Source organism: Nocardia sp. NPDC057455 (assembly GCF_042802775.1).
In the GTDB taxonomy this organism is placed as follows: domain Bacteria; phylum Actinomycetota; class Actinomycetes; order Mycobacteriales; family Mycobacteriaceae; genus Nocardia.
This window is the reverse complement of sequence record NZ_JBHVDM010000006.1, coordinates 1-57,671: the sequence shown is the minus strand read 5'-3', so window position 1 is coordinate 57,671 and position 57,671 is coordinate 1. Positions and strand designations below refer to the sequence as shown.

Here is a 57,671-nt window from a genome sequence, read left to right as displayed (position 1 = left end):
CACCCCGCAGCAACTGCGCGAACGCAGTTGGTGGAGCGGCCCGGAGATCTACATCGTGGTCGACGACTACGACATGGTGGCCACCGGCACCGGCATGAATCCGTTCGCGCCGCTGCTGGAATACCTGCCGCAGGCCCGCGATATCGGCATGCATCTGGTCGTCACGCGCCGCAGCGGCGGAGTCTCGCGGGCGCTCTACGACCCGATTCTCGGCACCATGAAGAACATGTCGGTGGAGACGTTGATCATGAGCGGGTCGCGGGACGAGGGCAAGCTGATGGGCGACGTACGGCCGAGCAAATTGCCTCCCGGCCGCGGAACCCTGGTCTCGCGCAGCAAAGGTATCGAGATGGTGCACATCGCGCATCTGCCGCCGGTCTGATCGGTCCCACCGTGGAAACCCGTCGCGCGCCGTATACCTCCGGCGCGCACCGGGCGGCCCGCCACGGACGCACCGCGGTCGGTCCGAACCGTCTTCTTCTCCTGTAGTGGGTAGCTCGCGAAGACTCGGACCGCATGCGCGCCGCCCGTGCGCGCTTCGAGTCAGTTGTTCGGCAATGGGGTGTGCGAGAACGCCGAAGGGGCCGCATGCGCGACTGCCGGGACCGGCACCGGTAGTTCGTCGTCCCAGCTGTCGACCCGTCGCTCGAACAGCGCGCGGGACGGTCCCAGCGCGAGCGGCCCCGCGATACGCGCCAAGCGGAACCCCGCCGAGCGGTAGTAGTCGTGCAGGTCGGTATTGGTGGTCCAGGCGTCCAGCCGAACCCACTCACGTTGCTGGTGGCGAGCGAGCATTCCGGCATGGGCGAGCATCCGGTGACCGACGCGATGACCCGCGAATCGCAGGTCCACGATCATGAAATGGACGATCACCGCGCCGTCGAGTTCCCACCGCGACCACAGCCCGGCGTCGGCGCGGTTGTTGACCGTGATGGTTCCCGCGGGCTCGCCCGCGATCTCGGCGATCCAGGTCTCGCCGGCGTCCAGCGAGCATCCGACGGCGCGCGCGAAGATCTCGATGGGCAGGCCGCGTCCGGCGACCGTCCACTGGTCGGAACCGCGCGCGGTGAGCCACGCCGTGCGCTGCACGCGCAGGCGGCAGATCATGCCGAGATCTCCTATTGTTGCCTGGCGCAGCGCGATCGTCATGGGCTAAGCCGAAACGGACCCGGGCGGATTGGCCAGCGTGGTCCGGATGACCGCGGTGCCTTCGGCGTCGCCGAGTTCGTAGGCGAGGCGATTGCCGGTCGCCAGTGAGCGATGCCGCGTGGCGCGCGTGACCCGCTCGTGGGTGGCGCCGATACGCAGGTGGTCGAGCAGGATGGTGCCGGTGGCGACGCCGAGCACCAAGGCTTCCTCCGCACTGGCCGGCCGTGCGACGAGGGTGTCGCGGTGCGCGGTCTCGGCATGCCCCCGGTCGGCGAGGCGGCGGGTGGTGCCCTCCGGAATATCGTGCGGGGAGTCGATTCCGGTGGCCTCGGCCAGCTCCCGCGGATAGAAGCTGACCTCCCAGGACCACGGTTCGTGGTCGAGATACTGGACCACCGTCCTGGCCAGCACCCAGGAATCGGGCGGTACACCCAGCCAAGTCGCGACTTCGGGGCTGGCCGGCTCCATCTTCGCGCTGAACTCCTTCGACGGTTCCCGGCTCGCGGCCCGCGCGATCTCCTCGAAGATGTCGTGCGGGGTCTGCGGCCGGTCGGGACGGATAGAGTCGGTGACCACGGATTCCAGAACTTCTTGGTTTCGAACGATCGTGCCGCGGGAAGTAGCTGTGTAGACCAGATTTTCGGTCACCAGCACCTGGATCGCATTGCGAGCGGTGGTTATCGAGACCTGCATCTGATCGGCAAGCTCGGAATGACTGGGCAGTCGCTCGCCCGGTTTCCACTTCGCTGCGCGGATCTCCTCGCGGAGGAGGTCTGCGATCCGGTGATACGTCGGACCGTCCGCCATCTTGCTCCTCGGTTGGTCATGCAGGTAACGAAGTGTACTCTTCGTGACTCCCTACGGCCGGGTAACGCTTGACAGGTGCCTTCAGAGGTTTATTGTAATGAAGTCCTGATCCGGTGTTGTGCGGCGATGACGGCGAGGCAACGTGGCAGGTTCGGATACAACGGTCGTAATGGCCCTCCCCGGCACATCGAGGTGTGTCGATCCTTCGGTGCGCTCTTCGGCATCGGGATTGCTTCCCACGTCCGACCTATTGGTTCGGGCGTGTCGCGGGCACCGGGTAGTCGGTGGCCCGCTCTTGTGGTTCGCTCGTGATCTGGCAGTGCTACATGAGCGCCGCCTGGTCGGCCGCGGTGGATCGGTGGATACCGCCGTCGCGGTGATCCGCGAAATCGAGCGTCGCAGAGTCGAATTGGTGATGGCGATCGACGACTGGGTGATGCGCAGCGTGCCGCAGCATCGGCTCGGCGCCACGCTGCACACCGAAACGGTGGGCGCGGTGATCGATCGCCTCGCCGAATCGTCGGTGCGCGCGCACCACGCGTTGATGACTCTGAACGCCCACGACGAGCTGTTGCACAACGCGTGGCATCATCTCGCCGAACTCGCGGACGCCTACGACGATCTGGTGCGCGACGTCATGGCGGGCAGGCGGCGTCTGCCCGAGTGGTGAGCGGCTGATCCGTTCGCCCTTCTTGCCCGCCGGGCCACGGCCCGGCGGGTGTCAGGGGTGGTGATGACGGTGATCGGTGGCGAAGTCGTCCGCGACGGTCGCGGCCAGCTCGACGTAGGCCCGCTTGGTCTGCTTGTGCAGCCGGTGCAGATCGATCTCCGCGCCCTCGGACATGTGCGGGTCGAACGGGATGACGTGCACCGCACGGCACCGGGACAGGAAGTACTCCCGTAGCTGCTGGATACCGACATTCGGCGATCCGGCCCGCGGGGAGTTGATCACCACCACCGCGTTGCGCACCAAGTGGTCGTGGCCGTGCAGCGACAACCAGTCCAAAGTCGCTGCGGCGCTGCGCGCTCCGTCGATGGCGGGGGAGGAGATCAGCACCAGCGAGTGCGCCAGGTCCAGTACACCGGCCATGGCCGAATGCATGAGTCCGGTACCGCAGTCGGTGAGGATGATGTTGTAGAACCGCTGCAGGATCCGGGCGACCGCGCGGTACTCGTCTTCGCTGAAGGCCTCCGATGCGGCCGGATCGCGTTCGCTGGCCAGCACTTCCAGGCGGCTCGTGGCCTGCGAGGTGTGCCTGCGCACATCCGAATAGCGCTGGATGGACGAATCGAGGAGCAGGTCGCGCACGGTGGACCTGGTCTGCAGTGGCACCCGCTGCGACAGTGTGCCGAAGTCGGGATTGGCGTCCACCGCGATCACGCGGTCGCCCCGGATGGAGGCGAAGATGGAGCCGATACCCATGGTGGTGGTGGTCTTTCCGACACCACCCTTGAGCGAGAGCACCGCGATCCGGTAGTCGCCGCGGACAGGCTGCCTGATCCGCGCGACCAGTTCCTGGAGTCTGCGTTCCTCGGCGGACATGCCGGGGTTGATCGAGCCGCCGGACACGTGGTGCACCGCCTTGCGCCACCCCGATCCCGGCGCCTTCTTGGCCCGGCGTAGCGGCACATTGTCCAGCGAAGGTTGCTGGAACGGCGCGCCCGGGGGCGGCGCGGGCGGCTGCGGATAACCCGGCGGCGTGCCCCACTGTCCGGGCTGCGGTGCGGGTTGCCCAGCGACGTGATACTGCGGTGGCGCGGAATGCGGTCCTACCGCACCCGATTCAGGCGCAGGAGACGGTGCGGCGGCATTGCCCCACTGGTCGACAGGGGCCGGAGGTGGGAAACCCGGCGTCTGACCACTCGCGAACCGCGTCGGCCCACCGGCGGGTACACCGCTCGCCGGGTGCGGGCCGCCCGCGTTGTGAGCCGTCTCCGGATGGTGCTGCGGAACCGGCTGCTGGTCGATTCTCGGTGCTTGTTCGACCGATGCCTGCGCAGCCGTTGGGTCGTTGGACTCGGCGGACATCCGGTGCCGCCCGCCACCGGCGACGGGTCGCGCCGACGCCGGACCGGCTTCCGTCGCATTGGTCCAGCTCGGTGTCGAGACGCCCGGATCGCTTTGCGTACCAGTCGTGTTCACCCACCCGGCCGGATCCGGCCGCGCGGCGGTTTCCGGCGCAGGGGCGGAGACAGGCGCGGAGGCGCTTCGAGGTGCGGGCGAAACCGGGACGGCCCCGCCCTGTCCGGCGTGCGGGACGGTCGCGGACGGAGCGATGAAGGGTTCCGTAGCGCCGTGATCCGCGGGCCCTTGGTGCGCTGCTGCCGGTGGGGAACCGGCGGGCAGGTGGTGTTCCCGCGTCACGCTGTCGGCCTGTGCGGCGATCTCGTTCGGCGCGGGCGGGAAACCGGTCTGGTCCGATGCGGTGTGACCGAGCCAGGGTGGCGGGCCGTCCGTACCGCGCGTCGGCCGGTGCTCGTCGTGCGCCGGAGCCATCGCGGGCGTGCCGGCCCCGCCGTCGTGTGGACGCTCGTGCGGCGCGGGCGGATCGGGCAGCGGTGGAAGACGGCGGGGTGCGTCCGTCGCGGATGTCCCGGCCTGCTCGGGCCGCGGCGCGGCGAGCCAGGGCGGCGGTCCGTCCGGCGTCACGGCGGTGGGCCCGGCTTGGGCGGCCTGCGGTGCCGGCACCTGACGATCATCTGAGAGCGTCTGGTGGGCATCGATCTGCGGCGCGGTGTCGCTCGCGCCCGGAGTGGGGCCACCCGACGATGTCGTCGGGAGCTGAACCGGCGGCGCGCTCGAACTCGGCAGAGCGGCGGTGTTCTGGTCGTGCGCCTGCTCGACCGGGCTGTAGCCGGTGGGTGGCATCGCCGGGTCGACGGTGGGCGGTGGCGTGGGTCGCACGCTCGTCGGCGTCGGCGAGTACCCGCTCTGCGATGCCGCGGGGTCCGGGTCGGACGGGTATCCGCCCCGGGACGGGGGAGCGGATGGGTCGCCGACGGTCGGAGCGGTCGGCTGGTTACCGGTCGGCCACGTCTGATCGGGGCCGGACGGCGGTATCTCCCTGGGCTCGCCGACCGGCCGCGCGGGCTCGGCCGGGGCCACCGGTGCGGCGGCCTGGCCGGTCGGTGCCGAGGTGGGCCAATGACTCGGCCGCACCGCCGACAGCGCGGCGTCGAGCCGAGGGTTGCCGGTGGACGGCCATCCGCCGTTCTGCGGTCCGAGCGGGGGTCGGCCGCCGGTGACCTGGCCGGGCGCGCTCTCGCCGCGCGAGGGCCGGACGGGGTCGTCGTTCGGCGCCCGACCGGGCTGCTCGTCGGCCGATGGGCGCGGCGGTGGTGGCGGGAGATCCGGTCTTTCGGGCGGCCGGTGCGTCGGCTGGTCGTTCGATACGGGCGGGTTCGCGGCCCTACTGCCCAGCGGCTGGAAACCGGGGGAGGGCTGCGAGGGGTTGCGGGTGGGCAGGCTGTGCTGTGGAGTGTTGTCGCGCTGTGGGATGTGGTCGGGCTGGGGCGGCGCCTGCCAGGAGTTTTCCTGCACCGGCGGGGTGGTGGCGTAGCCGGGCTGCTGCCAAACCTCTGGTGGGAGCTGAGCCGGCGCGGGCTCGTCCGGGACCGGCGCGGGCGGGCGGCCCACCTCGCTCTGCCGCTGTTCCTCGGCGGCGGGCCCGTCGTTCTTGTCGCGTCGCCAGCCCTTGCGGCGCTTCTCCGGGCGTGCGGCATCCGGGCGGTCCGCCTCGGGCGCGCGGTTCTTGAAACGGCCGCGCCTGCGGTTGGTGGTTTCCTCGATGAGATCGTCTTGCGGAAGATTCTGTACCGGCGCTTCGTAGCCGCTCTGGCCGACTTCGCTCTCCGACAGCCACGGCGGCAGCATGGGCAGGCCGTCATTGCTACGGCTCACGACTGCGCCTCGCTGCCGCTCGGCGCGCCGACGATGCGCTCGCTGCGTTCACTCACGACTTCCCTCGCTGCCGCTCGGCTCGGTCGTGGCCAGGGGCGCTCTACCGGTGACTCGCTCGCTATGCTGTCTCACGGCCTCGCCTCCCTGCCGCTCGCTTCGACCTGACCGAGGGTGCCTCCGCCGGTGGCTCGCTCGCTGCGCCGGCTCACGCATCCCCCTCGATCTGTTCGACCCAAATACCTGGACAGCGGCCAGTTTACGCGACAACCGGGTGCCGTCGTGTCGCAGCGTCCGAGGCCCGCCACGAGTGGGAAGAAGGCTGCGAAACCCCTGGCGACACGGGTATACAGGGAGGCATTTTTGCCCGATCCGGAACGGATCGGTAAGCTGGAGCGGCGGTGCACCTACGCGCCGCCTGTTTGTGTGCGAACGGTCCGCTCCGGCGGTCGGTCCATCCGAGCAGACTCAGGCAAACAAACCAGGTTGAGCGTAACCGGGATCGCGGAGGACATGGCGAAGAAAGACGGGGCCATCGAGGTCGAGGGTCGAGTTGTCGAACCGCTGCCCAATGCGATGTTCCGGATCGAGCTCGAGAACGGGCACAAGGTTCTCGCGCACATCAGCGGGAAGATGCGGCAGCACTACATTCGCATCCTCCCCGAGGACCGCGTTGTCGTCGAGCTCTCGCCCTACGACCTGTCGCGCGGCCGGATCGTATACCGCTACAAGTGATCGTGCCCGGCGCGATCGGGGCGATGCGAACCCGGCAGTCCCGGCGTGAGCCGGGGCCGAGTCGAAAGACTCACTACAGAACTTCCCCAGTCGTCGACTGGGGAAAAACTGTGTTCACACCCCTGTGAACCACAACAGATTGGACGGACGTGAAGGTTCAGCCGAGCGTCAAGAAGATCTGCGAGAAGTGCAAGGTGATCCGCCGTCACGGCCGGGTCATGGTGATCTGCGACAACCTGCGCCACAAGCAGCGCCAGGGCTGAGCGGAGGCGAGGGAGACCTCGTCTCACCCGCCCGAGGCTTGCCGGAGGCGCCGCTCGACGCGACACCAGCCAAGCACCGAACCGCAGTTCGGATTGGCAAGAAGAACTCCCAGCTCCAGCCGCACGCTGCGGATATCAGGGTTCGCCCTGGGCGTGTGCGCCTACCACCGGTTCGGAGGCCGGTGCCCCACCAAGACGAGGGGACGGACAGGGAGCAGACCTCCGCAACAATTAAGGAAACTGCCAGATGGCACGTCTCATGGGCGTCGACCTCCCGCGCGAGAAGCGCATGGAGATCGCACTGACCTACATTTTCGGCATCGGCCGTACCCGGTCGAAGGAGATCCTCGAGGCCACCGGCGTCAGCCCGGACCTGCGCTCGAAGGATCTCAGCGACGAGCAGGTCACGCAGCTGCGTGACTACATCGAGGGTTCGGCTCTCAAGGTCGAGGGTGACCTGCGCCGCGAGGTGCAGGCCGATATTCGCCGCAAGATCGAGATCGGCTGCTACCAGGGCCTGCGCCACCGTCGTGGCCTGCCCGTGCGTGGCCAGCGCACCAAGACCAACGCGCGCACCCGCAAGGGCCCGAAGCGCACCGTCGCCGGCAAGAAGAAGTAGGGATAACCGATGCCTCCGAAGTCCAGGGCCTCCGGCCCCAAGAAGACCCAGAAGTCGCGTCGCCGGGAAAAGAAGAACGTCCCGCACGGCCACGCGCACATCAAGAGCACGTTCAACAACACGATCGTGTCGATCACCGACCCGAGTGGCAACGTCATCTCCTGGGCGTCGTCGGGCCACGTCGGCTTCAAGGGTTCGCGCAAGTCGACCCCGTTCGCCGCGCAGCTCGCCGCCGAGAACGCCGCCCGCAAGGCGCAGGAGAACGGCGTCAAGAAGGTCGACGTGTTCGTGAAGGGCCCCGGCTCGGGCCGCGAGACCGCGATCCGCTCGCTGCAGGCCGCCGGCCTCGAAGTGGGCACGATCTCCGATGTCACCCCGCAGCCCCACAACGGCTGCCGTCCGCCCAAGCGGCGTCGCGTCTAGCGGGAAAGGAATAGCGAACAATGGCTCGTTACACAGGCCCTATCACCCGCAAGTCGCGTCGTCTGCGCGTCGACCTCGTCGGAGGCGACCAGGCGTTCGAACGTCGCCCCTACCCGCCCGGCCAGCACGGCCGCGCGCGGATCAAGGAGAGCGAGTACCTGCTCCAGCTGCAGGAGAAGCAGAAGGCCCGCTTCTCCTACGGTGTCATGGAGAAGCAGTTCCGCCGGTACTACGAGGAGGCCAACCGCCTCAAGGGCAAGACCGGTGACAACCTGCTGCGCCTGCTCGAGACCCGCCTGGACAACGTCGTGTACCGCGCAGGTCTGGCCCGTACCCGCCGGCAGGCTCGCCAGCTGGTCTCGCACGGCCACTTCCTGGTGAACAACAAGAAGGTCGACGTCCCCAGCTTCCAGGTCACCCAGTACGACATCATCGATGTCAAGGAGAAGTCGCTGGGCACCCTGCCGTTCCAGGTGGCGCGCGAGACCGTCGGCGACCGCCCGGTTCCGGGCTGGCTGCAGGTGATCCCGGGCCGGCTGCGGATCCTGGTCCACCAGGTGCCGGAGCGCGCCCAGATCGATGTGCCGCTGCAGGAACAGCTGATCGTCGAGTACTACTCGAAGTAATCGGCACGTGCTGCTGGTGCGTGGCCGTCCCGATCCGGTCGGCCACGCACAACCCCTGAGACGAGGCGTCAAATAGCGGGCGCCCAAAAAGGAGGATGATCCTAATGCTGATTTCACAGCGTCCGACGCTGACCGAAGAGGTCGTCGCCGAGAACCGCTCGAAGTTCACCATCGAACCGCTCGAGCCGGGCTTCGGTTACACCCTCGGCAACTCGCTGCGGCGTACCCTGCTGTCCTCGATTCCGGGGGCGGCGGTCACGAGCATCCGCATCGACGGCGTCCTGCACGAGTTCACCACCGTCCCGGGTGTGAAGGAGGATGTCACCGACATCATCCTGAACCTCAAGGGCCTGGTCGTGTCCTCGGAGGAGGACGAGCCGGTCACGATGTACGTGCGCAAGCAGGGTCCGGGCACCGTCACCGCCGGTGACATCGTCCCGCCCAGCGGCGTCGTGGTGCACAACCCGGACATGCACATCGCGACCTTGAACGACAAGGGCAAGCTGGAGATCGAGCTCGTCGTCGAGCGCGGTCGCGGCTACGTCCCCGCCGTGCAGAACAAGGCCTCCGGTGCGGAAATCGGCCGGATTCCGGTGGATTCGATCTACTCGCCGGTGCTGAAGGTGACCTACAAGGTCGAGGCCACCCGCGTCGAGCAGCGCACCGACTTCGACCGGCTCATCCTGGACGTGGAGACCAAGAACTCCATCAGCGCGCGGGACGCGCTCGCCTCGGCGGGCAAGACCCTGGTCGAGCTCTTCGGCCTGGCCCGCGAGCTGAACGTCGAAGCCGAGGGCATCGAGATCGGCCCCTCGCCGGCCGAGGCGGATCACATCGCCTCCTTCGGCCTGCCGATCGAGGACCTGGACCTCACCGTCCGGTCCTACAACTGCCTCAAGCGCGAGGGTGTGCACACCGTGGGCGAGCTGGTCGCCCGCACCGAGTCGGATCTGCTGGACATTCGCAACTTCGGCCAGAAGTCCATCGACGAGGTCAAGGTCAAGCTGCACGCGCTCGGCCTCTCGCTGAAGGACAGCCCGGCGTCGTTCGATCCGTCCAGCGTGGTCGGTTACGACGCGAGCACCGGCACGTGGAGCGACAGCGGCACGTTCAGTGACACCGATGGCGGCGAGCAGGACTACGCCGAGACCGAACAGCTCTAGGCCGCCGGGAAGGCCCCCGGCCCGGCCTCATATCCGCGGCGTGAGCGACGCGCCCGGAGGCGGTAGCAGAGCGTAACCACGCATGGCGCCGGGAGCGCCGCAAAGACACACAGGAGAACACCACAATGCCCAAGCCCAAGAAGGGTGCCCGCTTCGGCGGGTCGGCGTCGCACCAGAAGGCGATCTTCGCCAATCTGGCGACGGCGCTCTTCGAGCACGGCCGGATCACCACCACCGAGGCCAAGGCCAAGGCCGTGCGCCCCTACGCGGAGAAGCTGATCACCAAGGCGAAGGGCGGCACTCTGGCCGACCGTCGCGAGGTGCTGAAGGTCATTCGCAACAAAAGCGTCGTGCACGAGCTCTTCGCCGAGATCGGCCCGGCGTTCGAGGGGCGCGAGGGTGGCTACACCCGCATCACCAAGACGCTGCCGCGTAAGGGTGACAACGCGCCGATGGCGATCATCGAGCTGGTCCGGGAGAAGACCGTGACCAACGAGGCCGATCGCGCTCGTCGCGTCGCCGCGTCGAAGAAGGCGGAAGAGGCTCCGGCCGCCGAGGTCGTCGAGGAGGAGGCCGAGGAGGCCACCGACGAGACCACCGAGGCTCCGGCTGCCGACGAGGCCGCCGAGGACAAGAAGGACGCCTGACGCTGAGCGTCGGAGTTCGCGCACGAGCCCGCCACCCGCACTGGGTCGGCGGGCTCGTTCGTTTCGACCGGAGGATCATGTGACCGTGGAGGAAACGGTGGGATCGAGCGCGGACGTGCCATGCAACGGCATGTCGCGGGTCCGGCTGGACATCGCCTACGACGGCACGGACTTCATCGGCTGGGCACGCCAGCCAGGTCTGCGCACCGTGCAGGGCGTGCTCGAGGACGCGCTGAGCAAGGTGTTCCGCGAGCCGATCCAGCTGACCGTGGCGGGACGAACGGACGCGGGCGTGCACGCCGAAGCACAGGTCGCGCATTTCGACACGTCCGGGGAACTGGACGCGGAGAGGCTGGTGCACCGGATGGCGCGATTCCTGCCGAAGGACGTGCGGATCACGGGAGCGCGCTTGGCCGCGCCCGACTTCGACGCCCGGTTCTCCGCCATCCGCCGCCACTATGCCTATCGGTTGACCACCGCGCCGTATGGGGCGCAGCCGCTGCAAGCCCGCAGCGTGGTCGCTTGCCGGTCGGGCGTCGATGTCGGGGCCATGCGGGAGGCTTCGCGAACACTGTTGGGGCTGCATGATTTCGCCGCGTTCTGCCGACGCAGAGAAGGCGCGACGACGGTCCGGGAGTTGCAGCGCTTCGACTGGGTGCGCGACGGCGATCTGCTGGTCGCCTACGTCAGCGCCGACGCGTTCTGCTGGTCGATGGTCCGCAGCCTGGTGGGCGCGGTGCTCGCCGTCGGCGAGGGGCGGCGCACCGTGGCATGGGTCGCCGAGCTGCTGCGGGCGACGGAGCGCTCCAGTTCGGTCACCGTCGCTCCGGCACACGGTTTGAGCCTGATCGGCGTCGACTACCCGGCCGACGAAGAACTCGCCGCCCGCAACGCGCAGACGCGGGAGATGCGGTCGGTCCCGGTCCCGCAGGCGGGTTGCTGCGGCGATTAGGCATGTCAGAGCTGCCCGCACCCGCGCTCGGGTGCGGGCAGCGAGGCGGTCACTTCGATGATCGCGGATACTGCTGCGGGGCCTGCCCTTGCTGCTCGGCCTGCGTAGGCTGTCCGGGTCCACCCGATTGCGTTTCGATCGTCCTCGGTTCCTGGGACGCCCCGGAGATCTGGATGCGGCGCGGCTTCGCACGCTCCGCGATGGGGATCGTCACCGAGAGCACGCCGTTGTTGTAGGTCGCGCTGATGTTGTCGACGTCGACGTTCTCGCCGAGCGACATCTGGCGCATGAAGGTGCCCGCGAAGCGTTCCGAGGCGATCCACTGGACGCCTTCTTCGCTCGGCACGGTGCGTTGCGCCCGCAGAGAGAGCGTGCCGTTGTCGACACTGACATCGATCGAGCCGGGATCGACGCCGGGCAAGTCCGCGTTCAGGACGTAGTGATCTCCCGCCTTGAACAGATCCATCGGCATGAATCGCGGTGCGCGACCGGTTCCGGCGCTTTCCCCGAGCAATTGACGGGCGACGGTGTCGATGTCATGGAATGGATCGAATCTCAGCACAGCGATCACCTCCATCTCGTTAGTGGTGACGCCTGCCACGGCGGCGGGCGCCGATAGCTGTGCAATAGCCACAGTAGCGCTCTTGAAGCGGAAGAGCATCGGGCCGCGATCGCGATATCCGGTGGCACGGAATAGCCGCCCACGGGTACGTGTTGGGTCGGGACATGGCATTCGACAGTCTCGGACGGTTCGGAGTGTGGCGGGCGTTCAACGGGTTCAGCCCGGAGGAAGCACGGGAATTGGAGCAGCTGGGCTACGGCGCGCTGTGGTTGGGGGCCTCGCCGCCCGCGGACTTGGCGGTGGTCGAACCGCTGCTGGAGGCGACCGAAACGATCACCGTGGCCACCAGCATCGTGAACATCTGGGCGTCGCCCGCGAAGGAGACGGCCGACTCGTTCCACCGAATCGAGGCCCGCTTCCCCGGCCGGTTCCTGCTCGGCATCGGCGCGGGACACCCGGAGCACACCGGCGAGTACCGCAAGCCGTTCGAAGCGCTGGTCGAATACCTCGACGAGCTCGACGCCGCCGGAGTGCCCGCCGAACGACGTGCGGTGGCCGCACTCGGCCCCCGCGTGCTGAAGCTGGCCGCCGAGCGATCCCTGGGCCCGCTGCCGTACTTCGTCCCCGCGGCGCACACCGCGAAGGCTCGCGAGATCGTCGGCCCCGACGCGCTGCTGGCGACCGAGCACAAGGTGGTGCTGACCGACGACGCCCGGGCCGCGCATGCCGTTGCCGACCAGACCGTCGGGTTCTACCTGGGCCTGACCAACTACGCGTCGAACCTGCGCCGGTTCGGCTTCACCGACGCCGACCTCGCCGTCCCGCCCGGCGATCGCGTGTTCGACGCCGTCATCGCGCACGGCACGCCGGAACGGATCGCCGCCCGGCTGTCGGAGCACCTCGACGCCGGTGCCGACCATGTCGCGGTGCAGCTCCTCGGCGACAACTACCTCCCGGCGCTGCGCACCCTCGCTCCGCTGCTGACCGCGAAATCCTGAGTAGTCGCCTCCGGCCCCGCCCTGTTCGTCCGGGGCCGGAAGTGTTTCCGAGGATCGTCCTAAGGGACTGTTAGGAAGCATCGAGAGCCATTCCGCGCGCTTGTGACAGCCGCCACACTGATCTGCGACGACGTGATGAGGCGTCGGAGGAGGAGATCTTGTGACTACGACACAGCCCGTGAGCGAGCGCCGGGTGGTCGCGAACGTTCTACGCGGATCGATCGGCAACCTGGTCGAGTGGTACGACTGGTATGTCTATGCCGCGTTCAGCGTGTATTTCGCGAAGACGTTCTTTCCCCAGGACGATCCGACGGCGCAGCTGCTGTCCACCGCCGCTGTGTTCGCGGTCGGCTTCTTGATGCGCCCGATCGGCGGCTGGGCGCTGGGCCGATACGCCGACCGGTTCGGCCGGCGTTCGGCGCTTACCCTGTCGGTGACCGTGATGGCGGCGGGTTCACTGCTGATCGCGGTGACACCCGGCTACCAGACCATCGGTCTGGCCGCTCCGGCCCTGCTGCTGGTCGCCCGGCTCTTGCAGGGTCTGTCGGTCGGCGGTGAATACGCCACCAGCGCGACATATCTGTCCGAGGTGGCCTCGGCGGGCAGGCGCGGGTTCTACTCGAGTTTCCAATACGTGACGCTGGTGGCCGGCCAGCTCGTCGCGCTCGGGGTGCAGATCGTGCTGCAACAATTTCTCGACGCCGACCGGATGAACGACTGGGGTTGGCGGATTCCGTTCGTGATCGGCGCTGCCGGCGCGCTGATCGTGATGTGGCTGCGACGCGGCATGGACGAGTCCGAGCAGTTCCGCGCCGAATCCGCGCAGGCGTCGAAGGAGAACGCGACGGGCGCGGCGGTGTCCGCCGAAGCGGGGCAGTCGCGAGGTTCGCTGCGGATCCTGTTGCAATACCCCCGCGAGTGTCTGCTGGTCGTCGGGTTGACGCTGGGCGGAACGGTCGCGTTCTACACGTATACGACCTACATGCAGAAGTTCATGATCAACACCTCCGGCATCTCGAAATCGACGGTGGCGTGGATCAACTTCATCGCGCTGCTGGTCTTCGTGGTGCTGCAGCCACTGGCGGGCGCGCTGTCGGACCGGGTGGGCCGGCGCAAGCTGCTGATCTTCTTCGGCGTGGCGGGCACGCTGCTGACCGTGCCGATCATGACGGTGCTCGCGCACACCACCGATCCGGTCGCCGCGTGGGGCCTGATGATGGCCGCCCTGCTGATCATCACGGGATATACCTCGATCAACGCGATCGTGAAGGCCGAGCTCTTCCCGACGAAGATCCGCGCGCTCGGTGTCGGGCTGCCCTACGCCCTGACCGTCGCCATCTTCGGCGGCACCGCGGAGACTATCGCGCTGGCGCTGAAGAAGGCCGGGCACGAGTCGCTGTACTTCTGGTACGTCGCGGGCTGCATCGCCATCTCGCTGATCACCTACTACTTCATGCGGGAGACCTCGGCTTCGTCGCAGATCGACGCGGGCGCCGATACCGGGTCCGGCGCGGCGGCCCGGCCGGGACGGCCGATGGTCACCGTGCGTGACTGACCGTCCGGCAGACGCGCCGGTCCGCCCGCTGTGGGAGGATCGGCGCGTGCGGCTTGCGGTGGTCGAGGACGACGACGGCGTGGGAGACGCGCTGGTCGAGGCCCTGAACGCTCGCGGTTACCGCGCCGAACGCATGCGCCGCGGCGCGGACCTGCTGGTCGCGCATCGCGACTTCGACGCCGTAGTCCTCGATCTCGGACTGCCCGACGGAGACGGTCTGCAGGTGCTGCGCCGACTGCGCGAGGTGAGTGCGATCCCGGTGCTGATCCTGACCGCGCGCAGCGACGAACGGTCGATCGTGCGTGGCCTGCGCGGCGGTGCGGACGACTATCTGGTCAAGCCGCCGCGGATCGCGGAACTCGTCGCGCGGTTGGAGACGGTCGCCAGGCGGGCGGCCGCCGCGGCCAGGCAGGCTCAATCGGTGGTCGTCACCGGTGACGTGCGGGTGGACCTGGGGGCCCGCGTGGTCGAGGTCGCCGGTACGCCGGTGCCGCTGACACAGAAGGAGTTCGAGTTGGTCGAGGCGCTGGTGGAACGGCCGGGGGCCGCGGTGAGCCGCCAGCAGTTGATGGATCGCATCTGGGGTGATGCCTTCGTCGCGGTATCGCGTTCGCTGGATGTGCACATGACCGGCCTGCGAGCGAAGCTGAACCGGCCCGGCCTGATCACCACCATCCGCGGCTACGGGTATCGGTGGGGACAGTGAGCGCGGTCCGGCGGGCCGGAGGTATGCCATGCGGCGTCGCTTGCTCGTCGCGCTGACGCTGTTCGCGGCCATCGCGGTGCTGGCCTTCGCGGTGCCGCTGTCGCTGACCATCGCCACCAGTCGCACCCAGCAGCTGGTGCTGGCGCGCTCCGGGGACGCCGACCGCTTCGCCACCCTGGCCGACGACGCGGTCACCACGGGTGACAGCCGCGCGCTGGCCGACGAGGTACTCCGCTATCACGACTTGTACGGCGAGAACGTGCTGGTGGTCGACGCCAGGGGAGCGACGACGGTGAACGCGGGGACGGACGTGAACGGTCATGGGATCACTGCGGCGGTAGCGGCCGCGCGCCGCAATCAGCGCCCGTACGCGGCGGACAAGCTGACGCCATGGGGCGCGCCGACCATGCTGGTCGCGCGGCCGGTCGGCACCGGTGTGCAGGTGAACGGAGCCGTAGTGATCGAGGCGTCGACGGCCCGTGCTCGTGGTGACATCGCGCGGGCCTGGGCGGTGATCGTCCTGGGCGGGGTCGTCGCGATGACGTTGTTCGTGCTGTTGGCGGTGACGATCGGCCGCTGGGTGCTGCGGCCGCTTGCGGCGCTGTCGCAAGGTGTGGCGGGGTTGACCGCGACGCTGCCCAAACCGCGCGCCGAGACATTCGCTCCCGTCTCGATCGCGGGGCGCTACGGCGGGCCGCCGGAAATGCGCGCGCTGGCGGAGTCCTTCGACGCGATGGCGCTGGCCGTCGCCGATTCGACGGACGCGCAGCGCCAGCTGGTCGCCGACACCGCACACGCGATGCGCAACCCGCTGGCCGCACTGACCATTCGCCTGGATTCGTTGGAGCCCGCGATTCCGGCGAGCGCGGCAAGCATCTTCCGCAGCGCGGGCGCCGAAGTCGACCGGCTCACCGCGCTGCTCGACGGCCTGCTCAGTCTGGCCGTCGCCGAGACGCCCGCGGCGTTCGACGTCGCGCGCACCGCCGAGGGCGACAACCAGGGCGACGCCGTGCAGGTGGTGGCCGACCGATTCGACGCCTGGTGCTCGGCGTTCGAGGCGGCCGGACAGGAACTGCGGGTAGCGCCCCTGGCCGAGCGCGCCGACGTCGCAGTCCCCGCCGACGTGCTCGCGCAGATACTCGACGTACCGCTGAGCAACGCCACACGCTACGCGGGGGCGGGCGCGCACGTCGATCTCGTCGTCGCGACCGAGCCGGGCTGGGTCACGGTGACAGTCCGCGACGACGGCACCGGTGTTCCCGTCGATGAGATAGACAAGCTGACCACGCGCTTCTTCCGTGGTTCCGCCGCGGCGACCGGTGGCTCCGGACTGGGCCTGCCGATCGCCTCGGCGTTGGCGCAGGCGCGCGGTGGCGCTCTCACCGTGGCGGCGACGCGTCCGCACGGTCTAGCGGTGACTGTGCGTTTGCCCGCGGCGGAGGCCCGATGACCGGCCGCGAGTCGATGCTCCAGCGCGGTCTCGATCGACGCGGCTTCTTCGCACTGGCCGCCGCAGCGGGTGTCGCCGGCTGCGCCCCGAGCGGCCGGGGAGCTACGGTGCGGCTGGCATCCGGCGAGGTCGGCGGCTTCTATCACGCCTTCGCGGGGCTGCTCGGCCTGGCCGCCGCGGACATCGGAGACGTGCGGATCGAGCGGGTCACCACCTCGGGCTCGCAAGCCAATCTGGCGTTGCTGGCGCGCGGCGAGGTCGATGCCGCGCTGGCGCTCGCGGATTCGGTGCCTGGCAACGCCGATCGGGTGTGCGCGCTGGGGCGGGTCTACGAGAACTACCTGCAGTTGGTCGTGCGCTCGGACAGCTCGATCGGCTCGGTCGCGGATCTGCGCGGAACACGGGTGAGTCTGGGCGCGGAAGGTTCGGGCGCGGCCCTGACCGGCGAACGGATCCTGCGCGTCGCGGGCCTGGACCCGCATGCCGACGTGGCGATCTCGCATCGCCCACTGGCGGAGGCGGTGGCCGCCCTGACCGCGGGCGAGGCCGATGCGTTGTTGTGGGCGGGCGGCGTGCCGACCGCGCTGCTGGCGGTGCCGAGCCGGATGCGGTTGGTGGACATGGGTGAGCTGGCCGCACCGATGCGGGAGTGGTTCGGGCCGGTGTACGACCGGGTCGCGATCCCCGCGGACGCCTATCCGGGCGGTGTCTCCGTGCACACCATCGGGGTGGCCAATCTCTTGCTCGCGGCACGCACCATCCCCGACGAAGTGGCCGCTTCGATCGTCGAACTGCTGGTGTGGCACGCGGACGCGCTGGTGCCCACCGAGGCGGCGGGCACCCAGTTCCTCGACGGCCGGTCGCTGATCAGCACCGGTTCGATTCCGCTACATCCAGGCGCGGCCGCGGTCTATCGCCGCTGGCACGGATAGCTGGGTCAGGACCGGACCAAGCGGGCGATGGCGTCGGTGGCTTCCTTGATCTTGGCTTCGGCCTCCGGGCCGCCCGCGACTGCCGCGTCCACCACGCAGTGGCTGATATGGTCCTCCAGCAGGCCCATCGCCACCGCTTGCAGCGCTTTGGTCATGGCGGAGACCTGGGTGAGGATGTCGATGCAGTACTTCTCCTCCTCGACCATCCGCTGCAGACCGCGCGCTTGGCCCTCGATGCGCCGCAGCCGCTTGAGGTAGTCGTCCTTGGCGGTGATGTAGCCGTGTGCGGCATGGTCGGCCGCTGTGTGGTCGTGGGGCGAAGCTGCCACCGATGTCTCCTCGCTGCTTGCCGGTCGCCGGGACCGGGATAATACCCCCCTAGGGTACATTTTCCGGGCCGCTTTGTCAGGTCGGGCCGCTCGGCGATCACCCGGCGTGGCGAATGCGGCCGGTGGGAGCGGCGGCGCGCCGCTACGCCGAGCAGGCGTAACGCGGATCCCGGCGCGCGACGGCTGTGGCGGGACGAGACAATCGGGGTATGAGTTCGCACCCCCGGCCCGCGCTCGCCGTCATCGGCGGCAGCGGCTTCTACGATTTCTTCGACAACGAGGCGACCACCATCGAGGTCGAGACTCCCTATGGCGCCCCGAGCGCGGGTATCGCCGTCGGAGAGGTGGAGGGCAGGCCGGTGGCGTTCCTGCCGCGACACGGCAAGAACCACGAGTTCGCGCCGCACACCCTGCCCTACCGGGCCAACCTGTGGGCCCTGCGCTCACTGGGCGTGCGCCGGATCTTCGCGCCCTGCGCGGTCGGCAGCCTGCGGGCGGACTGGGGCCCCGGTACGGTCGCGGTGCCGGATCAGCTGGTCGACCGGACGTCCGGCCGTCCGCAGACCTTTTTCGACGGCGGCGGCATCCACGTGTCCTTCGCTGATCCGTACTGCGAGGAACTGCGCGCCGCCGCCATCAAGGCCGAGTCCGACGCGCTGCACATGATGCACGCGGCCACGATGGTCGTGGTCGAGGGACCGCGCTTCTCCACCCGTGCCGAGAGCCGGTGGTTCGCCGCGCAGGGCTGGGACCTGGTGAACATGACCGGCCATCCGGAGGCGGTGCTCGCCCGCGAACTCGAAATGTGCTACGCCGCAGTCGCTCTCGTGACCGATTTGGACGCCGGTCTGGAGGAGGGCGAGGGGGTGCACGCTGTCGATGTCTTCGCCGAGTTCAAGCGCAACCTCGCGCCGTTCAAGGAACTGATCCGGCGCGCGGTAGCCGGAGTCGACGGTACCGACACGTGTGACCGCTGCCGCGTCCACGCGGGAGTGTCGCTGCCGTTCGAACTGCCCTGAGTCGACGCAGGGTGCTGGTCACGCGGACGTTCTGCGGGCACTGAGCCGGGTGCCGCGGACACCGATCCGGTGGACAACCGATACCGCATCGGTGATGTCCGTCATCGGCCCGCCGGTGGCCGTCGGCTCGGCATCGGCGCGAACGTTTCGGCGTGGTCGGCTGCCCATTGCTCGAAGGTGCGCGGTGATCGCCCGGTCACCTGCTCCACGGTCGGGTAGAGCGTCGTCTCGCGTCACTGTCCGCCGGCCGCAGCGCCTGCGCGCCGGTGCGCGGCGGCGAACAGGTCCCGAGTTAGGCTCGCGCGGTGGATACTCCGTTGCGGCTCGAGGTCATCGTGGCCAGTGTGCGTCCGGAGCGGTTCGCGCCGGTGGTCGCGGACTGGTTCCTGCGTACCGTGCGCGCGCATACCGAATTCGACACGGGCGTCATCGATCTCGCGCACACGCCGTTGCCGGTCGAGCTCACCGAGAGCGACGAGACCACGGCCTATCGCGCGCGACTGCGGGGTGCCGACGCGTTCGTCGTCGTCACCTCGGAGTACAACCACGGCTATCCGGCGTCACTGAAGACGGCCTTCGACACCGCGAAACACGAGTGGCGCGCGAAACCCATCGCTTTCGTCTCCTACGGGGGACTCTCCGGTGGCCTGCGTGCGGTGGAGCAGTTGCGCCAGGTCGTCGCCGAGATCCATATGGTGTCGGTCCGTGAGACGGTCAGCTTCCACCAGGCCAAGAAACGGTTCGACGAGACGGGCGACACCCGCGACGGCGCCGCCATCGATGCGGCAGAACGAATGTTGCGTCAATTGGCTTGGTGGGCACGCACTTTGCGAGCCGCCCGGGCTGCCGATCCGTATCCCGGTTAGCCCTCACTGGGCCGCCGCGACGCGTTCGCCGCGCGACTCGCCATGTATGTGTCCTCGCTGGGATATCGGCACCAGCCTCAGGTGGGCCTGGCCGTGCTGGTGCGCAGCGCCACGTGGTTGCCGATCGCGCGCCGGGTTGGTTGATGCGCAGATCGACGCGATCGGAGGACCCACGAATCGGGACACCGGTCACGTAGGGTGCGAACACGCCCCGACTGTCAGGTAGACCCCGTTTACGTTGTCGTCGGAAAAGCATGCCGCCACGAGGCCATTCCGTCGACCGACGTAATCGCGATCGATGGAATGGCCCCGATCGAACGCTTTCACGTTCGGCTTGCCGCGTGAGTGAGTTCGTCGCGAGATGAGTCGGCGATTACCAGTTCGCGGCCCACACGTACTTGAACTTCTCCTTGTCCGGCTGTTGTGTGTAGCAGTGACTGATCGTCGGATGCTGAGCCTTGAGCTCCTTGCGTGCCGACTCACAGTCCCTCTGGGTGTTGCAGCGGACGCCGAAACCACCGGTTTTACAGCTGGATGGCAGCGCACTCGCGACGCCAGGATTCAGCACCGCCGAAGTGACGCCTATGGCCAACAGCGACGTGAACAAATAAACCGAAGCCCTCATGAATTTCCCCTCCTGGAACTCCCGACCAGGACGGCCCGAATTCGCGCCGCCATGCGAGACGTTAGCTTTCCGATTTCTGAGCCGTCAAGCCGATACCCTCGCGGGCCGATGCAACGTCGAATTCCCTCGAGCGCACGGTCGCTCGCGCGGCTCGTGCTACTGCGGCTGCATTGCCCGACGGCCGCGCGGCTGGCCGATGTAGGTGGCCTCGCTGGGGATCGACACCAGCGTCAGGTCGACCTGCGCTGTGCCGGTGCGCAGCGCCACATGGTTGCCGATCGCGCCGGGCTGGTGGATGGCCAGGTCGGGACGGCTGGCGGGCCAGCCCATCGGATCACCCGTGACGTAGATGGTGGTGACGCCCGCGTGCGGAGCGGGCGCGAGCACCCCGTCCACCACCGTGGCGGTGAATCCCGCGTCGGACTGGTGGGTTTCGACCGCGATGGTCAGTCGCTCCGGATTGCCGATCGTGGTGACCAGGTTCTCCCATGCCCGCGCCCGATCGGTGCGGATCAGAATCCGTTCGCCGACCGCCAGGGCGCGGAACACCAACTGCTGGGCCAGATACAGCTCGCCCGCGACATACACCGTCGAGATTCCCGCGCCCACGATGCGGACCGCCACGCCGTTTCCCTCGTCGTCCGAGCCGATCAGCTGGCCACAGCCGGAAGAGGGCAAGTGCAGATCGTCGACGACGTCGATCAGGTGCTCGATCATCGGGACGGTGTCGTCCACACCGGGAACTGCGATGGGCAGATGGGCCAGCAGCCCGTCGCGGTGGCGTCCGTTCATCGAGATCATGCCGGGCAACTCGGACCGTTCCGGCAGCTCCCGCGCGGTCAACCGCCAGGCGGCGCCGATGCTCACCGATTCGGCCGAGCTGCCGGGACGCAGCCGTACAGCCACCGTCGTTCCACGCGAGGGAGCTACCCAGAGCTGGGCGAGCAGGTCGGATTCGAGCCGCTTTGGATCCACCGCGCTGCCGATGTTCACGTTGTTGCCGACTTCGGCATAGCGCCAGCTGTGTTCGAGCGCGCGCGGGTCGTAGCCGCCGGTGATCTGCAGGACCGCTTTGCGAATCTCGGGCGCCGTCAGGATTCGGGCGTTGCAGTCGGCGTCCTCGAGCGTGCGCATGATCCGCTGGGTGGCGATGGTGACCGCGCGTGAGGCGCCTTCGGCTCCGCCGCCGCGCCGGGCCGCGGCCTCCGGGCAGGCCACCGCGTCGAAGCTGATCGCCAGCCACACCGTGCGGTGGGCGGTGGCGGGCAGCGGGCCGAGCAGTGATTCGTAGATCTTGCCCGCGGGCGTGCCGGAACGGCTGCGGTGCCCGTGGCTGACGATGTCGATGCCGCTGAGCAGGATGTCGTGCTGGTTCAAGCATTTGGCCAGCTCGGCCAGCGGGAGCAGGTGCGAGGCAAGCACCGTGGTGCGGGCGATTCTGGTCAGCCCGCCGGGCGGAGGCAGCACCTCGACCACCGTCACCACGCGGCTACCGTCCCAGTACAGGCCGAGCGAGCGTCCATCCGTGCCACGGAAGTCGACGGTGTCGCCGAGCTCGTAGTCACGGTGCGTGAGATAGCGCCACCATGTGGCGATCCAGTCCAGCAGAGTGCGTTTGGCGACGGGAATCAACGGGATCAGAACGACGACCACCGCTACCGCGAACGCGGGAAGCCCCGGCAGACCGGCGAACAGCGCGACAACTCCGGCGAACAACCCGATGATCTGCGCGATCAGCAGGTTCTGCATCGAGACCCGCCCGAGAAGCGGTCGTGGTCCCGCGCCTGCCGGTTCCGCCATCCTCGTCCCCCAAGTACCCGATATCGGCCGGTTTGCTGTGGCCGAGCTGAACAAGAGTCCTCGGGAACTGTACTGTGTTCCGCGAACGTGAGCACTGTTCGGGGGAGGAATAATGCCTTCAAAACCCACCACACGCTGGCAGGTGAGCGGCTACCGCTTTCTGGTCCGGCGGATGGAGCACGCCTTGGTGCGCCGGGACGTGCGAATGCTGCACGATCCCATGCGTTCCCAGTCCCGCGCGTACGCGGCGGGCCTGATCTTGGCGTGCGTCGTCTTGGCCGGATGCGGCGTGCTCGCGTTGCTGCGTCCGCAGGGCAAGATCGGCGACGACAACAAGATTCTGATCGGCAAGGAGTCCGGCGCCGTCTACGTGGTGATCGATGACGTGGTGCATCCGGCCCTCAACCTCGCATCGGCCCGCCTGGCCGTGGGCGAGGCGGCCAAGCCCGCCACCGTGAAGGAGTCCGAGCTCGGGAAGAAGGCCCGCGGCCAATTGATCGGCATACCAGGCGCTCCCGCGTCGCTGCACTTCGACAAGGAGGGCAAGGGGCGGGCCTGGACGGTGTGCGACACCCTGCAACTCGACGGCACCAACAAGACCACCACCTCGGTGCTCATCGGCGATGTCGAACTCGGGGCCAAGGCATCGGAGATGGAATCGGGCAACGCCTTGCTCGTCAGGGGTAAGGACGCCACCTACCTGATCTACGACAACAAGCGCGCTCGGATCGACATGAACACCAACGCCGTGACCGAGGCGCTCGGCATCCGGAACGTGACGCCGCGGCCGATCAGCGAGGGTTTGCTCAACGCGATTCCCGAGGTACAGCGGATCGAGGTGCCACACATCGATGATCGAGGCGGGCAGCCCCGATACACCATCGGCGACCACAGAATCGGTGAAGTGGTGCAGGATGGCGCGACCAAGCAGTATTACGTGGTGCTGCACGATGGCAGGCAGGAAATTTCCCAGCTGACCGCCAACATCATTCTCAACTCCGACCCCGGAGCGGGCCGCAATCCGACGTTCAACCCGTACGAGAAGAGCAATTCGCCGATCTCGACGGCGCTGCCGGTGAAGGAGTATCCGGCCACCGCGCCCGCGCTCGTACAGATGAAGGATCGGCCGACCAGCTGTCTGTCGTGGAAGCCGATCCCTGCCGCGGAGAACGGCGGTGGCAATCATGCCGAGCTTTCGGTGATCACCGGCGTCGGTCTGCCGATGCCGGAGAACGCTCGCCTGGTGCCGCTGGCCCAGGCCGACGGTGACGGTCCCAACGTGGATTCGGTGTACTTCAAGCCCGGTTCCGGCGCGTTCGTACAGGGCACCGGCATCGAGCCGGACAGTCAGCGCAAGGACAGCGTGTTCTACGTCGCCGACACCGGTGTCCGCTACGGCATCAGGGATGCCGAGGCGGTCAAAGCGTTGGGCATGAGCACGGATTCGGGAGTGAAGCAACCCGAACTGGCTCCATGGCCCATCCTCGGCCTGCTCGCCTCCGGACCGAGCCTGAGCCGCCAAGACGCGATGGTGGCCCATGACGGCGTGACGCCGGACGCGAGCCCGGCTAAAGAGCTTGTCAAAAGCCAGAATTGAGAATCGGATCCCGAATCGACCGGGATTGCCGATTACGGTACCCTCCGAGTCGGCGAGAGGGAGTCTCGCCACAGCTAAGGGAGGGATTCACCAATGAAGCGCACCGCGTACACCCTGGTAATCGGTATCGCCGCCGCGATCGTGGCCGGCACTGTCGCCACCTCGACCGCCGCCGCCACCGCCGAACCGATGCGTACCAAGCACGGTATGACGTACAAGGAATGCATGACAACGGGCAAGGACAGCTTCCGGCGGATGTACGGCAAGGAAGCGGTCTGCGTCGGAGACGGCTACGGCTACTACAAACTGGAGCCCGCACGGGGACAGTAGCCCGCACGGTCACCGCGTTCCAAGATCAACGGCACATGGTCGCGACCTGTCGTCGCGAAACAACGCAACCATGTGCCGTTGATCATGTCCGGTGGCTTGCCTCTCGCTGGTCCGGAGTCTCGTACAGTTTGCGATCCAGGAGAAGCGTTATGGCAGACGTCCGCTATCGGATAAATCATTTCTCGCAATCGAACCCGGCCGGTCAAGGGCAGGGCGACGTTGTGAAGTTGCTTCGTACGGTCGCGGATTCGATCGAGCAGCTCGGAGAGGTGTCCATCCAGGATCTCTTGTTGCACAACGAGATCACCTCCGATGGCGTATGGCCTGCGATCACCGTTTATTACAGCGGCGAGTAGTTCCGGACGCCGGCATGGCCATGTCCTTGAAATGGCGGCGTCGGATGAGAGGAATTCGGACGCCGCAATCGCTGTAGCCCGTGTCGACTGGAGGGTTGATCCCAACTGCGATCTGTCGTCGGATGATCTGCAGTTGGGGTCAACCTGTCCGGCTGTGATGAATCGCAGGTGGCTCGATAGTTCTCACTGGTCCTCGCGGACGTTGAATCTGCGGCGGATCGGGAACGATGCGAGCATGCCGAGGATCAGGAGGGTTGTGACGCTGCCGCTGCCGATCAGCGCCACGTCGCGGGCGCGGTTGTCGGGCGGCGGGGGTGGTGACGGGACCTGCAACTGCACACTCTGGGCCACCGCGGGTCGCTTCGGCGGAAGTGTCTTCGGCACTTCGGCGGTCAGCGCGGCCACCGGATCGATCGCACCGTAACCGACATAAGGGTTCCAGCCTTCGCCCGGGGCGTGTGCTGTGGCTTGGATACGTTTGATCACATCGAGCGCTCTGAGCTCGGGGAATCGAGCACGGACCAAGGCGACGACCCCGGAAACATACGGCGCGGCGAAGCTCGTCCCCTTGAGCGGTACGAGGCTCTGATTGTCGTATTTTCCCGTGATGGTGCCGGTTCCGCGCGGATCCAGCGAGACGATGTCCTCACCCGGTGCGGCCACACCGACCCACGGGCCCGGCACGGTGAAACTCGACGGTGCGCCGTTGTGGTCGATCGAACCGACGGACAGGACATAGTCGTCGTAACGGGCGGGCGTGACGTTTGTGGTCACGTTGTCCCACGGATCACCGGTCGGATTCAGCGGATCGATCCCAGGATTACTCGCCTTGCATTTGTCATCGGTATTGCCCGCGGCGGCCACCACGACGGCGTCCATTTCCAGGGTGGCGTAACGCACGGCGGCGCCGACCGCTCCGTCGCCGAAGCTCACGCCATTGGGCATGCAGGAGACGAGCGAGATGTTGATGACCGAAGCGCGCCGGTCTGCGGCGCGCCTGATCGCGGCGGCGAGTGCATCGACCCTGCCGTACCCACGGGGCGGATCTTCCGGTTTCCTGTCCTGCCGGTTCGCGTAGTCGTACAGCGCGCTGGTCTGGCGGATCGACAGAATTCGCGCTTCGGGTGCCACACCCGAGAAACCCTGTCCCGGCTGCGGCTTCGCGGCAATGAGCCCGGCAACGACGGTGCCGTGCGCATCGCAGTCCTCGCTGACCCCGTCGCCGCCGTCGGCCACGAAGTCGCCGCCCGCCTCCAGATCGGGCAGGCGGGGGTGAGCAGCGACGCCCGTATCGATCACCGCGACGAGCTGGCCCTCGCCCCGGGAGAACTCCCATGCGTGGGTCAGGTCGAGCCAGCGCTGTGGGGTGGGAGCGGACGGACCGTCGCCGCCCTGCTGGGTCGAATAGCAAGGCGTGTTGCCCGGACGCTCGGTCTTGTCCGGTGGCCGTGCGGGGTCCCCTGCGGGCAGTTGCCCTGGGTCCACCGGTGGTGGCCGATCGGCGTAGGCGATGCCCTGACTCGCACCCACTCCGAACGACACGCTCAAAGACAGCACCGCGGCGGCCGCCCCGGTGCGCAGCGCCCGGTTCACAGCCCGCGGACGAGGGCGTAGAGATCCGTCACCCAGAAGACCAGCGGCAGCACTGCGGCGACGAACGTGTACTCGAGCAGTTCGACGCCGCGGCGCATCGGCGGGGTGGCCGACTGGTTCGGGATGATGATGCCGAGGATCAGCGCCGCGACCAAGACCACCATCGCCGCGCCGAAGACGGCCAGCGGCTGGTGCATCGCGAAACCGGCGCCCACCAGCATGATCAGCATGATGCCCGCGCCACCGGCGATGAGCACGACGGCCTGCTCCGCGCCCGCGTAGGTGCGGCTGCGGAACATCAGCACCGCCGCGCAGACCAGTGCGAGGGCGATGCCCTGCCAGTACGGATCGTCGGACGCCGGGTCGGTGGCGGCGAGCGCGCCCGCGGCGGTGACCAGCGTGGTCGCCGCGACCAGGCCGGCGAGGTACATGCGGGCGTGTTCCGACTTCACCCGCAGCGCCTCCATGGTCGGCAGCGCGCGGTGATCGTCCGGGTCGTCCTCGGTGGGATCGATGGGGGTGCCCGGCGAAGGGACCGGCGGCAGCGGCAGTTTCGCCAACAGCATGGACACCCGGGGCGCCAGGGAGAGCCCACCGAGGCCGAGCGCCGCCGCGCCCGCGCCGATCGCGCGCTCCGGCTGGTCGGTGAGCAGGCCCACCAGCGCCGCGGGCACCGCGTACGTCGCGAGCGTGGCCACGCCGATGAACAACGCGAGACCGACGCCGATCACCCGCCAGGCCAGGATCGCCGTCGCCCCCGCGAGGACCGAGCCGAGCAGGACGTGCGCCCAGCCGTAATCGTCCGGCACGAAAAGCATGCCCGCGCTGAACGCCGGGGGCAGTGCGCAGCCGCCGAGCACCAGCGCGGTGCCGGTATCGCCGTACATCCTGCTCAGCACCATCGCGCTCACGACGAGGAGAATCGCGATCACCAAGGCGATCGAGCCGCCGACCCCGATCGGCAGCGAGCCGGGGGACAACAGCAGGCCCAGGCAGCCGACGATCATGGTGATCGCCGCGAGCACCGAGCCGGTGATCCGCGCGATCCGAGGAGTCCAGCTGCGGTAGTGGTCGGTGTCGGCGATCGCGACGTTGTACATGATGTCGTCGAACAGCGGTGTCGGCGCGGTGTGCGAGGCGCTTTCCAGCATCAGCAATTCGCCGTCGCGGACGCCGTGCTCGCCGAGGCTGAGCGAATTGGAGAACGGCGGATGGCCGATTCGGGCGAGCACCCATTCCGCGGGTTCGTAACGCTCGCCCTCGTTGTCGAAATCGTTGCTGCGGCTGTGCTGGGCGACCATGTCGACCACACTCGGAATCACCAGCGCGACCGGCACGTCGACCGGTATGGCCATGTCGACCTGAGTGTGCTTGGCCAGAATCGTCACCCGGGCGAGGTCGGGAGCGCGGACGATCCCGCGCGAGGATTCTTCGTCGATGTGGTCAAGTCGCGCGTGCGTCAAGCTTCCCCCAACTCGGTCTTCTACCTCGTGATTCCGCGGCCCCGCAGGCCGGGGGCGAGCTTGCGAACCCACGGTCCGGGCAGCAGAATGCTGGTCGAACTGTACGACATGTCGGCTGTGACCTCTACACTGAGGCCGGATCACAGCTGGCCGAAGGGGGAATCTCGTCGATGAGCACTGTCCGCTTCCAGCGCCGTGCGCGCCGCGAGATGCCTCGAACACCCGGTGGCGAGGTCACGCTGCAGCCCCCGCCCGAAATCCCCCGGGTCACACCGGGAAACCTCGTCATGAAGCTCATGCCGGTCGTGATGGTGATCGGCATGGTCGGCATGATGGCCTTGCTGTTCACCCAGGGCGGCGGTATCGCCTCCAATCCGATGAGCATGATGTTCCCGCTCATGATGATGTTCTCGATGGTCGGCATGTTCGCCGGTCAGGGTGGGGGCAAGGGACAGAAGGCCGCCGAGGCGAACGAGGATCGCAAGGATTACCTGCGTTACCTCGACCAGGTTCGTAAGGACGTCGACGAGACCGCCTCGCAGCAGCGGGCTTCCGTCGAATGGAGCCATCCGGAACCGGGACTGGTCTGGATGCTCGCCGGCACCAGCCGCATGTGGGAACGACGTGCGGGGGACAAGGACTTCTGCCACGCTCGCATCGGTCTCGGCGGGCAGCGCCTGGCCACCAGGCTGGTCGCTCCCGAGACCGGCCCGGTCGAGGAGCTCGAGCCGATCGCCGCCGTCTCGCTGCGCCGCTTCGTGCGCGCCCATTCGACCGTGCCCGACCTGCCGACCGCCATCGCGGTCAAGGGCTTCGCCACCATCGCGCTGGACGGCGACCGTGCCCAGGCGCGCGACATGACCCGCGCGATGCTGGTGCAGCTGTGCATGTTCCAGGCGCCGGACCAGGTGCTCGTCGCGGTCGTCTGCGGACCGGACACCGCGCCGGAGTGGGCGTGGACCAAGTGGCTCCCGCACACCCAGCATCCCGACGCGCAGGACGGCATCGGCACCCAGCGCATGTTCTACGGCTCGATCCGGGAGGCCATGGCCGGGTTGCATCCGTTGCTCGGCAATCGGGTCCGGTACTCGCGCAACCAGCCCGCCAACGCGAACATGGTGCACATCGTCTTCGTGGTCGACGGCGGTCTGCTCGAAGCCGAGGACGATCAGCTGCGCGAGTCCGGCTATGAGGGCGTCACCATCATCGACCTGTGCGGCTACGCCCCGCGCTTGGCGGTGTCGCGCGGCATCAAGATGATCGTCGAGAACGGCGAGTGCGTCGGCCGTGGCGCCACCGGCAATCAGGAGCGCTTCGCACTGATCGACCGGATCAGTCCCGAGCAGGCGCAGCAGGTGGCGCGCAGGCTCGCGCCCTACCGTGCGGCCACGCAGCGCAGCAGCGACGTGGAAACAGATGACTCCGAGGTGATCTCGACCTGGAGCCAGCTGATGGGTCTCGGCGACATCGGCGCGTTCAACCCGGAGCACGCCTGGCGGCCGCGCTACGGACGGGAACGCCTGCGCGTGCCGTTCGGGGTGGGCGCCGACGGCCTTCCGGTGGAACTGGACATCAAGGAGGCCGCCGAGAACGGCATGGGCCCGCACGGATTGTGCATCGGCGCCACCGGTTCCGGTAAATCGGAATTCCTGCGCACCCTCGTGCTCAGTCTGCTGGCCACCCACTCACCCGACCAGTTGAACCTGGTGCTGGTCGACTTCAAAGGCGGCGCGACGTTCCTCGGCTTGGAGGGGGTCCCGCACGTCGCCGCCGTCATCACCAACCTGGAGGAAGAGGCCGACCTCGTCGACCGCATGAAGGACGCCCTGGCCGGTGAGATGAATCGCCGCCAGGAAGTGCTGCGTGGCGCGGGCAACTTCGCCAATGTCTCCGAGTACGAGAAGGCCAGGGCCGCCGGCGCCGACCTGGATCCACTGCCCGCCCTGTTCGTGGTGCTCGACGAGTTCTCCGAACTGCTCACCCAGCACCCGGATTTCGCCGAGCTGTTCGTCATGATCGGCCGCCTCGGCCGCTCGCTGCACGTGCATCTGCTGCTCGCTTCGCAGCGCCTGGAAGAAGGAAAGCTCAAGGGCCTGGAGGCCCACCTGTCCTACCGCATCGGCCTGAAGACGTTCTCCGCCAACGAGTCCCGTCAGGTGCTCGGTGTGCCGGATGCCTACAACCTGCCGAACAACCCCGGTGGCGGCTACCTGAAGGCGGACTCCGGCGAGATCCAGCGCTTCCAGGCTTCCTATGTCTCCGGCCAGTACGTCGGCGGTGGCTCGCAGCGCGACATGATCGTGGCCACGCAATCCGGCGAGATCGATGTCAAGGCAAGGCCGTTCACCGCGACCCATGTCGACTTCCGCGCGGCGGATCGCATGCCGCTGCCGCCCGAACCGAGCCTCGAGCCGGAGCAGGACGAGGACAGCGAGCAGCTGTCCAACCTGAACATGCTGGTCTCCCGGATCCGCGGTCACGGCCGCCCGGCGCACGAGATCTGGTTGCCGCCGCTGGACGAGGCGCCGACGCTCGACCAGCTCCTCCCGCGCTCGATCCTCACCGGCGAGTACTCCGCGGTGTCCACGCTGCGTGCCCCGATCGGCATCGTCGACCGGCCCTACGACCAGCGCCGTGACCCGATGGTCATCGACCTGTCCGGCGCCCGCGGCAATGTCGCCGTCGTCGGCGGTCCGCAGTCCGGTAAATCGACGGCGTTGCGCACCCTCATCATGGCGATGTCGTTGACGCACACCGCCGAGCAGGTGCAGTTCTACTGCCTCGACTTCGGTGGCGGCACCATGTCCAGCCTGCAAGGGTTGCCGCATGTCGGCTCGGTCGCCAGCCGGTTGGACGAGGACCAGGTGCGGCGCACCGTCGCGGAGATGACCACCATCGTCCGGCAGCGCGAGGCGCGCTTCCGGCAGCTCGGCATCGAATCTATGACGGATTTCCGCAGACTGCGCGCGATGGACCCGGCCAGTAGTCCGGGCGCCGCGGGCGCGCACGAGGATCCGTTCGGCGACGTGTTCCTGGTGATCGACGGCTTCAGTTCGATCCGCCAGGACTTCGAGATGCTCGAGCAGACCATCATGAACCTCGCCGTGCAGGGTCTGTCCTACGGCGTGCACGTGATCATCGCGCTGAACCGCTGGGCGGAGGCGCGGCCCGCGCTGAAGGACCAGATCGGCACCAGGATCGAGCTGCGCCTCGGTGATCCGATGGACTCCGATCTGGGTCGCAAGTTCGCCTCGCTGGTTCCGCAGGGGCGGCCGGGCCGCGGTATGACCCCCGAGTGCCTGCACATGCTGACCGGCCTGCCCCGCATCGACGGCAGCCCCGACCCGACCAACCTCACCCAGGCCGTCGCGGACGCGGTCGCCACCATCGCCAGGCTGACGCCGGGCCGTCATGCTCCGCAGGTGCGCATGCTGCCCGAACAGCTTTCGCGTGAACAACTGCTGTATCTGGCGGGCGATTGGCCGTCGCAGGTCGACCCGAACGCGAAGTGCCTGCGAATCCCGTTCGGCATCAACGAAGCCGAGCTGGCGCCGGTATACATCGACTTCGCGGAGAGCCCCCACTTCATCATCATCGGTGACACCGAATCGGGGAAGACGACGCTGCTGCGCTCGCTGATCGAGGGCATCGCCGCGTCCAATACCCCTGACAAGGCACGCTTCATTCTCGGCGACTACCGGCGCGGCATGCTCGGACTCGTGCCGGAGGGGTACCTCGCGGGTTACGGCTCCACGGCGCCCCAGTTCACCCAGAACATGAACGACCTGGCCGCCTACGTCAGCAAGCGCACACCGGGCTCGGATGTCACGCCGCAGCAGTTGCGGGATCGCTCGTGGTGGAGCGGACCGGAACTGTACGTCATCATCGATGACTACGACTTGGTCGCCACCTCCGCGGGCAACCCGGTTCAAGCGCTGCTCGAGCACTTGCCCCATGCCAGGGACCTCGGCTTCCACGTGATCATCGCCCGGCGTTCGGGTGGTGCGAGCAGGGCGATGTTCGAGGCGACGCTGGCCAGGATGCGGGACCTGGGCTCGGCGGGTCTCATCCTGAGCTGCAGCAAGGACGAAGGTGTTCTGATGGGCACGAAGCGGCCGAGCCCGATGCCACCGGGCCGAGGTACCTACGTCACCCGGAACATGGAGGGCTTGGTGCAGACGGCGTGGATGCCGTCGCCCTGATGTCCGAGGTCGAGCTCGTCGTCACGGAAGAGCGTATGTGGGCGCGTGGCGCCGACACGCACTGGGACATGCCGCCCTCGGTCGTTCTGGGCAGCAATGACTTCGATCTGGTGGTGGGGCAACCGCTGACGCCGCCCACCCAGGTCGGATCGGTGATCCAGTTCGTGCCCGCCGACGCCATAGCCCTGCCGCCACGCGCGCCTTCGATGGTGGATGCGATGGGCGCCGTCTTCGCAGGTGTGCTCGAGAATCTTCGTGTCTCGGCCCCGTGTGCCCGGATGACATTGATCTGCCCCACCGAGTGGGGCGCCGGCCGTCGCGGCGTGCTCGATAAGGCGGCCCGGCGGTACGCCTCGGATGTCGTGTTCGAGGACATCGCGGTGCGTTCGGTCGCGTCGGACGAGGGCACCAGCCACAGTCGGCGAACACTGGTACTGGAGTTCGGAACGTTGGCCACCACGGCGTCAGCGGTCATCCGAAGCCATCGCGGCGTGCATGTCGAATCCTGTGAATACGAGCCGACCCTCGCGTTGGCCGAAATCACCGCGGAATCACCGGCATACGCCGGTTTGTGCAGCCTGATCGCTCGGTTGCTCGACAGTGGTCCGATCGAACTCGTGCAGGTGGTCGCTGTCGCCGACCCCGCGAAGCTCGACCTGCTCCGTGCCGCGATCGATCAGACGGCGGGCGCCGAGGTCGAGTTACGGACGATCGCCGGTGCCGATCTCGTCCGGGCTCCTCTGGGTGAGCCTGGCGATCGGCGAGAAGTGTCGACCGCGCCCACCGAGTGGATGCAATCGCTCCGGGAACGCGCCGCTGCCCAGCAGCCCCGAAATGACAGAACGCGTTTCGCGGTCATCGCGGTCGCGGCCTTGGTGGTCGTCGCTCTGATAGTCGTCGGCGCGGTCCTCGTGTCCGGTCGCGGAGGTGAAGGGACGGCAGCGGCCCCCGGTACGAGAGTGACACCGCCGACCGCCGCACCCCCGCCGATCGGGCCACCGGATGAGGCCCCACCGGAAGCATTCGGCCGTATTCGCTTTCGCGTTCCCCCTGGCTGGCGCGTCACGCAATCGCCCGATACCGGACGTGCTCGGCTCGATCTGGTCCCCGAAACCGGTGCTCGACAGCGAATCACGGTGATGCAGGCACCGCTGACGGCGTCGTCCAGTTATGCGCAGGTCGCGGCGAAGCTGGAGACACAGATGGCCCAGCGTCCGCCGGGGGTGTTGACCGACTTGCGGCGTGATGTCATGTTCGGTGGCCGTTCCGGCCTGGCCTACCTGGAACATCCAGGGGACGGATCAACCGTTCACTGGCATGTTCTGCTGGAGTTCGGGATTCAGATCAGCATCGGCTGCCAGTACATGGAAGACGAGTGGGGTCAATTGGAGGCCCCGTGCTCGCACTTCGGGGACACGGTCCGCGTCGTCCCGTGATTCTGCGCGGTAGCGCGGCATGTCATCGAACATTTCTCAGCGCAGCAAGCTTCGAGGCGCAGCAAGCTTCGAGCCCCCGGCACCGAAGTACCGGGGGCTCGAATCAGCCGAGACGGGATCTCAGAAGAGGCCCGCCAGCGAGGTGTCGGTGCCCTGCAGGTCGGAGTTGCCGCTGCTGACCATCCTGCCCGCGCTTTCCAGCGTGGTGTTCAGCTGCGTGACCTGTGTGTTCCACTGGGCCTGCAGCGAGGCGAACGCGTCGTTCGCGTCACCCTTCCAGTTGTTCGTCACGAAGTCGGTGACCTGCTTGTGGAAATCCTCGAGCATGGTCATGACGCTGCGTGCCTCGGACACGATGGCCTGGGCGCCCGCCTCGACCTCGCCGAAGTTGGAGGCAATCCGACCGGGATCGTTCGCTACCATGTGGAGCTCCTTGTTGTCTGTGGTACGGCTATCGGATCAGGGGAGGTCCAGGCTGGAGGCCTGCGCGGCCACCTGCTGGGCGAATTGCTGGTCCTGATCGGCGAACTTCCGTCCAGCGTGGGCGAGCTTGTCCGACGTCTGATCCAGCTGGTCGTTCAGCTTCCGCGCCTGGGCGAAGTAGCTGTCCATGAAGGTGTCGAACGCCTGACGCGCCGCACCGCTCCAGGTGGCGGTGGTCTGATCCGACTTGCTGTTCAGTGCGGTGATCGCGGTCTGCAGATCCTGGTGCCGCTGCCGGCAGTTGTCCACAAACTTCGAGATCGCCTCTTCACTCGCTTCGAGCTGTCCTGCCATTTCGGCTCCTTTCGGTTCCCGTCTCGGCCAAGGGCGGAAGCCTCAGTTGGCCTGTACATCTGGTTGGACGCGGTGTGGCTCTGATCGGTTCCATCCGACTCGAAAAAGTTCGGCATCGCCCCACGGGATCAGGGCCGTGCGCCCTTCGGCCCGGCTGGTCGGTGATTTCGGCGGCCGCGTACGGGCCTGCTCGGAAGACCACGACGCAATCCGGGTCTGCATGACTTGTAACGCCAGCGCTCGGCTCCCCTCCTTCCCCCTGCTCGCTGCTGTAATGATCGGCGAGTGGGCTGGCTGCGGTACACCTTACCGAACGCCTAAGTTCGCCGCTACCAGCAGATTGGCGAGAATCAGCGGTCCCAGAACTCGAAAAGCCTACGAAGCCTTCGCTTCAGCGGACGTGACCGAATCACTTCACCCGATTGCGCAACACCGGTACCAGACGGTCGAGCAATGTCTGTTCGGACGATTCACTCCAATTGCGGACCGCGGCGACGGCCGCGGGATCGTCCAGCGGAATCACCGTGGCGCGCGTGCCCGCCACTTGGTAGGGAAGGCCGAGTAAGCCTCCGCCACCGGCCTTCTCGTCACTGCGCACGGCCAGCACGTAGCCGTCCGCCGCGACCTCCAGCCTGGTGGAGCCGGTCAGTTCCCGAGTCGACGTCTCGTCGCCTTGGCGTGCGTAGTTGAGGTTGTAGACGAACCCGAGATCTTCCAGGAATTTCGTCTGCGCGGTGCCGCCCAGGAAGATCGAGACCTGCGAGCCGCGCGGTACGTCCACCATCGTGATCGTCTTGCCCCGGAACGCCGGATTGTCCGCCCGCGCGCGGTCCAGCGGTGTCAGGGCGGCTGCGCTGCTCGGCGTGGCGACCGCAGGTGCGGGTGCGGCGTCGTCCCGGTTCAGAGCCCAGATGCCGATTCCCGCGGCCAGGGCGACGGTCACGATGCCGGCGGCCGCGGCGAGCAGCCAGTTCTTGCGCGGTGGTGATGCGGGGGCGCTCACCTGCCCGGCGACGGCGACGCGGGGATCGGTCCCCGGTCGTGGATCGAAGACCTGGACCGGATAGGTGGGGGAAGTGTTGGTGGCGACGGGGTTGTAGCCGGGAGTGAGAGCGCTGGCGGCAGCGTCGGTGAATTCGCGGCAGCTGTGGAATCGTTCGGCCGGGTTCTTCGCCATGGCCCGGGCGAAGACGTGGTCGATGGCGGGCGGAAGACCGGCGTTGACCGCGGTGGCCAGCGGCGGGGCCTCGTGGAGATGGCCCATCATCACCAGCGCGGGTTGCGTTCCCGGGTAAGGGTTGCGTCCGGTGAGCAGTTTGAAGAACGAGCACGCGAGGCTGTAGATATCGGCGCGGTGGTCGAGCGGGCTGCCGGTGAGCTGCTCGGGCGGGGCGTAGGCGATGGTGGCGACGAAACTACCGGTCTGGGTGAGTTCGGTGGTGTCGTCATTGGATTTGGCGACGCCGAAATCAGTGAGCAGGATGCGTTCGTCTTCTCCGTCGGCGGGGGAGGAAAGCAAGAAATTGGCCGGCTTGACATCGCGGTGCAGCAGGCCCTTGCGGTGCGCGTAATCGAGCCCTTTGCCGACCTCGGTGATAATACGCAGGGCCCGCAGCGGATTCATCGCGTGCGGGTCACGGGCCAGTTCGGCGGCAGCATCGGTACCGTCCACGTATTGCATCGCGATCCACAGTTGGCCTTGTTCTTCGCCACGGTTGTAGACCGACACGATGTTCGGATGGTCGAGCCCGGCGGCGAGATTGGCTTCGCGTTCGAAACGGGTGCGGAACTCGTAGTCGCGGCTGAGTTCGCCGCCGAGCACCTTCAGCGCGTCGGTTCTGGGCAGGCTGGGATGTTTGGCCAGATATACCGTGCCCATGCCGCCCGCGCCGAGCACCCGCAGGATGCGGTACCCGCCGACGATGGTCCCCGGGCTCATCGCCATCTTCACGATCTCCTGACTCCACGCGGGCCGCTGGCGTTCGCCCCGCAGCATACTCGAACCGATTCGTGACGAAAGTGCGGCATTATCGACTGTTCGCGAAAACGGAATACTGTGCGGCAGCGCGCTGCTGGGCGTCCAGCAGTTGATTCGCCGCGACGAATCCGACGTATTCTTTGTACGCGACGACACAGGTGAATCGCCGGTCGTCGAAGAGTCCGGACCGGTTCTCCACACATACCGAATCGGGCAGATGCTGTGGTGGATCGGCCGGACGGGCAACCACGGTCGGGGTGATGCGTTCCGCGACAACCCGCCGCGCCGTCTCCGCGCTCGCGGTGCGGATCACCAATGTGCCGCCGGAGGCCGCGAATTTCTCCGCGCCCATCGCCGTGAAACGTTGTTTCGCGTAATCGAGGTCTTCGGTGTATTGCATGATTCCGCGCAGACCGAACAGCGCGTGCGAATCGTCGTAACTCGGGGACTGGACCTTGGACGGATTCAGGGTGCGGCTCAGCAGATGGTCGGGGTCCCAGGGCAACCGCAGCATCTCTTCTTCGGTCAGCGGGGCCAGTTGGTCGAGCAGTGGCAGCTGAACGTCATACGCCTTCTCCGCCAACGCGACGAGGGCGCTGCGGTCGGGAGCGTTGGCCGAGACGAGGAACGCCACCACGTAGGAGCCGTGCGCGAGGATCGTGCGCAGGAAAGGCGAGCCGGGGCGCCAGTGCGCTCGCGCCTGTGGCTGCCGCGGCAGGGTGACCGGCTCGTTCTGATCGCGGTAGGCGCCGAAATCGGCGTCGTGGAACTCGGTCGCGGCCTGCCGGGCGCGCTCCGGGTCGGGGAACTGCATGACGATCGTGCCGACCGTCGTGGAATTGGGCCGGGGCTTGGTCGGCCACCCCGAGGCGATCAGGCTGATGTCCTGATCCGAGCCGTTGGTGTGGAACCCGAACATCATGCGGTTCCGTTCCGCGACCGGCCTCAGGTCTTCCGGGCGACCCAGTTCGCTGGGCAGCGTCCCTTGGCTGATGCTGGAGGGCGTCCAGCTGTACTTCATCCTGGGGTCGATGTCGTAGGCCGACGCGACGTGATCGGCCAGCCGCATCGCGGCGACCTTGTTCATGTCGATGAACAGCGGCAGGTAGTCGTCGTCGTGCGCGTTCGGCGGCTCGGTGGGGTAGTTGCCGGTGTCGAGACCGCGAATATCGATCTCACCCGGTTGCGCGGTTCCCGCCGTCGTCGAACCGCAGCCGGTGAGGATCGCGGCGGCCACCGTGCACGCGAGCGCGGTGGCGGCGGTGCGGAATTTCGTCATGCGGCATTCACCAACAATGCGTACTGGGCGGAGATGCGTTGTTGCGCGTCGAGCAGCTGATGCGACCACGCGAACGCCGCGTAGCGGTCGTAGGCCACCGAGCAGTAGAACCGGACGACCACCGTCTTGTTGCCGATGTACTCCTTGCAGTGCGCGACGGGCAGGCCTTTCGGCGACTCGACCGCGCGGAATTTCTTCGACAGCCCGCCGCGCTGCTCGCGCAGCTGGACCGCGGCGTCGGCGTCGCGCGTGCGGAACAGATCGGTCCCGTCGGTGGCATACCGATCGACCCCCGCCGCTTCGATGATCCTGCGGTCCTCGGCCGAATCGGTGGTGAAGTGTAGGGCGCCGACGCCGGTGTACGCACCCGGCGGGTCGATCCACGAGTCTTCCCGCGGCCGCGGCAGAGCTCGGTTGAGCATGCCGTCCATATCGATCGGCGATGTCATCAGCTGGTCGACGGGGGTCGGAGTGAACCGGCTGATCGCCGGGACGACGATGTCGAGGCTCTTTTCGACCAGGGCGAGCAGCTGTGGCGGGTCGACTTTCTCCAAATAGATCTTCACGTAGTCGAAGACCCAGGTGTAGACGACGAATTTGCCGGTGGCGAACCACGACCCGATCGACTGTTCCTGCGGCTGCCAATGGGCGTGGGCGGTCGGGTACTTGGGGATCTGCACAGGTGTGTTCCGGTTGTTGGCTTCGAAGTCGACGCGTTCCAGGTTCGCCGCGGCCGCGGCCGCCTTCTGCTCGTCCGGGAAGATCAGCACGGCGTTGACCAGGTCGGTGCCGCGGTTGTCCGGGGCGCTGCCCGCGCTACTGAGGAATCCGGCGACGAAATCCGGTGCGGCCTCCGCGAACCGGGAGACCTGCATGATGCGTCCGAGCGAGCCCTTCGGGTCGATGAACACCTTGGCGATGGACGGATTCGCCGAGACGAACGCCGGGTCGATATCCGACGACAGCGGGACGAAGTTCGCCAGCCGCTCCGCCTCGATCATGCGCGCCTGCTCGGGATTCTTCGCCGACGCGTGCGCACGTGGCGTCGTCGGGTAATTGCCCACGTCGAGCTGCGCCAGATCGACGGGCTGCGCGGGCTGCTCGGTCGCGGCCTCTGAGCCGTCGCACGCGCCGCCGCCCAAGGCGACGGCGCCTGCCAGCATCAAGGCACAGGCGGTTCGAATCGATCTGGACATAGCGCCGTGCTGCACTCTTCCCTCCCCTGACTGCGGTAGTTGCGCCGGATCCTACTTCGGCCGACCCAGGCCCAGGATCGCGGAAGCGCCGGGCGCCTACCGCTGCTCATCTCAGAAACTGTTCGCCAACAGTGCGTACTCCGCGGCGACCTTCTGCCGCACGTCCGGTTCCTTATCACTGGTGACGACTCCGACATACCGTTTGTACGCGACGTAGCAGCGGTACTTGTACTCCCGGTCCGGGTCGCCCTTGCTGTTGAGCTGCAGGCACTTGGCGCCGGGGACGTCCTTGGGAGCGCCGAGGGTGTCGTAATGCGCGCCTTCGCTTTCCAGCAGTCCGGTGACCAGCTTCTGGGCCGCGGCCGCGTCCCGGGTGCGGGCGACGTAGCTGTCGTCGACGAGCCCGATGTGGTCCACGCCCGCGTCCTCGATCAGGCGCAGGTGTACCGACTCGTCGTCGGCGCGGTGCACCGTGTGATAGCCGCCGTAGACGGCGAAGGTCGCCGGGTCGGGCGCGCGGTTCTTGCGGTCGGCGACCGCGACGCGGGCGAGCAGGTCGTCCGGGTCGGCCTTCAAGGTGTCGAGTTCGTTCACCGGTGTCGCGGTGAATGCGTCCAGCCGCGCGACCTGAGCGGTCAGCGTTTTGTCGACCCACTTCACCAGGTCGTCGCCATCGGCGATGGGACGCTGGATGAACAAGGAGATGACGAATTCCTTGTGCGCCATGAAGGTACCGACGTTGGGAACGCCGGGCCGCCAGTGGATGTGGGCGTCGGGATACTTCGTCGACGAAAGTTTGCGGTTCTCCGGCGAAACGGCGACGTCGACGTCCTCGAGTTCGCGGGCGGCGAGCTCGGCGGTGGCCTCGTCGGGGAAACGGAACAGGGCGTTGGTGACCGCGGTGGCTTCCGGCGCCGGATTGGTCTGGCCTGCGGGATCGGGGCGGTCGGCGCCGCTGGCCGCGTATCCGACGACCAGTTTGCGGTTGTCGAGGACCGGCCTGGACACCTTGGCCACGAAGTCGAGCGCCTGCTCGGCGTTTACGACGACGGTGCTGCCGCGACCGAACTTCAGCGCGGGGTCGATGCGCACGGTGGGAACCACGGCGTCCGACATCCGCATTCCCTCCAGCTGCGCGCCTTTGCCGCCGGAATCCTGGCTGTACTCGTGCTTGTCGACGGGATAGGTGCCGACTTCCAGCGCGCGTACGTCGATCTCGCCCGCGGTAGGCGTCCCCTGTATGCCTGAGCAACCGGCCAGCATCCCTGCCAGTGCCAGGCATGACGCGGTGAGCGCGATGCGTTGCGTCCGAACCATCTCAGGCCCCTCGTTCCTCCCGTTGCTGACACTGAAGCTACCCGACGGACGCCGGGGAGGGGGACCGATGGCTTTCCTATCGCAATACCCTTGTCGGTACCCTTGGCGGTGTGGCGACGATCCCGAACTACACCCCCGGTGAAGGCCGATACCGGTGAAGGATCGGCAGGTCGAGGTCGTCGTAGGCAGTCACGCCGTGGCGCGGGTCGCGGGCGCGGTGATCGTGGTCGCGCACCGTAAGCCGGGCAGGCCGACCCAGGACTCGCCCGCCGTGGTCGCCCTCGAATCGCTGGCCGAACTGGTGCGCGACGCGACCGATCGGGAGCCGGGCGGCCCCGGCGCCTCGGTGGCGCGGCAGGCGACGCGCTGGCTGATGAAACAAGCCGAGCAGATCAGCCCGGGCGAGCCGATCGACTTCGGCATCCTCTCCGCCGCCGAGAACGGGGGCGTGGCGATCTTCCTGCACGGTGCGATCACCGCCGTGCTGGCCGGCGACGGCGTGCTCGAGCGGTATCGGGGCAGCGACGCGGCGTTCACGGTGGATCGGGTCGCGGCGGTCCCCGCGCTGGCGGCGGCTTTGTTCGTCGACGACGGGAAGGGTCGCGTTCCGGACCTGCCGCCCGAGCGCGGTATCGGCAGGCTGGTCGATGGCATCGCCCAAGCGGGTGGCGCGATCGTCTGGTCGGAGGGCCCCCGTGCGGGGATGCTCGGGAACGGGGGTTCGTCCCGATCCGCGGGTAGGCACAGCCGCCCCGAGACGCCGTCGCTGCCGACGGCGCGCGTCGAACACGAGCCTGCCGCCGAAACCGGACGGCGGGAGCGACCGGAGCCGCAGCCGCAGCACCTGGCCGGACGCCCACGGTATCCGACCGCGCCGTCGACCGCGATGCTCGACGCGGAGACCGAGCAGACGCCGATCGACCCGCACCACGCGCCCACCCAGGTGGGCGGCACCAATCCCGCGCCGCGGCCCGACCCGGAAGTGCAGCGCAGGCTGGAGGCGACCGCGAAGGCCACCGCGCTGACCGTCAAGGTGATGGGGTTCAAGTGCGCGCGAGCGCATCCCAGCGATCCGCGGGCAGCGTTCTGCACCGTCTGCGGAATGCCGGTCGACCAGACCCAGGCACTGATCGAAGTGGTCCGCCCGCCGCTGGGCATGCTGATCCTCGACGACGGCATGACCTACATGCTCGCCGCGGACGCGGTGATCGGCCGCGATCCGGAGCGTTCGCCCGCCGCCGAGAGTGGACTCGTGCCGCTACGCGTCGACGACGCCTCCGGTGGCATGTCCAGGGCCCACGCCGAAATTCGCTTGGTGAACTGGGATGTCACGGTGGTGGACTGTGGTTCGACCAACGGCACCCGCACCCGTCTGCCGGGCTACCGCGACTGGGTGCGCCTGGCGCCGCACCAGTCCATCGTGCTCGTGCCGGGCACCGAGATCATGCTCGGCAACCGGGTGTTGCGCTTCGAACTGGCCGCGCCGCCGCCGTTCGGCCGCTGAGCCCGCGCTACGAATAGCGCGCGGCGCAGACGCTCTCGCCGTTCAAGACTCCGGCGCGGAAGGCCTCGACGCGCGAGAAACCACTGGGCACGGTTCTGCCCTGGGCGTCACTCGCGGCCAAGCCGTCGGTGAGCAGACCCGAGACCGCCTCGTCCAGATCGCCCGTGGCGAGCTTGATGTCACCCTGACTGATCGGTCGCCCTGATTCGGCGAGCTTGCCGGTGACCACTCCGGACAGGCAGGCCGCGCGCAGTCCGGTCTTGGCGCCGACCAGGCTCTCGCCGCGGCTCTGCTGGACGGCCAGGGTATAGCGGGAGATGAACACGACATAGCCGTTGTAGTCGCCGCTCACCTTGAGCGGCAGCGGGTCGTCCTCGCCGGAATTCGACGTGCCCCGCTCGGCGAGGCCGGGAATGTCGGTGGCGATCGTGTTCTTCGCCGGGCAATACGACACCGGTTCGGTGACCACACCGTCGCGGCAGTCGATTTTCGCCCGGGAGTAGTCGTAGATCGGCTCGTCGTCGGTCGGCAGGATGGCCTGGAGCGCCTTGGTGAGTTCGATCAGAGTTTCCTTCGTGATCGGGAACTCACCGTGCCCTTGGTCGTCGCTGAAACTCTGCGGCAGATTCGCGCGGCGCTGGTCGATCTCGTCCTGGTCGATGCCCTTGCATCCCTTGGGGCCGTCGGTGAAACCGATCTGTACGGCGGTGACGCGTTCGAAGGCGGAGCCGTGCACGCTCTCCGGATCGTCGGGGTCGGAGTCGCGGATGGCGACGGTGGCCGCGAGCACCGAGTTGAGGCCATCGGAGGTATTGATCGTGAAATGCTCGGCCTTGCCTTCGGCGACGTGCCGCATGAACGCGCCCGCGAAGCAGTCCGCCTGCTGTTCCTTGACGATCACCGGGTCCTTCGGGCCGACGATCTTGGCCATGGTCTGCACCGCGTGCCCGTACTCGTGCGCCAGCACCATCACCACGGCCATCTTCCCGAAGGTCTCCTCCATGGTGGGAAGCAGCACCGACCGATCCCAGCCGATGGAATTGTCCAGGCGGCAGTAGGCGGCGTTCACCAAGCGATAGGTGGTCTCCTTGCAGAACTCGACCGCCTCGCTGCGCCCGGATTTCGCGCTCCAGGACAGCAGCTTGTCCACCGGCTTGAACTCGCCCTGGAACTCCTTGCCGAACTCGCCGCGCCAGTAGGTCTGAATGTCATCGATGGCGTTGAGCGCCAGCGCGTCCATGGTGCCGCCGTCGCCGTTCGTCGCGGTGAGCGTGCTGTCCGGAACGCCGCCGCGCGGTCCGCTCGGGCCGCTCGTGGTGGGCAGTCCGGCGACCTTGAACGGATCGTCGTAGATGGAGACGGCCCGGCCGTCGACCACCCGGACACAGCCCCCGACCAGCGCCAGAACACTCAGCAGCGCCGCAACCAGCGCGGTCGCACGGACTCTCGGCAAGGCTCCCCCTCGTCGGCCGCTACACGTTCACATCGGTCGCCGGATCGGGGCATTTGGCGCATCGGGGGCACCGCCGATGTCCGGGCGATGGAATAGTATCCGCTGCATGTCTTCACCGGGGGCGCAGACCATCACCGTGCGCCATGATGGAAACGAACGAGTTTTCGATTCGAGCCAGCAGGTCACGATGGGCCGTGCGCCGGAGGTGACGCTGTTCGTCGACAGCCCGCTCGTCTCGCGTGTGCACGCGACGCTGGCCTGGCAGGGCAGCGCCTGGGTGTTGACCGACAACAAGAGCACCAACGGGGTGTTCGTGGACGCGCGCAGGCTGACCCAGCCCGTGTCGATCGACCGCCCCACGCAGGTCCGGCTGGGTGACGCGATCAGCGGCCCGCTGTTGCACTTGCTGCCCGCGAACCCGCAACCACCGCAACGGCCCTCGGTGCGCCCGCCGCAACCGGTGCAGGCGCCGCAGCCGGGACCGCCGCCGCACGCGGTCCGGCGGCCCGCGCAGCAATTCCAGCGTCCGAACTATCCGCCACCGCAGGACGTACCGGCGCCCGCGCTGAACGTCAACATGACGACCAGGGCGGACACCTCGAACATGCCGCCGGTCCGGGCCAGGGCGAGCACGGCGGCCATCGCCCGCCCCGACCGCATTCCGGCGAGTGGTCTCGGCATCGGTCGCACCACCGACAACCAGATCGTCGTCAACGATCCGCTGGCCTCGCGCCAGCACGCTCGCCTGGTCGCCTCAGCGGAGGGCCTGACCATCGAGGACCTCGGCTCGGCGAACGGCACGTTCGTCAACGGGCACCGTCAGCAGCGGGCGGTGCTGCGCGAGCGGGACATCATCACCATCGGCAACGTCGACTTCGTCGTCCAGCAGGGCACGCTGGTGCACCGGCAGAAGCCGGTCGCCGAGCAAGGGCTGGCGGTGCACGGGGTCGGCTTCACCGTCGAGGGCAACAAGCAACTGCTCGTCGATGTGAACATGTCGGCCAGCCGCGGGACGCTCACCGCGCTGATCGGTCCCTCCGGTGCGGGTAAGTCGACGCTGTCGCGCCTGATCGCGGGCACCACCCAACCGTCGGGCGGCGTGGTCACGTTCGAGGGACGCAATCTGCATGCCGAGTACGAGGCGCTGCGTTCCCGTATCGGCATGGTGCCGCAGGACGATGTGCTGCACCGTCAGCTCACGGTGCGCCAAGCGCTCGGGTTCGCAGCCGAGTTGCGGCTGCCGCGGGACAACAGCAAGCAGGACCGGCAGAAGGTCATCGACGGTGTGCTGCAGGAGCTTTCGCTCACCGAGCACGCCGACACCAGGGTCGACCGCCTGTCCGGCGGCCAGCGCAAACGTGCCTCGGTGGCGCTGGAGCTGCTGACCGGTCCGTCGCTGCTCATCCTGGACGAACCGACCTCGGGCCTGGACCCGGCATTGGACCGCCAGGTCATGGTGATGCTGCGTGAACTGGCCGACGCGGGCCGCGTGGTGATCGTGGTGACCCATTCGGTGGCGCACCTCGACATGTGCGACCAGGTGCTGCTGCTCGCCCCGGGCGGCAAGACCGCCTATTGCGGCAACCCCGCCGGCGTCGGCGCGGCGCTCGGTACGAGCGACTGGGCGGAAATCTTCGCCAATGTCGCGGCCAACCCGGATCAGGCGTTCGCGGCCTACCGCTCCCGCCAGGCGTTCGCGCCGCCGCCCCCGCCGCCCGCGCAGCCGTACGGGCCCGCGGGTAGTCCGCCGCAGTCCAGCCGCGGCAAGCAGTTCTCCACGCTGGCGCGTCGCCAGGTCCGGCTGATCCTGGCCGACCGCGGGTATCTGACCTTCCTGATGATCCTGCCGTTCATCCTCGGCGGGCTGTCCTTGGTGGTGCCGGGGAAGAACGGTTTCCAGCGCGGCGCGCTGAAAGCGCTACCCGATGGCACATTCGTGCCAGAAGGCGGCAGTGAGACGCAGCAGCTGCTGGTGGTTCTGATCCTGGGCGCCTGCTTCATGGGTTCCACGCTCACGGTGCGTGACCTGGTCGGTGAGCGGACGATCTTCCACCGCGAACGCGCGGTCGGGCTGTTGCCCTCGGCGTACCTGATGGCGAAGATCGCCGTGTTCAGCTTGACCGCGCTGCTGCAATCGGCGGTGCTGGTCGGCATCGTGCTGGCGGGTAAGAAGCGGCCGGGTGAGGGGGCGGTGCTGGCGTCCGGCAGCGCCGAGCTGTACATCGATATCGCGCTGACCGCGATCTGCTGCGTGGTCGTCGGCTTGCTGCTCTCGTCGCTGGCGAAGTCGAACGAGCAGGTGATGCCGCTGCTGGTGGTGGCCATCATGTGCCAGTTGGTGATGGCGGGCGGCCTGATCCCGGTCACCGGTCGCGTCGTGCTCGAGCAGGTGTCCTGGCTGTTCCCGGCTCGGTGGGGATACGCGAGCGGTGCGTCGACGGTGAACATCCGCGAACTGTTCCTCAACGCGCAGCCCGACACGCTATGGCAGCACAAGCCGGAGATCTGGGCGCTGGATGTCGGCGTGCTGCTGCTGATCACCCTGCTGCTCGCGGTCGTCACCTGGCGCAGGCTGCGACTGAAGAAGTTGGCGGCGTGACACGGTTCGAACGCTCGGTGAGCGCCCCGGAACGCGAAAGCGGCACCGGACGGTACCGGAGGGCAACGACGAGCATCTCGGCCGCGAACCGGGCACACTTATGCCTGTGACGGTGCGAGTAGGGGCAGTGCATCTCGGCTGGGATGTGGTGTCCGTGGCCGCGGGTGGTGGTGGCATTCCCATCCGCCCGGTGCAAGTGGAGGGTATGTGGACGCCGCCGGCATATCTGCTGGCGGATTCGTCGGGCCGGTTGCACACCGCGGGCGTGGAACGTAGCAGGCCGGATCTCGGGATGGCGATTGCCGACGTGCGCGACATCCTCGGTCATCCGCAGATCGTGGTCGCGGGCGCCACATGGCCCGCCGAGCTGGTCTTCCGCGCGCGCATGTACAACCCGCTCGCGGAGATCGGCAAGCACTTGCGCGGCAAACCGGACTTGGTGGCGTTGCCGTTCCCGGACAGCTGGCCGGACGAGAAGGTCGAGGTGTACGCCTCGATGGTGGAACAGCTCGACGTGGTCGTCGAGCCGCTGCCGGAGAGCGTCGCGCTGTCCGGCTATGTCCGCGCGCTCGGACTCGTGCACCCGCCCGACCGGTCCAGGCCGCACGGCATCGGTGCGACGGGTGTGTACTCCGACGGTCGCAGCATGCTGGTGGTCGCGGTGCACGGCGACGACGAGCAGCCCACCGAATCGGTCGACGTTCCGGTGGACGCGGAGGCCATGCGCGACGCCCGGTCGGCGGACGACGTCGTGATCGAGGTGATGGCTGCGGCCCGCTCGATCGGCGCGGACACCTCGACGGTCCTGCTGTCGGGCAACGTGCGCTTCAATGACGCGCTGCGTCTGGCTTTCCAGAATCATCTCGGGCACCGCCTGCAGGTGGCCGACCATCCGATGCACGCGCTCGTCCTCGGTGCGGCGCACCTGCTGGTGAGCGACACGGAGGCAGGTGAGCCGGAGCCGGCGGGCAGGCACCCCGAACCCGTACCCGCTCCGCACCGCCCCGCGGAGACCCGGCCGCAGGCCGAGTACCCGCCGCAGCCCGCGTCGCCGCCGCAACCGGCGGATGCGGGACAGCGGTCGAGCAGGCCGGTGCCCGGCGTCCAGTACGGGCCGGGATATCCGACCGAGCACGACGAGGCCACGACCACGATCGGGCGCGACGAAGTGCCGCGCGGTCTCCCGCCGAACCTCGCCGAGCTGGGCAGCCGCTTCACTCGACCGCCGAGCGCGCCCGACGATCAGCAGGCGGGCGGCCGGTCCGCGGGGCCGCTGCCCGGTGGGTCGGTGCCACCCCTCGGCTCGCGGCCGCCCTATCCGGGCGCACCGGAGCAGTCGCCGCACCCCGGCAACCAGGGTTCATGGCAGGGCCAGGGTGCCGAGTCCGACGACGAGGACCGGCACCGCAAGGGCAAGTTGTGGAACAAGATGAAAGGCAATTTGTTCGGGGCCAATACCGTGGTCGGGGCGGTGGCGCTGGCCGTGGTCGCGCTGCCGTCCGGGAATCATCGGGTGGAACCGACCGCGCGGCCGGTCGTTCTCGACGCCCGATCGGTCGTTTCGCAGGAGGCGGCCGCGGCCGATCCGGTCGCGTGCGCGACCGCCCCCTACGCGATCACCAAACCGAGGCCGGGGGTCACCACCGCACGCGGGGACCAGCGGGAAGCGCAGGAAAGCGTCGCCGACTGCGGACGTCCCGACGTCGACACCTTGCGCTACTTGATCCCCGGGCCGCCCGGCGCCATGGACTTCGGCCCGCCGATCGAGACCTGACAGGATTTCTTCCCGCGATACGCCACTGGTATCGTGGCTCGTCGGCGTGTGGAACGTCCGGTCGAATCCCTGATGAATCGCCCGAACGGTCCACCGAGTCCCGGGTCTCCACCGGCCGCCGGGAACACCTCGACCACACGCTGGGCCGGCAACACCGACGACAGACAGGGAAGCACTGTGCCTACGTACAGCCCCAAGGCGGGTGACGTGACCCGTAAGTGGTACGTCATCGACGCCACTGACGTAGTGCTCGGCCGTCTCGCCGTCCAGGCAGCGAATCTGCTGCGTGGCAAGACGAAGCCGACCTACGCCCCGCACGTCGATGGTGGCGATTTCGTCATCATCATCAATGCCGACAAGGTCGCCATCAGCGGCAACAAGCGGCAGGACAAGCTGATCCACCACCACTCCGGGCACCCGGGCGGCCTCAAGTCGCGGACCGTCGGTCAGGTGTTGGAGACGCGCCCCGATCGGCTCGTGGAGAAGGCCGTCAAGGGCATGATCCCGAAGAACAAGCTCGGCAACGCGATCGCGGGCAAGCTGAAGGTCTACGCGGGCCCGACGCACCCGCACGCCGCCCAGCAGCCCATTCCGTTCGAGATCAAGCAGGTGGCCCAGTGACCGCGCCCGAGGAATTCAACGAGGACTTCGTCGAGGAATTCGACGCCGCCGAGACTGTCGAGGACGGTGCGGGCTACGAGGACTCGGAAGACTCCGAGGACGCGGCGTCCTACGCTTCTGTCGTGATCGACCGCCCGGTGCAGACCGTCGGCCGCCGCAAGGAGGCCGTCGTGCGCGTGCGCCTGCTCCCCGGCTCCGGCAACTTCGTGCTCAACGGCCGCACCATCGAGGACTACTTCCCGAACAAGGTGCACCAGCAGCTGGTCAAGTCGCCGCTGGTGACCGTCGAGCGCACCGAGTCCTTCGACGTGCACGCCCGCCTGGTCGGCGGCGGCCCGTCCGGCCAGGCAGGCGCTCTGCGGCTGGCCATCGCCCGCGCGCTGATCGAGGTCACCCCGGAGGATCGCCCCGCCCTCAAGCGGGCCGGCTTCCTGACCCGTGACCCGCGTGCCACCGAGCGCAAGAAGTACGGTCTGAAGAAGGCGCGTAAGGCGCCGCAGTACTCGAAGCGCTGATTCGGCAGCGTCGGCCCTCCGCATCCGGCACCCGCGCGGTGCCGGACGCGGTACGGTCGACGCGGCAGCTGTACGAGAGCAGGCTCCCAGCGAACAGCTGGTCGCCTGCTCTCGCGTTTTATGAACATGCGGCGTTCGCGGGGCCTAGTGGTGCACAAGCCGGTGCCTCCCGGGCCCACGCCTACGCCACAGATCACCAATGAGGGGCGAGGTATGGGACGGTTGTTCGGCACCGACGGAGTCCGCGGGCTTGCCAACGAGTCGCTGAGTCCGGAGCTGGCGCTGCGCGTCTCCGGCGCGGCCGCGCAGATCCTGAGCCGGGGCAAGAGGCGGGCGCTCGCGGTGGTCGGCCGCGATCCGCGGGCCAGCGGGGAGATGCTCGAGGCCGCCGTGACCGCGGGCCTGACCGCGGCGGGCGTGGACGTGCTCGCGGTGGGGGTGCTGCCGACGCCGGCCGTCGCCTACCTCACCGGTCTGTACGACGCGTGTCTCGGCGTGATGATCTCCGCCTCGCACAACCCGATGCCGGACAACGGGATCAAGATCTTCGCCGCGGGCGGGCACAAACTCGACGACGCGATCGAGGACCGGATCGAGGCACTGATGGCCGCGCAGACGCCGTTCCGCCCGACCGGCGCGGGCATCGGACGGGTGCGCAGCGCGGTGGGCGCGCGTGATCAAGGGCTCAGCATCCCGGATCAGTACAGCCTCGCGGGCACCCACGAACGCTACGTGGAACACCTGGTGGAGGCGACCGGCCAGGACCTGTCCGGACTGACCGTCGTGGTCGACTGCGCGCACGGCGCCGCCGCGGAAGTGGGACCCGCCGCCTACCGGGAGGCGGGGGCGACGGTGATCGCCATCAACGCCGAGCCCGACGGGCTGAACATCAACGACGGCTGCGGCTCGACCCATCTGGACCAGGTGCGGGCCGCGGTGGTGGAGCACGGCGCCGATCTCGGTCTCGCGCACGACGGCGACGCCGACCGCTGCCTGGCCGTCGACGCCTACGGCAATGTGGTCGACGGCGACGCGATCCTGGCGATCATCGCCCTGGCCATGCACGATGCGGGCGAGCTGGCCGAGAACACCCTGGTCGCCACCGTGATGAGCAACCTCGGCCTGCACATCGCCATGCGCGCGGCCGGAATCACCGTGCGTACCACCGCCGTCGGCGACCGCTACGTGCTCGAGGAGTTGCGGCGCGGCGGCTTCACCCTGGGCGGCGAGCAGTCCGGGCATGTGGTGTTCCCCCGATACGGCACCACCGGCGACGGAATCCTCACCGGCTTGCGCCTGATGGCGCGAATGGCGCGGACCCAGCGCACCTTGGCCGACCTGGCGAGCGTGCTGCAGACCGTGCCGCAGATCCTGGTGAACGTGCCGGTCAGCGACAAATCCGTGGTCGCACGCGCGCCCGAGATCCGGGAAGCGGTGCTGGAGGCGGAACGGGTGCTGGGTGACTCCGGACGAGTACTGCTGCGCCCCAGCGGCACCGAGGAACTGGTGCGCGTGATGGTGGAGGCCACCGACCCGGCGCAGGCACGCCAGCTTGCCGACGATCTGGCGAAAAGAGTTGCCGCCGTGTGATTTCCCGCGCTCTCGTCGGCGCGGTTCGCCGCGCCGACGCGGGGCCGTGGTCAGACTGTCTCGGTGAGCACGCCCGCGGTCATGTGCCAGCGGCGGGTCGCCCGGACGGTGTCCAGCATGCGGCGGTCGTGGGTCACTAGTATCAGGGTGCCGGTGAAGGATTCGACGGCCTGCTCCAGTTGCTCGATGGCGGGGAGGTCCAGGTGGTTGGTCGGCTCGTCCAGCACGAGCAGGTTCACCCCGCGGGCTTGCAGCAGGGCGAGGGCGGCGCGGGTGCGTTCGCCGGGGGAGAGGGTGTCACACGGGCGCAACACGTGCGGGCCACGCAGGCCGAATTTCGCCAGCAGTGTGCGTGCCTCCGCCTCCGGTAGATCCGGCAGTTCGGTGCCGAAAGTGTCGGCCAGCGCGGCAGTTCCGCGAAACAGCCCGCGCGCTTGGTCCACCTCGCCGATCTCGACGCCGGAGCCCAGGCTCGCGGTCCCGCTGTCCGGCCGGAGCTTTCCCAGCAACAGTGCCAGCAGGGTGGACTTCCCGGAGCCGTTCGCCCCGGTGAGCACGATGCGGTCCGCCCAGTCCACCTGGGTGGTGATCGGGCCCAACGTCCAGTCGCCGCGAATGACGGTCGCCCGGGACAGCGTCGCCACCACCGAGCCGCTGCGCGGGGCGGGGGCGATGCTCATGCGCAGATCCCACTCCTTGCGCGGTTCCTCCACCACGTCGAGTCGTTCGATGCGGCGCTGGGTCTGCCTGGCCTTGGCGGCCTGTTTCTCGGTGGATTCGGCCCGCAGCTTGCGGCCCGCCTTGTCCGAGTCCACCTTCCTGGGGTCACGCGCCTTGCGGCGTGCGTTGCGTACGCCGTGCTCGAGCCAGTTGCGCTGCATCTGCGCGCGGGCCTCCAAGCCCGCTTTGGTGTCGGCGTACTCCTCGTACGCCTCGCGCGCGTGCTGCCGGGCGATCTCGCGCTCCATCAGATACGACTCGTAGCCGCCGTCGTACAACCCGACCTGTTGCTGGGCGAGATCCAGCTCCACGATGCGATTCACGGTGCGCGCGAGGAACTCGCGGTCGTGACTGATCACCATCAGCGGGACGCGCACGCCCGCGACGAACTGCTCCAGCCGGGCCAGGCCGTTCAGGTCCAGGTCGTTGGTCGGCTCGTCCAGCAGCAGGATGTCGAAGCGGGACAGCAGGACCGAGGCCAGGCCGGCACGGGCCGCCTGGCCACCGGACAAACCGGTCATCGGCGTGTCCAGGCCGCCGGGCAGGCTGTCGGCGAGGCCGAGATCGGCGGCGATCTCATGGGCGCGCTGGTCCAGGTCGGCTCCGCCGAGGGCGAGCCAGCGTTCCAACGCGGGGGAGTACTCATCCGGGCCGCCCTCGGCGAGACGCTCGGCCGCGGCGTCCATCACCCGCTGAGCGTCGCTGACTCCGGTGCGGCGGCCGAGGAATTCGATCACGGTCTCGCCAGGGATCCGCTGCGCCTCCTGAGCCAGAAAACCGACCGTCGCGTCCGGGGGACTGAGCGTGATGCTGCCGGTCGGCGCGCACCGGTCGGCGAGCATGCGCAGCAGCGTCGACTTGCCCGCGCCGTTCACGCCGACCAGCCCGATCACGTCACCCGGCGCGAGGGTCAGATCGAGGTCGGCGAACAGCGTGCGCTCGCCGTGACCGGCCGACAGGCCGCGGGCATGCAGAGTGGTGCTCACCAGCACGAGTCTGCCGTGCTCAGGGTAGGACCCTGAGGTCGGCCCCGGCAGAAATCAGGGTCGGGATCGGCCGCCGGGCCGATGGCGGGGCCCGCGATGGCGGGCACAGTGGACGTCGTAGCGATCACCGCACGAGAGGGAAGACCAATGACCGCCCCCACCCGCCGTTTCACCCGCTCCGCCCACGACAAGTGGATCGCAGGCGTCTGCGGTGGCATCGCCGAGTACCTCGGCTGGAACGCCAACGTCGTCCGGCTGCTGTTCGTGGTGTCGTGCCTGCTGCCCGGTCCGCAGTTCATCCTCTACCTGGTGCTGTGGCTGCTGATGCCGAAGAAGTGACCCGGGGGGCTGCGTCGAGCGCGCGCGGGTGTCAGGATGGAACGATGCCGCTTGTGCGGCACGCGCCACCGAACGAGTCCTGCTGAGGAGTAGTAATGATCACCTCGAGCGAATTCCCCGGTCTGGATATACCCGGCATCGACGCGTCCTCGTCGCTCGGCGGACTGGGCGCCATCGAATTGCAGCACCCGACCCAGGACATCGATGGCGACGGCACCCTCGACACCATCACCACGACGGGTGACGAGGCGATGCAGGTCTGGACCGATTACGACCACGACGGCTTCGCCGACCACGTCACCGTGGTGGAGAAGGACGGCGACTACGCCGCATGGGAATTTTACCGCCACCCGGACGGCACCTCCGAGTGGGTTCGCACCGACCGGGGCAGGATCGGCAGCTGATCGTCGCCGTCCGAGCGGAATTCGGGGGAACCGAGTGTCGGCGTGTTGCGTCGAAGAAAGTACGGCGGGACTCGGTGCGAGCGAGATTCACACCGGCGCAATGACACTATGAGGACGGAGGGGAGCCGTGGGCGGGTCGGAAATGGTCGGTGTCCGGACGGGGGAACTCGGTGAGCTGGGCAGTGACTATCGGAGATCGGCGGACGCTGTTCGCGACCAGGCGAAGCGAGTCGCCGATCACCGGTTCGGCAGCGGTGACGAGGCGGGGCGAAACTATGCGCCGCAAGGCATCGCGGTGCAGCAAGGACTGGAACGGGTCGGCGCGTGGCTACGGAACTGGAGTGAAGCCACCACCGCGACCGCTGACGCGCTCGGGGCCGCCGTGGTGGCCTACGCCGAGACCGACCAGCAGCGCGCCTCCGAGACGAACAAAACATGAGACCGCCGAATGACACGTGCTCGCACCGGCGACACCACACATTCGAGGAGTCGGACTCATGACGGTTTCCTGGCACGGCAAGGCGATCGACGCCATTTTGGACGAGGGTAGCGCCGGGCTGCGGTATTGGATCGAGTTCATGCCGCTGTACGAGGCGGCGTTCGGCGGCAACGGCGGGCGCGGCGATCTCGGCAAGCTGCTGGCGATGTACGACGAGCAGCGCGGCATGCGGGTGGAGAAGCTGGAGCAGGCGGGCGAGGCGCTGAAAGTCGCTTTGGCCGAGGCCGATCGGCAATGGGACGCGCAGCAGGTTTACACCCGTCGACTCCCCGAGTTGTGGCAGGGGACGGCGGCCGCAGCGGCGCTCGACATGCTCGGTAAACAGTCGGTCCTCGCCGACGAGGACCGGCAACATGCCCGGGCGGCCATGACGGTGATCGCCGATATGGCGAGTTCGCTGCGCTCGGCGGTGGCCGCGAAGGCGTTCGCCACCCGGGAATTGCTGGAGGGCCCGGTGGGCGGCGGCAAAGTGGTGAAGATCGACGGCAAGACCCCGGACGACGTGAGAGTCATCGTCGACGTGCACAATGCGCGGGAATGGATCGACGCGGAGCAGGTGCGCGACCTCGGCCGTATATTCCCCGCCCTCGCCGTGCCGGAGGACAAGATCAACAAAAGCGTGCTCGGCTTCATCAATTCCGACAGCAGGAATCTGCTCACCGGCGCATACGGCGACCGGGTGCGCAGCGTCACCGACGAGTGGCTGACCAAAACCTTCAAGCCGGACTTCGATCGGAAATCGGCGTCCTATGTCGACGTCTGTGCCGAAGTCGATCGCCTGTTCAAGGACCAGTACAAGAACCTGACCGACGCATTGGCGCAGGTCGCCGAAAGGGCCTACCCCCGGCCGGAAGGCCTGGTGAATCCACAGCCGGAAACACCCGCCGATCAGGGCGAACCCCAGGGAACGAATGCTCCCGGGCCGCCCGGCACGCCCGCTGTCACGGTCCCGGCGAGCACCACACCGAGCGATGTCCCTGCGTCGGCCACACCGGCCGCGCCGAGCACCCCCAGTACGCCGGGCACTCCCGATACCCCGGCCGCGCCGAGCACTCCGAGCACGCCCGCGCCCCGGTTGCCGTCGCTGGACGGACTGGCCGCACTCAGCCAGGTGGCCCAGGAACTATCCCCAGTGGCAACTGTTCTCGGTCAGGCCGTGAACCAGGGATTGTCAGCGCTGAGCGGCCTCATCGAAAGCGGAGTAGACGACGCGATCGAAAAGCTCATGCAGAGTGTCGATCCGCAGAACGCCGAGACCGACGGTGAGAAGGATGAAGGGGGGATCGAAAAGGCCCGGGCCGAAGCAGAATTCGATCTCGGTGGAAAGCATGTGAAGTTCGAGATGGGTCCAGACGGCGAATTGGAACTCGTACTCTCCGATGCCACGGGCGCAGAGCAGAAGTTCACCGTCGAACTGAACGAGCAAGGGCTACCGGTCATCACGATGACCGAGCCGGAAGCCGAGAACGCACCACCCTCGGTGTCGGATGTTCCGGCGCCCGAGTCGCAGGAACATACGCAGGCCCCGACGCCGGAGAACCAGAAGCAAGAGGAGGCTCCAGCGTCGAAAGCCCAGGAGGAGAATGCGCCGGACCTGGATCCGGAACCGGAAACCGACGACGGTCGGCTCGGTGTGCCGAGCGGAACCCCACCGGGCACCCGGCGCGAGGAAGACAGCGAGCACTATCCGAAGCCGATGCCGGATCCGGGCGCGCGGGAATCGGACGCGCCGGTGGACAGCGGCGCGGAACTCGCCGAGGCGGGACCGCTGAGCACGGATTTCGCCGAGGCGGGCCCGCTGTGAGCCCGGCCGGGCCGAGTCCGCATAACCGATGAGCGAGGAGGCGCAGCATGGTGAACTACGCCGAGGAAGCGAGGCAACTCGCCGCTGAGAACCAGCGCCGCATGTCGCTGCTGCTCGACGAGATCCAGGCGATCAACGAGCAGACCGCGGCGACCGGCCGAGAGCTCGCCGACCGCCTGACCGCCGACATGGACGAGTTCTGGACGACGCACGCCGACGAGCTGGACAAGGCCGCCGCCGACGCGGAGGCGCAACAACGGCGGCAAGACGAGGCACGGGAGCAGCGGGCGGCCATCGCACGATCGATGACCGCGCGCCGGGCCGGTCAGCTGGTGACACCGGTCGACGAGGAGGACGAGGAAGCGAAGTTCTATCGGCGCAAGAGCTGGCTGATCTGACCGCTCCTCCGGCGGCCGGTGGGCCGGCTACTTCCGCAGCAGCGCGGCGAGCTGGCCGACCTTCAGCTTCGGCGCCGCCTCCTCCTCGTGTGGCGCTTCGGGATCGATGACCGTGGTGTGCGGGATGACCTCTTCGGGCTCCGCGAAGGCGCGGTAGGTCTTGTCGCCCGCCAGCGTGGCGAGCAGGTAACCGGCCAGCAGGGCGCGGGTGGTGCGGGCGGTTTTCGCTTCGTGCTTGCCCGCACCTACTGCGGCGAGCACGCGCCTGCCCTCGATGATGCCGTTGTGTGAGGCCTTGTCGATGGCGCGCAGGATTGCGGGCCCACTCCAGGCGGTGGCCAGCGGGATGGCGTTGGAGCTCACCGAGGTGATGTCGGACGCGCCCGCCAGGATCAGCGCCGGAATGTCCAGTGCGGGTGCGACTGCTTCGGCGGCAGGCGCCGTCGGCGCGGGGAACAGCGCCGCGAGGGTGGCGACGTCGCGCTGCCCCGCCGCGATGACGGCGGCGCCCGCGCCCATGCCGTGCCCGGCCAGGGCGAGGCGCTCCGGGTGCACGCTTATCTCGCCGTCGCCGAGCCGCACGCCGGTGCAGATGTCGAGCGTGGTGAGCAAATCGGCGGCCAGGCCCAGATGTGACGGAATCGGCCCGCGCTCGGTGTCGGGGGCGGCCGCCACGATTCCCCACGAAGCGAGGTGCTCGAGCAGGGTGCGGTAGTGGCCGGCCCCGGTCAGCCAGCCGTGCCCGAACGCGACGGCAGGTAGATTCCGCCCGGCCTCGGGCGTGAACACCACCCCCGGCTGGCCCGCGATGGCCAGATTGCCACGCAACACGCGGTGCGGGCCACGGCTGGTCAGGGTGCTCATTAGCGATTTCACAGACGCCGACACGACGTGAACGTTATCCGATAAGTAGTGTGGTGAGCCATGTGCGGAATCGTGGGGTACGTCGGGTACCGGGACGCGCTCGGCGTCGTCGTTGACGCGTTGCGCCGCATGGAATATCGCGGTTACGACTCCGCGGGTGTGGCGATCCTGGACGGCGCCGGCGCCCTCGCGGTGGAACGCAAGGCCGGTCGCATGGCGAATCTGGAGGCTCAGCTCGCCGAAACCGGCATCGATCGTTTCGTGGGAACCACGGGAATCGGGCACACCCGCTGGGCCACGCACGGCGCGCCGACCGACCGCAACGCGCATCCGCACCGGGACGACAGCGGCAAGGTCGCCGTGGTGCACAACGGCATCATCGAGAACTTCGCTCCGCTGCGGCGCGAACTGGAGGACGCCGGGGTCGAGTTGCACAGCGACACCGACACCGAGGTCGCCGTGCACCTGGTCGCCCGCGCGTACGCCGACGGCCCGACCACCGGTGACTTCGCGGCCAGCGCGCTGTCGGTGCTGCGCCGGCTGGAGGGCGCGTTCACCCTGGTCTTCACGCACGCCGACCACCCGGACATGATCGTGGCCGCGCGCCGCTCCACGCCGCTGGTTGTGGGCGTGGGCAAGGGTGAGATGTTCATCGCCTCCGATGTCACAGCGTTCATCGAGCACACTCGCGAGGCGGTCGAGCTCGGGCAGGACCAGGCCGTCGTGATCACCCTGGACAGCTACCGGGTCACCGATTTCGCGGGCGAGGACGCGCGGGCGCGCACCCGTCCGTTCACGATCGACTGGGACCTGGCCGCCGCCGAGAAGGGTGGCCACGACTACTTCATGCTCAAGGAGATCGAGGAGCAGCCCGCCGCGGTCGCGGACACCCTGATGGGGCATTTCAGCACCGATCACGACGGCGCGGGCCGGATTGTGCTGGACGAGCAGCGCCTCGCCGACCAGGAGCTGCGCGATTTCGACAAGGTGTTCGTCGTCGCGTGCGGCAGCGCCTATCACTCGGGGCTGCTGGCGAAGTACGCGATCGAGCACTGGACGCGGCTGCCGGTCGAGGTCGAGCTGGCCAGCGAGTTCCGTTACCGCGATCCGGTGCTGGACCGCTCGACGCTGGTGGTGGCGATCTCCCAGTCCGGTGAGACCGCCGACACGCTGGAGGCGGTGCGCCATGCGAAAGAGCAGAAGGCGCGCGTCCTCGCGATCTGCAATACGAATGGCGCGCAGATCCCCCGCGAGTCCGACGCGGTGCTCTACACCAGGGCCGGGCCGGAGATCGGCGTCGCCTCCACCAAGGCGTTCCTGGCCCAGGTGACCGCGAACTACCTGGTCGGGCTGGCCTTGGCGCAGGCGCGCGGCACCAAGTACCCGGACGAGGTCGCCCGGGAGTTCGCCGAGCTGGAGGCGATGCCGAAGCTGGTGGAACGCGTGCTGGAGACCGCGCCGCAGGTGCGGACCATCGCGCGGGAACTCGCCCAGGTGCCGACCGTGCTGTTCCTGGGACGTCACGTCGGCTACCCGGTGGCGTTGGAGGGCGCGCTCAAGCTCAAGGAGCTGGCCTACATGCACGCCGAGGGTTTCGCGGCGGGTGAGCTCAAGCATGGTCCGATCGCGCTGATCGAGGACGGCCTCCCGGTGATCGTGGTGATGCCGTCGCCGAAGGGGCGCGCGGTGCTGCACTCGAAGCTGCTGAGCAACATCCGGGAGATCCAGGCTCGCGGCGCGCGCACCATCGTGATCGCGGAGGAAGGTGACGACACGGTTCGTCCGTTCGCCGACGACCTCATCGAGATTCCCAGCGCGCCGACGCTGTTCCAGCCGCTGTTGTCGACGATCCCGCTGCAGATCTTCGCCGCCGAGGTGGCGCAGGCCCGCGGCTACGACGTCGACAAGCCACGTAACCTGGCCAAGTCCGTCACCGTGGAATAGCTCAGCGGC

Annotated in this window: 51 protein-coding genes (1 of these 51 running past the window's edge); 34 read left to right on the top strand and 17 right to left on the bottom strand. The window is 68.1% G+C overall.

What is annotated here, in order from left to right:
• A protein-coding gene (gene eccCa / locus ACFU5M_RS04000; RefSeq protein ID WP_379043299.1) for a type VII secretion protein EccCa crosses the window boundary here: on the top strand, positions 1-382 show its final stretch. It extends 3,689 nt beyond the left edge of the window; only the last 382 of its 4,071 coding nucleotides appear in the window; its start codon lies off the left edge, out of view; its stop codon occupies positions 380-382.
• Positions 383-543: 161 nt separating this feature from the next.
• Here eccCa (ACFU5M_RS04000) and ACFU5M_RS03995 read toward each other — a convergent pair whose 3' ends face one another.
• Both ACFU5M_RS03995 and ACFU5M_RS03990 read right to left on the bottom strand, forming a co-directional pair.
• The gene (locus ACFU5M_RS03995; protein ID WP_379043296.1) at positions 544-1,149 is read right to left on the bottom strand and encodes a GNAT family N-acetyltransferase; all 606 of its coding nucleotides are present in this window, start codon (positions 1,147-1,149) and stop codon (positions 544-546) included.
• Between the two features lie 3 nt (positions 1,150-1,152).
• Positions 1,153-1,956: a GntR family transcriptional regulator gene (locus ACFU5M_RS03990; protein ID WP_379043293.1), complete on the bottom strand. Its 804-nt coding sequence runs from the start codon at positions 1,954-1,956 to the stop codon at positions 1,153-1,155.
• A 358-nt stretch (positions 1,957-2,314) separates the two neighbouring features.
• On the opposite strand from ACFU5M_RS03990, the gene ACFU5M_RS03985 reads away from it, so the two are divergent.
• Positions 2,315-2,626 (top strand): DUF4254 domain-containing protein, encoded by a 312-nt coding sequence (locus ACFU5M_RS03985; protein WP_245548824.1) that lies wholly within the window; start codon positions 2,315-2,317, stop codon positions 2,624-2,626.
• 51 nt (positions 2,627-2,677) lie between these two features.
• Here the strand turns inward: ACFU5M_RS03985 and ACFU5M_RS03980 are convergent, their stop codons facing one another.
• Complete coding sequence (locus ACFU5M_RS03980; RefSeq protein WP_379043289.1) at positions 2,678-5,857, bottom strand: AAA family ATPase; 3,180 nt, start codon at positions 5,855-5,857, stop codon at positions 2,678-2,680.
• A gap of 510 nt (positions 5,858-6,367) precedes the next feature.
• Between ACFU5M_RS03980 and infA the strand changes: the two genes are divergently transcribed.
• The 8 genes from infA to truA all read left to right on the top strand — a co-directional run bounded on the left by infA (position 6,368) and on the right by truA (position 11,282).
• Complete coding sequence (gene infA / locus ACFU5M_RS03975) at positions 6,368-6,589, top strand: translation initiation factor IF-1 (RefSeq protein ID WP_003418601.1); 222 nt, start codon at positions 6,368-6,370, stop codon at positions 6,587-6,589.
• A gap of 149 nt (positions 6,590-6,738) precedes the next feature.
• Positions 6,739-6,852, top strand: coding sequence for a 50S ribosomal protein L36 (rpmJ, locus tag ACFU5M_RS03970; RefSeq protein ID WP_011207363.1), 114 nt, complete (start codon positions 6,739-6,741; stop codon positions 6,850-6,852).
• A 247-nt stretch (positions 6,853-7,099) separates the two neighbouring features.
• The gene (gene rpsM / locus ACFU5M_RS03965; protein WP_379043286.1) at positions 7,100-7,471 is read left to right on the top strand and encodes a 30S ribosomal protein S13; all 372 of its coding nucleotides are present in this window, start codon (positions 7,100-7,102) and stop codon (positions 7,469-7,471) included.
• A gap of 9 nt (positions 7,472-7,480) precedes the next feature.
• Positions 7,481-7,894 (top strand): 30S ribosomal protein S11, encoded by a 414-nt coding sequence (gene rpsK / locus ACFU5M_RS03960; protein ID WP_014349147.1) that lies wholly within the window; start codon positions 7,481-7,483, stop codon positions 7,892-7,894.
• A gap of 20 nt (positions 7,895-7,914) precedes the next feature.
• Positions 7,915-8,520, top strand: coding sequence for a 30S ribosomal protein S4 (rpsD, locus tag ACFU5M_RS03955; RefSeq protein WP_040864912.1), 606 nt, complete (start codon positions 7,915-7,917; stop codon positions 8,518-8,520).
• A 104-nt stretch (positions 8,521-8,624) separates the two neighbouring features.
• Positions 8,625-9,683, top strand: a complete 1,059-nt coding sequence (locus tag ACFU5M_RS03950) for a DNA-directed RNA polymerase subunit alpha (RefSeq protein ID WP_039796155.1) — start codon at positions 8,625-8,627, stop codon at positions 9,681-9,683.
• A 125-nt stretch (positions 9,684-9,808) separates the two neighbouring features.
• Positions 9,809-10,330, top strand: coding sequence for a 50S ribosomal protein L17 (gene rplQ, locus ACFU5M_RS03945; protein ID WP_379043281.1), 522 nt, complete (start codon positions 9,809-9,811; stop codon positions 10,328-10,330).
• A 130-nt stretch (positions 10,331-10,460) separates the two neighbouring features.
• On the top strand, positions 10,461-11,282 hold the full coding sequence (gene truA / locus ACFU5M_RS03940) for a tRNA pseudouridine(38-40) synthase TruA (protein ID WP_379043425.1): 822 nt from the start codon (positions 10,461-10,463) through the stop codon (positions 11,280-11,282).
• Positions 11,283-11,331: 49 nt separating this feature from the next.
• Here truA and ACFU5M_RS03935 read toward each other — a convergent pair whose 3' ends face one another.
• Entirely contained in the window at positions 11,332-11,844 is a 513-nt protein-coding gene (locus tag ACFU5M_RS03935) for an Hsp20/alpha crystallin family protein (RefSeq protein ID WP_379043422.1), read from the bottom strand.
• A 164-nt stretch (positions 11,845-12,008) separates the two neighbouring features.
• Here ACFU5M_RS03935 and ACFU5M_RS03930 point away from each other — a divergent pair, with 164 nt between their 5' ends.
• From ACFU5M_RS03930 to ACFU5M_RS03910, 5 genes are all read left to right on the top strand, one after another.
• The gene (locus tag ACFU5M_RS03930) at positions 12,009-12,842 is read left to right on the top strand and encodes an LLM class F420-dependent oxidoreductase (RefSeq protein WP_379043278.1); all 834 of its coding nucleotides are present in this window, start codon (positions 12,009-12,011) and stop codon (positions 12,840-12,842) included.
• 160 nt (positions 12,843-13,002) lie between these two features.
• Positions 13,003-14,397 carry an MFS transporter gene (locus tag ACFU5M_RS03925; protein WP_379043275.1) on the top strand — a complete coding sequence of 465 codons (1,395 nt, stop codon included), beginning with the start codon at positions 13,003-13,005 and terminating at the stop codon, positions 14,395-14,397.
• Positions 14,398-14,443: 46 nt separating this feature from the next.
• Positions 14,444-15,103, top strand: coding sequence for a response regulator transcription factor (locus ACFU5M_RS03920; RefSeq protein ID WP_379043420.1), 660 nt, complete (start codon positions 14,444-14,446; stop codon positions 15,101-15,103).
• 28 nt (positions 15,104-15,131) lie between these two features.
• Positions 15,132-16,553, top strand: a complete 1,422-nt coding sequence (locus ACFU5M_RS03915) for a sensor histidine kinase (RefSeq protein WP_379043272.1) — start codon at positions 15,132-15,134, stop codon at positions 16,551-16,553.
• Entirely contained in the window at positions 16,550-17,485 is a 936-nt protein-coding gene (locus ACFU5M_RS03910; RefSeq protein ID WP_379043269.1) for a TAXI family TRAP transporter solute-binding subunit, read from the top strand. Before ACFU5M_RS03915 ends, ACFU5M_RS03910 begins: the two co-directional genes overlap by 4 nt.
• A gap of 5 nt (positions 17,486-17,490) precedes the next feature.
• Here the strand turns inward: ACFU5M_RS03910 and ACFU5M_RS03905 are convergent, their stop codons facing one another.
• Positions 17,491-17,814: a metal-sensitive transcriptional regulator gene (locus ACFU5M_RS03905; protein WP_355076219.1), complete on the bottom strand. Its 324-nt coding sequence runs from the start codon at positions 17,812-17,814 to the stop codon at positions 17,491-17,493.
• Positions 17,815-18,023: 209 nt separating this feature from the next.
• Between ACFU5M_RS03905 and ACFU5M_RS03900 the strand changes: the two genes are divergently transcribed.
• Positions 18,024-18,833 (top strand): S-methyl-5'-thioadenosine phosphorylase, encoded by an 810-nt coding sequence (locus tag ACFU5M_RS03900; RefSeq protein WP_379043265.1) that lies wholly within the window; start codon positions 18,024-18,026, stop codon positions 18,831-18,833.
• A gap of 305 nt (positions 18,834-19,138) precedes the next feature.
• Positions 19,139-19,699: an NADPH-dependent FMN reductase gene (locus ACFU5M_RS03895; protein WP_379043262.1), complete on the top strand. Its 561-nt coding sequence runs from the start codon at positions 19,139-19,141 to the stop codon at positions 19,697-19,699.
• Positions 19,700-20,480: 781 nt separating this feature from the next.
• On the opposite strand, the gene eccE is transcribed toward ACFU5M_RS03895, so the two are convergent.
• Positions 20,481-22,124, bottom strand: coding sequence for a type VII secretion protein EccE (gene eccE, locus ACFU5M_RS03890; protein WP_379043259.1), 1,644 nt, complete (start codon positions 22,122-22,124; stop codon positions 20,481-20,483).
• Positions 22,125-22,236: 112 nt separating this feature from the next.
• Between eccE and eccB the strand changes: the two genes are divergently transcribed.
• The 3 genes from eccB to ACFU5M_RS03875 all read left to right on the top strand — a co-directional run bounded on the left by eccB (position 22,237) and on the right by ACFU5M_RS03875 (position 24,407).
• Positions 22,237-23,721: a type VII secretion protein EccB gene (gene eccB, locus ACFU5M_RS03885; RefSeq protein ID WP_379043256.1), complete on the top strand. Its 1,485-nt coding sequence runs from the start codon at positions 22,237-22,239 to the stop codon at positions 23,719-23,721.
• Between the two features lie 93 nt (positions 23,722-23,814).
• Positions 23,815-24,051 (top strand): hypothetical protein, encoded by a 237-nt coding sequence (locus tag ACFU5M_RS03880; RefSeq protein WP_379043253.1) that lies wholly within the window; start codon positions 23,815-23,817, stop codon positions 24,049-24,051.
• Between the two features lie 149 nt (positions 24,052-24,200).
• Positions 24,201-24,407 (top strand): hypothetical protein, encoded by a 207-nt coding sequence (locus ACFU5M_RS03875; protein WP_379043250.1) that lies wholly within the window; start codon positions 24,201-24,203, stop codon positions 24,405-24,407.
• Between the two features lie 183 nt (positions 24,408-24,590).
• Here ACFU5M_RS03875 and mycP read toward each other — a convergent pair whose 3' ends face one another.
• Both mycP and eccD read right to left on the bottom strand, forming a co-directional pair.
• Complete coding sequence (mycP, locus tag ACFU5M_RS03870; protein ID WP_379043247.1) at positions 24,591-25,955, bottom strand: type VII secretion-associated serine protease mycosin; 1,365 nt, start codon at positions 25,953-25,955, stop codon at positions 24,591-24,593.
• 41 nt (positions 25,956-25,996) lie between these two features.
• Positions 25,997-27,463 (bottom strand): type VII secretion integral membrane protein EccD, encoded by a 1,467-nt coding sequence (eccD, locus tag ACFU5M_RS03865; RefSeq protein ID WP_379043243.1) that lies wholly within the window; start codon positions 27,461-27,463, stop codon positions 25,997-25,999.
• Positions 27,464-27,633: 170 nt separating this feature from the next.
• On the opposite strand from eccD, the gene eccCa (ACFU5M_RS03860) reads away from it, so the two are divergent.
• Together eccCa (ACFU5M_RS03860) and ACFU5M_RS03855 are read left to right on the top strand one after the other, a co-directional pair.
• A complete protein-coding gene (gene eccCa / locus ACFU5M_RS03860; RefSeq protein WP_379043240.1) occupies positions 27,634-31,665 on the top strand; it encodes a type VII secretion protein EccCa in 4,032 nt (1,343 codons plus the stop codon).
• On the top strand, positions 31,665-33,101 hold the full coding sequence (locus ACFU5M_RS03855; protein ID WP_379043237.1) for a type VII secretion-associated protein: 1,437 nt from the start codon (positions 31,665-31,667) through the stop codon (positions 33,099-33,101). The genes eccCa (ACFU5M_RS03860) and ACFU5M_RS03855 overlap by 1 nt, the downstream gene beginning before the upstream one ends.
• Before the next feature lie 120 nt (positions 33,102-33,221).
• On the opposite strand, the gene ACFU5M_RS03850 is transcribed toward ACFU5M_RS03855, so the two are convergent.
• From ACFU5M_RS03850 to ACFU5M_RS03825, 6 genes are all read right to left on the bottom strand, one after another.
• A complete protein-coding gene (locus tag ACFU5M_RS03850; RefSeq protein ID WP_379043234.1) occupies positions 33,222-33,524 on the bottom strand; it encodes a WXG100 family type VII secretion target in 303 nt (100 codons plus the stop codon).
• A 36-nt stretch (positions 33,525-33,560) separates the two neighbouring features.
• The gene (locus tag ACFU5M_RS03845; RefSeq protein WP_039795679.1) at positions 33,561-33,878 is read right to left on the bottom strand and encodes a WXG100 family type VII secretion target; all 318 of its coding nucleotides are present in this window, start codon (positions 33,876-33,878) and stop codon (positions 33,561-33,563) included.
• Positions 33,879-34,287: 409 nt separating this feature from the next.
• Positions 34,288-35,874 carry a protein kinase gene (locus ACFU5M_RS03840; protein ID WP_379043231.1) on the bottom strand — a complete coding sequence of 529 codons (1,587 nt, stop codon included), beginning with the start codon at positions 35,872-35,874 and terminating at the stop codon, positions 34,288-34,290.
• A gap of 31 nt (positions 35,875-35,905) precedes the next feature.
• The gene (locus ACFU5M_RS03835) at positions 35,906-37,135 is read right to left on the bottom strand and encodes a hypothetical protein (RefSeq protein WP_379043228.1); all 1,230 of its coding nucleotides are present in this window, start codon (positions 37,133-37,135) and stop codon (positions 35,906-35,908) included.
• The gene (locus ACFU5M_RS03830) at positions 37,132-38,331 is read right to left on the bottom strand and encodes a hypothetical protein (RefSeq protein WP_379043225.1); all 1,200 of its coding nucleotides are present in this window, start codon (positions 38,329-38,331) and stop codon (positions 37,132-37,134) included. The genes ACFU5M_RS03835 and ACFU5M_RS03830 overlap by 4 nt, the downstream gene beginning before the upstream one ends.
• A 111-nt stretch (positions 38,332-38,442) precedes the next feature.
• A complete protein-coding gene (locus ACFU5M_RS03825) occupies positions 38,443-39,648 on the bottom strand; it encodes a hypothetical protein (RefSeq protein WP_379043221.1) in 1,206 nt (401 codons plus the stop codon).
• A gap of 154 nt (positions 39,649-39,802) precedes the next feature.
• Between ACFU5M_RS03825 and ACFU5M_RS03820 the strand changes: the two genes are divergently transcribed.
• Complete coding sequence (locus ACFU5M_RS03820) at positions 39,803-41,152, top strand: FHA domain-containing protein (protein ID WP_379043218.1); 1,350 nt, start codon at positions 39,803-39,805, stop codon at positions 41,150-41,152.
• Between the two features lie 7 nt (positions 41,153-41,159).
• On the opposite strand, the gene ACFU5M_RS03815 is transcribed toward ACFU5M_RS03820, so the two are convergent.
• Positions 41,160-42,605: a metallopeptidase gene (locus ACFU5M_RS03815; protein WP_379043215.1), complete on the bottom strand. Its 1,446-nt coding sequence runs from the start codon at positions 42,603-42,605 to the stop codon at positions 41,160-41,162.
• Positions 42,606-42,711: 106 nt separating this feature from the next.
• On the opposite strand from ACFU5M_RS03815, the gene ACFU5M_RS03810 reads away from it, so the two are divergent.
• The 5 genes from ACFU5M_RS03810 (at position 42,712) to glmM (ending at position 49,704) form a co-directional block, all read left to right on the top strand.
• Complete coding sequence (locus ACFU5M_RS03810) at positions 42,712-45,204, top strand: FHA domain-containing protein (protein ID WP_379043212.1); 2,493 nt, start codon at positions 42,712-42,714, stop codon at positions 45,202-45,204.
• A 100-nt stretch (positions 45,205-45,304) separates the two neighbouring features.
• A complete protein-coding gene (locus ACFU5M_RS03805; RefSeq protein ID WP_379043209.1) occupies positions 45,305-46,978 on the top strand; it encodes a hypothetical protein in 1,674 nt (557 codons plus the stop codon).
• Positions 46,979-47,155: 177 nt separating this feature from the next.
• Positions 47,156-47,599 (top strand): 50S ribosomal protein L13, encoded by a 444-nt coding sequence (rplM, locus tag ACFU5M_RS03800; protein WP_040864934.1) that lies wholly within the window; start codon positions 47,156-47,158, stop codon positions 47,597-47,599.
• Complete coding sequence (rpsI, locus tag ACFU5M_RS03795) at positions 47,596-48,114, top strand: 30S ribosomal protein S9 (RefSeq protein ID WP_379043206.1); 519 nt, start codon at positions 47,596-47,598, stop codon at positions 48,112-48,114. The genes rplM and rpsI overlap by 4 nt, the downstream gene beginning before the upstream one ends.
• A 213-nt stretch (positions 48,115-48,327) precedes the next feature.
• Positions 48,328-49,704: a phosphoglucosamine mutase gene (glmM, locus tag ACFU5M_RS03790; RefSeq protein ID WP_379043203.1), complete on the top strand. Its 1,377-nt coding sequence runs from the start codon at positions 48,328-48,330 to the stop codon at positions 49,702-49,704.
• 50 nt (positions 49,705-49,754) lie between these two features.
• Here glmM and ACFU5M_RS03785 read toward each other — a convergent pair whose 3' ends face one another.
• Positions 49,755-51,410 (bottom strand): ABC-F family ATP-binding cassette domain-containing protein, encoded by a 1,656-nt coding sequence (locus tag ACFU5M_RS03785; protein WP_379043200.1) that lies wholly within the window; start codon positions 51,408-51,410, stop codon positions 49,755-49,757.
• A 147-nt stretch (positions 51,411-51,557) separates the two neighbouring features.
• Here ACFU5M_RS03785 and ACFU5M_RS03780 point away from each other — a divergent pair, with 147 nt between their 5' ends.
• The 5 genes from ACFU5M_RS03780 (at position 51,558) to ACFU5M_RS03760 (ending at position 54,854) form a co-directional block, all read left to right on the top strand.
• Positions 51,558-51,749, top strand: coding sequence for a PspC domain-containing protein (locus tag ACFU5M_RS03780; RefSeq protein ID WP_040864950.1), 192 nt, complete (start codon positions 51,558-51,560; stop codon positions 51,747-51,749).
• A gap of 95 nt (positions 51,750-51,844) precedes the next feature.
• The gene (locus ACFU5M_RS03775; protein WP_379043197.1) at positions 51,845-52,153 is read left to right on the top strand and encodes a DUF6802 family protein; all 309 of its coding nucleotides are present in this window, start codon (positions 51,845-51,847) and stop codon (positions 52,151-52,153) included.
• A 127-nt stretch (positions 52,154-52,280) separates the two neighbouring features.
• Positions 52,281-52,592 (top strand): hypothetical protein, encoded by a 312-nt coding sequence (locus ACFU5M_RS03770; protein ID WP_379043194.1) that lies wholly within the window; start codon positions 52,281-52,283, stop codon positions 52,590-52,592.
• 58 nt (positions 52,593-52,650) lie between these two features.
• Positions 52,651-54,456 carry a hypothetical protein gene (locus ACFU5M_RS03765; RefSeq protein ID WP_379043191.1) on the top strand — a complete coding sequence of 602 codons (1,806 nt, stop codon included), beginning with the start codon at positions 52,651-52,653 and terminating at the stop codon, positions 54,454-54,456.
• A 47-nt stretch (positions 54,457-54,503) separates the two neighbouring features.
• On the top strand, positions 54,504-54,854 hold the full coding sequence (locus tag ACFU5M_RS03760; RefSeq protein WP_379043188.1) for a hypothetical protein: 351 nt from the start codon (positions 54,504-54,506) through the stop codon (positions 54,852-54,854).
• Positions 54,855-54,881: 27 nt separating this feature from the next.
• On the opposite strand, the gene ACFU5M_RS03755 is transcribed toward ACFU5M_RS03760, so the two are convergent.
• Complete coding sequence (locus ACFU5M_RS03755) at positions 54,882-55,742, bottom strand: hypothetical protein (RefSeq protein WP_379043185.1); 861 nt, start codon at positions 55,740-55,742, stop codon at positions 54,882-54,884.
• A gap of 36 nt (positions 55,743-55,778) precedes the next feature.
• Here ACFU5M_RS03755 and glmS point away from each other — a divergent pair, with 36 nt between their 5' ends.
• Positions 55,779-57,662 (top strand): glutamine--fructose-6-phosphate transaminase (isomerizing), encoded by a 1,884-nt coding sequence (gene glmS / locus ACFU5M_RS03750; RefSeq protein WP_379043182.1) that lies wholly within the window; start codon positions 55,779-55,781, stop codon positions 57,660-57,662.
• The last annotated feature ends 9 nt before the right edge of the window (positions 57,663-57,671 follow it).

Bases quoted from the DNA above. Each gene is read 5' to 3' on its own strand.
- infA (WP_003418601.1), top strand. From the start codon at position 6,368: ATGGCGAAGAAAGACGGGGCCATCGAGGTCGAGGGTCGAGTTGTCGAA.
- ACFU5M_RS03805 (WP_379043209.1), top strand. From the start codon at position 45,305: ATGCCTGTGACGGTGCGAGTAGGGGCAGTGCATCTCGGCTGGGATGTG.
- ACFU5M_RS03830 (WP_379043225.1), bottom strand. From the start codon at position 38,331: ATGTCCAGATCGATTCGAACCGCCTGTGCCTTGATGCTGGCAGGCGCC.
- ACFU5M_RS03835 (WP_379043228.1), bottom strand. From the start codon at position 37,135: ATGACGAAATTCCGCACCGCCGCCACCGCGCTCGCGTGCACGGTGGCC.
- glmM (WP_379043203.1), top strand. From the start codon at position 48,328: ATGGGACGGTTGTTCGGCACCGACGGAGTCCGCGGGCTTGCCAACGAG.
- rpsD (WP_040864912.1), top strand. From the start codon at position 7,915: ATGGCTCGTTACACAGGCCCTATCACCCGCAAGTCGCGTCGTCTGCGC.
- ACFU5M_RS03765 (WP_379043191.1), top strand. From the start codon at position 52,651: ATGACGGTTTCCTGGCACGGCAAGGCGATCGACGCCATTTTGGACGAG.
- ACFU5M_RS03880 (WP_379043253.1), top strand. From the start codon at position 23,815: ATGAAGCGCACCGCGTACACCCTGGTAATCGGTATCGCCGCCGCGATC.
- rpsK (WP_014349147.1), top strand. From the start codon at position 7,481: ATGCCTCCGAAGTCCAGGGCCTCCGGCCCCAAGAAGACCCAGAAGTCG.
- ACFU5M_RS03990 (WP_379043293.1), bottom strand. From the start codon at position 1,956: ATGGCGGACGGTCCGACGTATCACCGGATCGCAGACCTCCTCCGCGAG.
- rplQ (WP_379043281.1), top strand. From the start codon at position 9,809: ATGCCCAAGCCCAAGAAGGGTGCCCGCTTCGGCGGGTCGGCGTCGCAC.
- ACFU5M_RS03915 (WP_379043272.1), top strand. From the start codon at position 15,132: ATGCGGCGTCGCTTGCTCGTCGCGCTGACGCTGTTCGCGGCCATCGCG.
- ACFU5M_RS03810 (WP_379043212.1), top strand. From the start codon at position 42,712: ATGTCTTCACCGGGGGCGCAGACCATCACCGTGCGCCATGATGGAAAC.
- ACFU5M_RS03775 (WP_379043197.1), top strand. From the start codon at position 51,845: ATGATCACCTCGAGCGAATTCCCCGGTCTGGATATACCCGGCATCGAC.
- ACFU5M_RS03950 (WP_039796155.1), top strand. From the start codon at position 8,625: ATGCTGATTTCACAGCGTCCGACGCTGACCGAAGAGGTCGTCGCCGAG.
- ACFU5M_RS03760 (WP_379043188.1), top strand. From the start codon at position 54,504: ATGGTGAACTACGCCGAGGAAGCGAGGCAACTCGCCGCTGAGAACCAG.
- eccCa (WP_379043240.1), top strand. From the start codon at position 27,634: ATGAGCACTGTCCGCTTCCAGCGCCGTGCGCGCCGCGAGATGCCTCGA.
- ACFU5M_RS03825 (WP_379043221.1), bottom strand. From the start codon at position 39,648: ATGGTTCGGACGCAACGCATCGCGCTCACCGCGTCATGCCTGGCACTG.
- ACFU5M_RS03995 (WP_379043296.1), bottom strand. From the start codon at position 1,149: ATGACGATCGCGCTGCGCCAGGCAACAATAGGAGATCTCGGCATGATC.
- ACFU5M_RS03875 (WP_379043250.1), top strand. From the start codon at position 24,201: ATGGCAGACGTCCGCTATCGGATAAATCATTTCTCGCAATCGAACCCG.
- rpsM (WP_379043286.1), top strand. From the start codon at position 7,100: ATGGCACGTCTCATGGGCGTCGACCTCCCGCGCGAGAAGCGCATGGAG.
- ACFU5M_RS03850 (WP_379043234.1), bottom strand. From the start codon at position 33,524: ATGGTAGCGAACGATCCCGGTCGGATTGCCTCCAACTTCGGCGAGGTC.
- ACFU5M_RS03780 (WP_040864950.1), top strand. From the start codon at position 51,558: ATGACCGCCCCCACCCGCCGTTTCACCCGCTCCGCCCACGACAAGTGG.
- truA (WP_379043425.1), top strand. From the start codon at position 10,461: ATGTCGCGGGTCCGGCTGGACATCGCCTACGACGGCACGGACTTCATC.
- ACFU5M_RS03900 (WP_379043265.1), top strand. From the start codon at position 18,024: ATGAGTTCGCACCCCCGGCCCGCGCTCGCCGTCATCGGCGGCAGCGGC.
- eccE (WP_379043259.1), bottom strand. From the start codon at position 22,124: ATGGCGGAACCGGCAGGCGCGGGACCACGACCGCTTCTCGGGCGGGTC.
- ACFU5M_RS03855 (WP_379043237.1), top strand. From the start codon at position 31,665: ATGTCCGAGGTCGAGCTCGTCGTCACGGAAGAGCGTATGTGGGCGCGT.
- ACFU5M_RS03930 (WP_379043278.1), top strand. From the start codon at position 12,009: ATGGCATTCGACAGTCTCGGACGGTTCGGAGTGTGGCGGGCGTTCAAC.
- ACFU5M_RS03840 (WP_379043231.1), bottom strand. From the start codon at position 35,874: ATGCTGCGGGGCGAACGCCAGCGGCCCGCGTGGAGTCAGGAGATCGTG.
- ACFU5M_RS03910 (WP_379043269.1), top strand. From the start codon at position 16,550: ATGACCGGCCGCGAGTCGATGCTCCAGCGCGGTCTCGATCGACGCGGC.
- ACFU5M_RS03845 (WP_039795679.1), bottom strand. From the start codon at position 33,878: ATGGCAGGACAGCTCGAAGCGAGTGAAGAGGCGATCTCGAAGTTTGTG.
- eccB (WP_379043256.1), top strand. From the start codon at position 22,237: ATGCCTTCAAAACCCACCACACGCTGGCAGGTGAGCGGCTACCGCTTT.
- glmS (WP_379043182.1), top strand. From the start codon at position 55,779: ATGTGCGGAATCGTGGGGTACGTCGGGTACCGGGACGCGCTCGGCGTC.